The following is a 55730-nucleotide window of genomic DNA, read 5'->3' on the forward strand; positions in this document are numbered from 1 at the left end:
GACCCCGTCTCACGGGCGTACTACGACCGCAAACGAGCCCAAGGCAAACGGCATAATCAGGCCCTGATCGCCCTCGCCAGACGCCGCTGCGATGTACTGTTCGCGATGCTGCGCGACGGAGTGCTATACGAGGCACCCGCGGTCAAAGCCGCCTAAACAACCAGCCCAGCAGCCGGCCGACCACGCGCCACCGGCCACTCCCTCCTGCCCAAAAACCCGGCAAACCCCAATCTCCGAAAACCACCCAACCAGCTTGACAAAGAACATAGGGACACCCCCCCCGTTGCCGTGCCTGATTTCTGCGGACGCGCCCGTTATATCGGACGCGCCCGCCGAAGTCGGGTGCGGCGGCTGACCGGTAGGCGTTCCTACATTGAAGAGTCACCGTTGATCGGCGGATAGCCAGGCATGGTCATGGCGCCTGGATCAGCGTTGCCCGGTCCCGCGTTGCCCGCGCGGCGGACAAGTTCGCCGGTGTTCTCAGCGGTCCGGATCGAGGCGATCAACGATTCGAGGCCGACCCGTGCCAGCACGAGGTAGAGAAGCCCGAAGAGCGGTCCGAGGACCAACATCACGAGCAGCCCGAACAACGCGCTCTGCTGGAAGCTGACGACGACGAACAGCAGGCAGGTGATCGCAATGATGACCATGACTGAAGGATCAGCCGAAGACTGCGTGCGCAACAGAGAAGATGAATAACCCGGCCAGGGAGCCGACCACCGTGCCGTTGATCCTGATGAACTGCAGGTCCTTTCCGATCTGCAGCTCGATCTTCCTTGACGTTTCCACCGCATCCCACCGGCCAACCGTCTCGGTAATGATCGCCGCGATGTCGCTCCGGTAGGTGCGCACCAGGTAGCCTGCCGCGTCGGCAATCCACCGGTTGATCTTCCCCGCGAGTTCCTCGTCAGTAGCCATCCGGTGACCAAAGTCCCTGACGGCCGCCTTGAAGTTCTGGGTCAGTTCACTGTCCGGATCGTCTACCGCTTCCAGCAGGGCCTTCTTGATGGTCGCCCAGGTGCTCGCCGCCAGCTCGCGCACCTGCGGGTCGCCGAGCACCTGTGCTTTGATACCCTCTGCCTTGGCGATGACCACCGGATCGTGCTGGAGATCCTGCGCCAGGTCCTTGAGGTACTTGTCGAGGGCGAGGCGAACGTCATGGCGGGGATTGGTCTGGACTGCCCGCATGAACTTGGTGATCTCGACGTAAACTTTGTCGCCAACCAGTCCATCGACGAACTGGGGCACCCAGGTGGGTGAGCGCTGGGAGACCAGGCCGGAGACAAGGTCGTAGTTGCTGTCCACCCATTCAGCAGCGCGGTCCACCAGCAGATCCACAAGCTGGTGGTGGTGGCCGTCGTTGAAGATCCGCTCGGCAATCTTCCCCGCCGGTGGGCCCCACGGCGGTGTGAGCAGGTGCTTGCGCACCATTGACTCGATGACCGCCTGCACGGCGTCGTCGTCGAGAACTGTGAACACTGCGCGGATGGCCGCGGCGCCCTCCACCGCCACCCGGTCAGCGCCCTCGGGCGTAGCCAGCCAGGCGCCCGCTTTCTGTGCGACGCCCACCGAGGCGAGTTTCTGCTGCACCACCGCTTCGGACAGGAAGTTCTCTTCGACGAACTGCCCCAGGGAAGCCCCGATCTGGTCCTTCTTGCGGGGAATGATCGCCGTGTGCGGGATTTTGATGCCCATCGGATGCTTGAACAGCGCCGTGACCGCAAACCAGTCCGCCAGGGCGCCCACCATGCCGCCCTCTGCGGCGGCCCGGACGTACTGCAACCATGGGTAGTCGTCCTGCAGGGCGAACGCGACAACAAAAATCACCGCCATGGCACCGAGCATCCCGGTGGCCACCACTTTCATGCGCCGAAGTCCGGCCGCCCGTTCTGCGTCAGTGCCGGCTAGGTGAGAGCTCAAGGATCCTCCGGAGGTCGCGGCGCACCGGCTGTGCATCCGTCTGAGTCAGTAAAGCAGCGTTTGATGGCGTAAGTCACGCCGGACGGAGCGATTTCGCGTAGCGTGTAGGTAGCTGCTGGTCGCTGATGGGAGGGCACATGCAACACACAATTTTCGCCCACCGCGGTGCCAGCCATCAGTTCGCCGAGCACACCCGGGCCGCCTATTTGCAGGCACTTGCCGAGGGTGCCGACGGCGTCGAGTGCGACGTGCACATGACACGCGATGAGGAACTGGTCTGCATCCATGATTCGACCCTTGACCGGACCTCGGATGGAACCGGCGACGTGGCAGATCACACCCTTCGCGAACTCAGGGACCTCGATTTCTCGTCCTGGAAGGGAGCGGGGATACCCGCGGATTTCGGTGGGGTCGCCGACCAGTTTCTCTCACTCGGCGACCTGTTGCGCCTGCTGTTGGATGCTGGGCGGGATGTGCTGCTGGCCATTGAGCTCAAACACCCCAGCCCCTTCGGGCTGAAACTTGAGGAAAAGCTCATCACCTTCCTGATGCGGCAGGGGTGGGATCCGGAGAGCTCCACGCTCGCCAACGTGTCGATCAGCTTCATGAGCTTCAATCCGGACTCGGTCAAGCACCTCCTGGAAAAGGTCCCGTCCCATACGGTCTGCCAGCTGGTTTCAGATGTGCGCCCGGCCGAGCTTCGTGCGGAACTGCATTTGGGGGTGCTGACCGCTGCGGCGGTGATCGGTCTGCTGCGTCGGGCCCTTCATGACGGCGAGCAGAACATCGACTCCCACGCGGCGGGAATGGCCGGGCCGGGGCTCGACTATGTGGCGGCGCATCCGGCGCGAGTGGCCCGCTGGATTGCCGAGGGGGTCCGCATCCGCGCTTGGACGGTCGACGAGCCCGACGACGTCGAACTGATGCGCAGCCTCGGAGTACATGAGCTCACGACCAACCGGCCTGCTTTCGTCCGGGCGCAGTTGACCCGGTCCGCCCCGGGCAACTAGGTCCGCGCCGCGGCGCGGGAGTGTGATTGAGTTGAAGCATGCATTCTCCGATTGAAGACTACGCACTCGTTTCCGACATGCACACCGGTGCGTTGATTTCGAAGTCCGGGAGCGTCGACTGGTTGTGTTTCCCCCGGTTTGACTCCGATTCGGTGTTTGCCGCCCTGTTGGGCGAGGAGGGTCACGGCCGCTGGCTTCTGGCCCCGGCGCCGGGTGCCGGCACGGCCGAAGTGGTTCAGTGGCACTACGTCGACTCGACCTTCGTGACGGTGACTCGCTGGCACACCGATGCAGGCGAGGTCGAGGTGACAGACTTCATGCCGATCGGCGATCGTCGGGCGTCCCTGGTGCGGCGAATCACGGGACTGAGCGGCAACGTGCCGATGAGGCAGGAGCTGGTGGTGCGGTTCGGCTATGGCACCATCCTTCCGTGGGTCAGCCGGCAAACCGACGACGGCGGTCAGGCCATCTCCGCGATCGCTGGCCCCGACGCCCTGGCACTTCGGGGACAACAACTTCCCCACGCCTCCCACCGCCGGCACGAAGGGGAATTCGTCGTCGCCGCCGGTGAAACCGTTGATCTTGAACTCGTCTGGTACCCCTCCTACCGGCCGATGCCCAAGCCGATGGACGTTGAAACCGCGTTGCGGGAAACCATCGACTACTGGTCCGGGTGGGCCGCGAGCTTCGAGCAGCGGGGCCAGTATGACCCGATTGTGAAACGCTCCCTGTTGGTGCTTCGCGCCCTGACGCATGAGGACACCGGCGGCATTGTCGCGGCCCCCACCACGTCGCTGCCCGAGCACTTCGGCGGTGCACGCAACTGGGATTACCGGTTCTGCTGGCTCCGCGACGCCGCGCTGACCCTTGAGGCGATGATGACCCACGGGTACCAGGAGGAGGCGCTGGAATGGCGCAACTGGCTGCTCCGCGCGGTGGCCGGGGACCCCGAAGACCTGCAGATCATGTACGGGGTGGGCGGCGAGAGGGACCTCCCCGAAAAGACGCTCGACCATCTGCCTGGGTACGAATCGTCCACACCGGTGCGGGTGGGCAACGGAGCTGTTGACCAGTACCAGGCCGATGTCGTCGGTGAGGTGATGGTGGTGCTGGAGAAGCTCCGCAACCGGGGGGTGGAGGAAGACAGCTTCTCCTGGCCCCTGCAGCGTGCTCTCCTGAGCTTCGCCGAGAACCACTTCGACGACCCCGATCACGGTATCTGGGAGATGCGCGGAGACCTGAAATACTTCACCCATTCCCGGGTAATGATGTGGGCGGCCTTCGACCGTGGCGTCCGTGCGGTTCGAGAGCACGGGCTGGACGGTCATGCCGAGCGCTGGGCCGAACTCCGCGACCGGCTCCGCGAGAACATCCTGGAGAAGGGGTTCGACCCGAGCATCAATTCCTTCACCCAGACGTACGGCAGCCCGGAGGTCGACGCGTCGCTGCTGCAGCTCCCGCAGGTGGGATTCCTCGACTACGACGACCCCCGGATGCTGGGGACCGTGGCCCGGCTGGAAAAGGACCTTGCCGACAAGCACGGGCTTCTCCTCAGGTACCGCACTGAGGCCGGCATGGATGGACTGGAACCGGGCGAGCATCCGTTCCTGGCCTGTTCCTTCTGGCTCGTGGAGCAGTACGCCCGGTCCGGCAGGATCGACGATGCAAAGAAGCTGATGGACCAGCTGGTGGGCTATGCAAATGGCCTGGGGCTGCTGGCCGAGGAATACGATACGGGCAGCGTGCGGATGGCGGGGAACTACCCGCAGGCGTTCTCACACCTGGCGCTGGTGCGTGCCGCTGATGCGATCCACGGCGTGAACAGCGGCTCCCTCTAGCCTTCCTAGGGCCCCCTCGCAGCACAAAAGTGCCGGGCCTGCAGAGCCGCTGTTGCGCAACAGCTGATCTGCAGGCCCGGCACTTTTCTGTGCCCTGAGCGGGGGAGGTTATGGCCGGATAATCACCTTGATGCAGCCGTCCTGCTTCTTCTGGAACTTCTCGTAGGCCGCAGGCGCCTCGTCGATGCCGATCGTATGGGTCATCAGGTCCATGACGCCCAACGGATCCGAGGGATCTTCGACGATGGGCAGCAGTTCATCGGTCCAGTGGCGCACGTTGCACTGGCCCATGCGGGTCTGGATCTGCTTGTCGAACATGTTCAGGAGGGGCATCGGGCTGGCAGTGCCGCCGTAGACGCCGCTCAGGGAGATGGTTCCCCCGCGACGGACAGCATCGATCGCGGCATGCAGCACCGTGAGACGGTCCACTCCCGCGGTTTCCATCGCCTTCTTCGCGAGGGCGTCAGGGAGCAGGTTGACCGCGTTCTGGGCGAAGGCACCCAGCGGGGAGTCGTGTGACTCCATCCCGACGGCGTCGACCACCGCGTCAGGTCCGCGACCGTCAGTCATTTCCCGCAGCTCATCACCAATGTCCTTGGTGAAATCGAGCGTCTCGATGCCATGGCGTTCAGCCATGGCGCGACGCTCGGCGACGGGTTCAACAGCAATGACCCGCTGGCCGAAGTGCCGGCCGATCCGTGCAGCGAACTGCCCCACGGGACCCAGCCCGAAGACGGCGAGCGTGCCGCCGTCGGGAACGTCAGCGTACTTCACGCCCTGCCAGGCGGTGGGCAGGATGTCGGAGAGGTAGAGATACCGCTCGTCGGGGAGCTCGTGCCCCACCTTGACCGGCCCGTAGTCGGCGTGGGGGACGCGCAGGAACTCCGCCTGGCCACCCGGCACCGAGCCGTAGAGCTCCGAGAAGCCAAGGAGGCTGGCGCCGGATCCCTGAGAGCGGACCTGTGTGGTTTCGCACTGCGACTGGAGCCCACGGACGCACATCCAGCAGTGACCGCAGGAAATGTTGAAGGGGATGACCACACGGTCGCCCGGCTTGAGGTTCGTGACGGCACTGCCGACCTCCTGCACGATGCCCATCGGCTCGTGCCCGAGAACGTCGTTCTTGTTCATGTAGGGGGTGAGCACCTCGTACAGGTGCAGGTCGGATCCACAGATTGCCGAGGAGGTGATTCGGACGATGGCGTCAGTGGGTTCCTGGATCACCGGATCCGGGACCTGCTCGACGCTGACGGTGCTCCGGCCCTGCCATGTCACTGCCTTCATGATTCACGCTCCAATTTCGTATAGTAAGTAGACTGACTACCCATCAGTATTGCCTCGATTTGTCAGGATTGAAAGCCGAGTAGGTGAATCCTTTGCCCGCGCCCTACGCTGAATCGGTGAAACACCTGCAGTCACCCGCGGTCCGGGTCGGCCTTTCGATCGCCGTCGCCACCGGCCTCTACGGGGTGTCCTTCGGTGCACTGTCGGTGACCTCCGGGTTCGATCTGTGGCAAACCATGGCGCTCAGCCTGCTGCTGTTCAGCGGTGGCTCCCAGTTCGCGTTCATCGGGGTGATCGGGGGCGGCGGAACGGGGGCCGCGGCGCTGACCGCGGCGTCCCTGCTGGGTATCCGCAACGCCGTGTACGGGATGCAGATGAATGCCCTGGTTCGGCCTACCGGGTGGCGGCGGTTCGTTGCCGCTCACGTCACGATTGATGAATCTGCGGCCACCGCGAGTGGTCAGACCGACCCGGTCGAGCGTCGTCTGGGGTTCTGGAGCGCGGGGATCGGCGTGTTCATCCTGTGGAACGCCTTCACCGTCGTTGGAGCCCTGGTGGGCGGTGCGCTCGGCGACCCGGCGAAGTGGGGTCTTGACGGGGCTGCGGTCGCGGCATTCCTGGGCCTCCTCTGGCCGCGACTCCGAGGACGGGAGCCGGCGGCGATCGCGGTGGTCTGTGCCCTGGTCACGATCGTCACGGTCCCCCTGGTGGCGCCGGGGCTGCCCATCCTGATTGCGGCGGCTGTTGCCGGCGCCATTGGCTGGTTTGGTCACGGCCGGCCCAGCGAGGGCCTTGAGCCCGACGTCGACCCCTACGCTGCCGGAGGCGATCACCGATGAATTTGTGGCTCTGGATCCTGCTTGCCTGCGTCCTCGCATTCCTTACCAAGCTCGCCGGCTACCTGGTCCCGGCGCGGTGGATGGACAACCCCCGGATGAACCGGGTCGCAGGCACGCTGACCATTGGTCTGCTCGCGTCGCTGACAGCTGTCAACACGTTCGCCTCGGGTCAGGAACTGGCCCTCGACGCCCGGATCGTCGCCTTGGCGGCCGCAGCGGTGGCACTGCTCCTGAGGGCACCGTTCCTGGTGGTTGTGCTCGCGGGAGCTGTGGGCGCCGCGCTGGCCCGGCTGGCAGGAATGCCCTGACCGGCCCACCGGCCGCGGCTTTGCGGCTGCGGCCAGTAGCCAGCCAGTGTCAGCGCGCGACGACGACGGCGGTCGCCTCCGCGATTGCTGCCTCTTCGTCAGTGGGCACAACGAGCACCGGGAACGCAGAGGCCTCGGTGCTGATCTGGCGGGGGGCCGAACTCTTCTTGCGGTTCTCGGCGTCGTCGAGGTGGACGTCGAGCGCGCCCAACCTGGTGACCACGCGCTCCCGGAACTGCCAGGAGTTCTCGCCGATCCCGGCGGTGAACACCAGCGCCTGAGCGCCACCGACGGCCACATGGTATCCGCCGATGTACTTGGCCAGCCGGTAGGAGGCGAGGTCCAGGGCCAGCTCGGCCCGCGCGTCCCCGCCGGCTGCGGACTCGACCACAGAACGCATGTCGTTCTGTCCGGTCAGACCCTTGAGGCCCGCTTCCCGGTTGAGGAGCTGATCCAGATCCCCGGCCGAGTAGCCTTCGCGGCTGAGGAACAGCAGAATCGACGGATCGATGTCGCCGGAGCGGGTGCCCATCACCAGACCCTCGAGCGGGGTGAACCCCATTGACGTGTCGATGCTGGCCCCGGCCTGCACCGCAGTGATCGAGGCGCCGTTCCCGAGGTGGGCGATGATCCCGGTGAAGGCGGCGGGGGCAACCCCCAGCAGGGCGGCGGCGTGGTCGGTGACATACCCGATGGACGTGCCGTGGAACCCATACCGGCGGATCCCGAACCGGGTGTAGAGCTCATCGGGGACGGCGTAGCGCCAGGCCTGCTCGGGGATGGTGCGGTGGAACGCCGTATCAAATACAGCCACCTGGGGCATGTCAGGCCATTTGGCGGTGATGGCCCTGATGCCCTGGACATTCGCCGGGTTGTGCAGGGGTGCAAGGGGGCTGAGGCGTTCGATTGCCCTGGTGATCTCGTTGTCCACCAGGACCGGCTCGCTGAACCGTTCACCGCCGTGGACCACCCGGTGCCCCACAGCGTCAATGGCTTTGCCCTGCAGCGCCTGCTCGACGTCGTCGGTCACCCGGTCGAGCGCCGCCTGGTGGTCGGCGGGCCCACCGTGGGTGGAATCACCGATCCGTTCCACGGTGCCGTCGGCCAGCCGTTCGCCGGTCCCGGTGTCGCGCACCTGGTACTTCAACGATGATGAGCCCGAATTGATGACAAGAATGATCATGATGCCTCCTGTCAGAAACTCTACTGGAGGCTGCTGACGTCGTCCGGCGGCGTCTTACGGCAGGCGACTGGGGCACCAGCAAAAACCCATTTCCGATGTAGGTGGATGGCAAGTCGAGTAGCATCGGCGTATGGAAGCTACCGAGGTGGTCCGGCAGTATTGGTCGGCGGTGTGGAGCCGGGACTGGAACGCTGTTGGACGAACCCTTGCCGACAACGTGGAGGTCTTCTGGCCCGTCACGCGCGAAATCATCCGTGGCAGGGACAACCTGGTTGCGGTGAACTCGGAGCATCCAAACGGGTGGAGCATTGACGTGCTAAATGTTTACGACGCTGGCGACGTGGTGGTGTCTGAGGTGCAGGTGCCTCAGGAGGACGTTGGCATCTTCCGCGTTGTGTCCATCTGGACCGTGGCCGACGGCGTTATCATTTCGGGCCGCGAATACTGGACCCTCTACGGCGGGGAGGAAGGCCGCGACTGGCGGCGCAAGTACAGCACCGTTGGCGACATTCCCTCCTGAGATCAGCGTCAGGCAAGCCGAACCAGTCGATCGCCTCTGCCAATCACTCCCCGGTGTTCTGCGCCTGGACCGCTGTGATCGCGACGGTATTCACGATGTCCTCAACGGTGCAGCCACGGGAGAGGTCATTGACCGGCTTCCGGAGCCCCTGCAATACCGGCCCCACCGCAACCGCACCGGCCGACTGCTGGACCGCCTTATAGGTGTTGTTGCCCGTGTTGAGGTCGGGAAAAATGAACACGGTGGCCTGACCGGCTACCGAGGAACCCGGCAGCTTGGACTCGGCGACTGTCGCATCGACTGCGGCGTCGTACTGGATGGGTCCCTCCACGGGAAGGTCGGGCTGGCGTTCGCGTACCAGTTCGGTGGCGCGGCGCACCTTGTCCACCGCACCTCCGGAGCCTGACTCGCCGGTCGAGTAGGAGAGCATCGCCACCCGGGGTTTCACACCGAACTGCTGGGCTGTTGCGGACGACGCGATAGCAATATCGGCGAGCTGCTCGTCATTGGGGTCGGGGTTGACCGCGCAGTCACCGTAGACCAGGACACGGTCACGCAGCAGCATCAGGAAGACCGACGAGACAATCTTTACTCCCTCCTTCGTCTTCACGAACTCAAGAGCCGGACGAATGGTGTTCGCGGTGGTGTGGGCTGCCCCGGACACCATTCCGTCCACTTTCCCGAGCTGCACCATCATGGTCCCGAAGTAGGCACCTTCCAGCATGCGCTCGCGGGCGCTTTCGATGGAGACGCCCTTGTGGGAGCGCAGCCGCGTGTACTCGGCGGCGAATTCCTCGCGGAGCGCGGAGGTCGCAGGGTCAATCAGGGTCAGCCCGGTCAGGTCGATACCCTGTCCGGCAGCGAGTTCCCTGACCTTCGCCTCCGGCCCCAGAATGGTGAGATCGCAGACGTCGCGCCGGTGCAGGATTTCGGCGGCCCGAAGGACCCGCAGGTCCTGCCCCTCGGGCAGGACAATGTGCCGGCGCTGGGACCGCGCCCGTTCAATCAGGTCGTGGAGGAAGCGCAGCGGCGTCATCGTGAGTGCCCGGGGCAACTCCAGCCGCTCAAGGAGTTCCGGCTCGTCCACCTGCCGCGCCCACGCGCCCAGGGCTGCTGCCGCCTTGCGCCGCAGGCCGGTAGCGATCTCGCCGCGCACCTCGCTGACCCGACGCGCTGCGGTATACGTGTCGTCGTCGACCGCGAACACGGGGAACGGCGCCTGGGCCAGCAGGGAAAGGATCGTGGAGTCAGGGGCGAGCCCTCCGGTGAGGATCATCCCGGACGGGACCGGGAACTCGGCCGAGAAGGATGATGCGAGGGTTGCCACCATGACGTCGGCCCGGTCGCCGGGAACAATCACCAGGGCGCCGTCGGTGAGCTGGTGCAGGAAGTTGCCCACATTCATCGCCGCGACCTTGATCGACGCGACATCCCGCTCAAGGGTAGGACTACCGGCGATCTGACGGGCGCCGAGTGCCTTCGCCACCTCGCCGACGGTGGGCCGGGAGATCTCGGACAGTTCGGGAATCACATAGACGGGACGCCCGGAGCGCCCCGGCCGGACCTGCGCACTGATCTCGGCGACGGCGTCGTCGGCGGCCCGGTTCACCATCATCGCCAGCAGCGAGACCTGCGCGGCGTCCAGTTCCCTCCGGGCGACGTCGACGGCGTCGGCCGCTTCGGGAACCGACATCTCCTTCGCGTTCACCACCGCCAGCACCATGGCGCCCAGGTTGTTGGCCAACCGGGCGTTGAGATCGAACTCGAGGGCGGCGTCGTGCCCGCTGAGATCGGTGCCCTCGACGATGATGACATCGCAGTCGCGCGCGATCTCGCTGTAGATGGCAACGCAGCGGGTGTCGATCTCCTCACGCTGCCCCTTGACCAGCAGCGCCCGCGCTTCCGTGCGGGTGAGACCGCCGCGCGCCCGCGACGCGGACAGGTCGAAGGTGCGTTGCATCAGGTTGACCATCGGGTCCGCCTCAACGTCATCCCCCTCGACGATGGGCCGGAAGAATCCGACCCGGTCGGAGTGCCGGTGCAGCATGTCGGCCAACCCCAGTGAGATCAGTGACTTTCCTGAGCCTTCGGTCATGGCGCTGACGTATATTCCACGAGTCATTGACTCATCCTCCCAAACCGCGGCTTCAGTAGCCATGACGGCAGGCACATCCGCGGGCTTTATCTTCGGACCGGGGACTTTTTTTGGGGTGCACCAGGGCACCTGCGGCGGGACCAGGTACGCCCAACCCGCCACCCCTGCGCACAAGATTCCCGACGACGGCCGGTCTGGTTGATCACGGACCTTCATGCCAGACTTGGACCATGCTTGTAGCCTTCTCAGTTGCCCCAGCCGGACACGGCGCCACCACAGGTGAAAACGCGGACGGCTCGGTCCACGATGCGGTGGCCGAGGCCGTGAAGATCGTCCGCGATTCGGGTCTGCCCAACCAAACCGACTCGATGTTCACCACCATCGAGGGTGACTGGGACGAGGTGATGGAGGTGATCAAGCGGGCCACCGAAGCTGTCGGCAAGTACGGAAGCCGTGTCTCACTGGTCCTGAAAGCCGACATCCGGCCCGGCTATTCGGGTGAGTTGACCGGCAAGGTGGAGCGCCTTGAACAGGCCATCGACGAGATGGACGAGTACCAGGGCCATTCATGACCGGCGGGGTTGACCAGTGACCGAATGGGCCGACGTCGAGCGTTACCTGGTGGATACAGTGGTCCACCCGGATGGCGCGTTGGTCCTCGCCGTTGAGGCGACAGCCGACGCGGGAATGCCAGCCATCGAAGTGACCCCTACCCAGGGGAAGTTCCTGATGCTGTTGGCGAGAATCGCTGGCGCTCGCCGGGTTCTCGAGATTGGCACCCTCGGCGGGTTCAGCACCATCTGGTTGGCGCGGGGGATTCCCGACGACGGGACGGTTGACACCTGCGAGTACGAGCAGGCTCACGCCGACGTCGCCCGCAGGAACCTTGACCAGGCGGGTGTGGGCGGGAAGGTCAGGATCCATGTGGGCGCGGCATTGGACACGTTGCCCACCCTGACTGGGCCCTACGATCTGTTTTTTATCGACGCTGACAAGGTCAACAACCCTCGTTACCTCGACTGGGCTGTCCGGCTCTCCCGGCCGGGCAGTGTCATTGTGCTCGATAACGTGGTGCGCGGGGGATCAGTCCTGGACGTAGACGGGGATGAGGCGGTGCAGGGTACCCGCGGCGCGCTCGAACTGCTGGGCTCCCACCCCCAGCTGGAGGCCACCGCGCTGCAGACCGTCGGTTCCAAGGACTGGGACGGGTTGGCGTTGGCCGTGGTGGTAGCCGCCGCGCCCTAAACTGGACTGGTGAAATTTTCCATCCGCCGTGCGTCCCCCGACGACGCCGAAGCGTACTCGCGCACGCATCTGCAGGGCCTCCACGAGACCTACGCCCAGATCATGCCACCGGCCTTCCACAGCCATTACGACGCCGAACTTCCGGTCCTGATGGCCAAGCGACGGGATGCACTCGAGGCTGGCGCTGCTAGTTGGCTGGCGTTCGATAAGGCAGGGACAGCGGTCGGCATTGCGACCTCGGGGCCGGGCCGCGACGACGACCGGCGCGACTTCGAGCTGCACCACATCTACACCCTCGCCTCCACCCACGGCACCGGGCTGGGCCAGCAACTGCTGGACACGGCGATCATGGACCAGGCAGCATACCTGTGGATACTGAACGGCAACCGCCGGGCTGAGCGCTTCTATCGGCGCAACGGGTTTGAACCCGATGGCACGTCCACTCTGTGTGGGCCCACCTGGCACCACCGGCCCATGTTCAGGATGCACCGGCAGCGACAGGTACGCAGCAGCGACGAACGGACGCCGGCGTCGGATTCACGGCAGTGACGGATGCACAGGCGGTTCAGACCCCGGTGCGACTAGCATGAGCCCCATGTCCCCGTTCACCATCCGGCCAAGCGCCGCCGACGAGGTGGAGGCCGTGCTCCGCATGAAGAACCTCGCGTGGCGGCAAACCTATGCCAGCAAGCTCAGCGATGCTGTGTTTGACCGGCTCGACGCGGAGCTCCCCGCACAGGCGGTCGCCCTGCAGGACAGTATCCTGCAGGGCGCGCAGCCACCGCTGGTGGCAACGGATGCCAGCGGCCACATCGTCGGGGTCGCCGCTGGCGGGCCCGCGCGAGGTGACAACCCCCCGACAGAGGTCGAGCTCTACATGGTCTACGTGCTGACCGAAGCGCACGGCATGGGTGTGGGCCAGCAGCTGGTGAGTGGAGCCATCGGTTCCGCCCCGGCCTTCGTCTGGGTGTTGGAGAGCAACGCCCGAGCCATTGCGTTCTACCGGAAACTCGGCTTCACCCCCGAAGGAACCGCTGAACCCCTGTCCGCGCAGTGGAACCACCAGCGCGAGCTGCGCATGGTCCGGGCAACGACGCCGTGACCGTGACAGTCCGCCGGGCGACCCCCGACGACGCCGACGCCCTGGTGGTGCTGCATAACCGGACCTGGCGCGAAACCTACGGCCACCTGGGACCGCCCGAATTCTTCGACGCCCGAGACGCACGCGCCGCCGCGGACGCCGTCGACCGCCGCCGCCAGCTCGACGACGGCGTCCCGTGGACGGTCGCGGTCGACGACGACGACACACTCGTCGGGTTGGCGCTTGCGGGCCCCAGCCGGGACGCGGACCGCGACGGAACTGAGCTGTACTTTCTGTACGCGCTCCGGCGGGTTCACGGCCGCGGAGTGGGTCCGGCGCTGCTCACCGAAGTGCTTGGTGAACGGGCGGCAAGCCTCTGGGTGCTGGAAGTGAACCACCGGGCTACCGCCTTCTACGGCAGGAACCGGTTTGTCGCTGACGGTGCCCGCCGGAAGGTCAGGACCGAAGGATCCGATCTGCAGGAAATCAGGATGGTGCGTCACTAATGGGCCGGCAACGTGCGCCCCGCTCCGGAGCTCCGAAAGCAGCGGCTGACAATGAAACGGGACCGGTCTCCGGAATCTACGAGACCGACACCGGCACGTGCGAGCTGGAACCCGATCCGTTCAACCCCAACGGCTGGATCCTCAAGGTCAACGGGGTGCCGAGCTCCCACATCGATCTCAGCGACCCGCTGCAGCTGGACTTCGAGTACATGCGGTGGATTGCGGCACTCGTCGAATCCCACCGCCGCGAACTTCACCGCGGCGAGGGCGCTCCACTGCGCGCCCTGCACCTCGGCGGCGGCGCGTGCTCGTTGGCACGCTATCTGGCAGCGGCATTTCCTGAAGCGCGTCAGGTGGTGGTGGAGCTCGACGGAAAGCTCGCCGGGCTGGTGCGGGACTGGTTCGATCTGCCGCGGGCTCCCCTGGTGCGTATCAGGGTGGGGGAGGCGAGGGAAGTGACCGAGTCCCTCACCGCCGGCAGCCGGGACCTGATTATTCGTGACGTCTTTGCCGGCAGCACCACCCCGCGGCCATTGACCACCCTTGAGTTCACCCAGCACGCCAGACGGGTCTTGAGCGACGGTGGTCTCTACCTGGTGAACTGCGGTGACTCGCCGGCTCTTGCCGGCGCGCGACGGGAGGCGGCCACGATCGGTGAGGTCTTCGCGTACACGGCGATCATCGCTGATCCGGCAATGCTCAAGGGCCGGCGCTACGGGAACGTGATCATCGCGGGAAGCGACAGTCCGCTGGGCCAGGACCCAGGTCTGGCACGCGTGCTGCTGGGCGGTGGGGTGCCCGCCCATGCCTGGGATGACGCGCGGGTGCGGAAGTTCAGCAACGGCGCCCAGGTGCTCCGCGACCAGTAGGCCCGACCGGAACGCAGTGGGGCCTCAGCCCGTCGCGTGCCGGCCCAGCAGGCGGTCCTCATAGGCGGTGGTTGCCTCCCGCAGTGAGGCAACCACCGCGGCGACCGCAGGCTGGCGGAGCGAATCCGGCCTCGCCACCAGCCAGTACCCGAGCCGCTCCGCAATCTGGTCGGGGAGTAGGCGGACCAGGTCGCGGTGGCGGTCGGCCATGAAGCACGGCAGCAGACCGATTCCGGCGCCGGAACGGGTTGCCTCCACGTGCACAAAGACGTTGGTTGAACTGAGCGAATCCCTCATGGCCGGGAGCAGGCGGCGCGGGGTGTCGAGGCTATCGACCTGCAACATCGAGTCGATGAAGTAGACCAGTTGGTGCTCGGTGGCTTCAGCGACGCTCCGCGGTGTCCCCCATTCGGCCAGGTAGTCACGCGATGCATAGAGTCCCAGCATGTATTCACCCAGGCGGATGGCCTCCGCGCGATGCACCTGCGGTTCACCGACCACCACCTCCAGGTCGAGCCCGCTCCGGGTCTGGGACGCGCGGCGGGTCGCTGCGACAATCTCGATCGACAGTAGCGGGTGTAGACGGCGCAATCTGGCGAAGGCCGGTGCGGCAATATACGCGCTGAACCCGTCGGTGGCACTCATGCGCACGACGCCGGCAACGGGGGCGTCGTCGTCGTCCCCGCTGGCGAGCCCCGACACCGCTGAGGCTACCCGTTCCGCTGCGGCGACAGCCCGGTGCCCCAGCTCGGTAAGCTCCCATCCTCCGCTGGCCCGGACAAGCACATGGCCGCCGAGGCTCTTTTCCAGGGCCGCGATCCGGCGCGAGACGGTCGTATGGTTCATCTCAAGGGCGTCCGCGGCGGTGGTGAAGCGACCACTGTGCGAAACGGTGAGCAGGATCAGCAGGTCGTCGGGATTCAGTGAGCTCATATCTGCATTTTCGCACCTTGCTGGTGCGATATTGATCATTGAACTGCCTCGAATCTGCAGTGATACTCAATGAGGTTGTCCGTGGAGTGATGTCAGTCACTACGCTACGCAGTACGCATCGTGTCACCGACGACACAGAAGGAGAACGCCATGAGCGTCAATCAACGCTCCACCCAGCCCGGGCCTCAAGGATTCGCCGGGAAGGACCGAACCGACGAATCTGGCCTGAAGAAGGTCGTCGCCGCCTCAATGGTGGGAACCGTCGTCGAGTGGTACGAATTTTTCCTCTACGCCACGGCCGCAACTCTGGTCTTCGCGGTTGTTTTCTTTCCCAACGCCGCCACGCCGCTGGACGGGATCATCGCCGCGTTCCTGACCTACGCCGTCGGCTTCATCGCCCGCCCCCTTGGTGGGATCTTCTTCGGCCAGATCGGCGACAAACTCGGACGCAAGCACACCCTGCAGGTGACGATCATTCTGGTGGGCGTCGCTACGTTCCTGATGGGCTGCCTGCCGGGTTTTAACACCATCGGCTACTGGGCTCCCGCGCTCTTGGTGGTCCTGCGCTTCATCCAGGGTTTCGCGGTTGGTGGTGAATGGGGCGGAGCTGTCCTGCTGGTTGCCGAGCACAGCCCCAACAAGTCCCGTGGTTTCTGGGCCAGCTGGCCACAGGCGGCTGTGCCGGTCGGGAACCTGCTCGCCACGGTGGTTCTCCTGACCATGTCCTTCATCCTGCCGGAGGACGAGTTTCTCGCCTGGGGCTGGCGGGTGGCGTTCTGGCTGTCAGCAGTCATCGTGGTGATTGGCTACTACATCCGGACACACGTCAGCGAAGCTCCGATCTTCCTTGAGGCCCGCGAGCAGGTGGAGCGGGAGAAATCGATCAACTACGGGGTCCTTGAGGTAGTGAAGAAGTACCCCAGGGGGATCCTCGGGGCCATGGGTCTGCGGTTCGCCGAGAACATCCTGTACTACATCATCGTCAGCTTCTCGATCGTCTACCTCAAGACCGTCCACGAATACGACACCAGCCAGCTCCTCCTGGCGCTCCTGATCGCGCACGTGGTGCACTTCCTCGTGATTCCGCAGGTGGGACGGTTGTCCGACCGGTTCGGTCGGAAACCTGTCTACCTGGCGGGAGCCATCCTCGGGGCGACCTGGGCGTTCTTCGCCTTCCCCATGTTCGACACCCAGAACCCCGTGATCATCATCCTGGCCGTCACCATCGGCCTGTGCTTCCACGCACTGATGTACGCGGGCCAGCCGGCGATCATGGCGGAGATGTTCCCCACTCGGATGCGGTACTCAGGCGTCTCACTCGGCTACCAGGTGACCTCGATCATCGCCGGGTCGATGGCCCCCATCATCGCGACCGCCATCCTGCAGGAGACAGGCTCCTGGGTTGGCGTGGCCCTGTACGTCCTCGGCGCCTGTGTGGTGACCGGAATCGCCGTCGTGACCCTGCGTGAAACCCGGGGTATTTCCCTGCGCGACGTCGACGCCGAAGACGCGCACCGGCATGGCCTCTCGGCACGCCAGGCTGCCAGCTAGTGGTGGCTCCACGCCCGCAGCACCCGGCAGCATCGGAGCCCACCGGCGGGCAGCCACTCTCCGGGCGCCGGGCACTGGTGACCGGCGGTGCCAGCGGCATTGGTGCTGCGACCGTGCGCGCCCTCGCCGCACAGGGCGCGTCCGTTACCGTGGCCGATCGGGATGGTGATGGCGCGGCCGCGCTGGCGAAGGAGGTTGGCGGCGACGCCTGGGTGGTGGACCTGCTGCACACCCGGGAGCTGGAGGACATCTCCCTGGAGGTGGACATTCTGATCAACAACGCGGGGATCCAGTCCGTACAGCCGATCCACACGTTTGCCCCGGCCGACTTCCGACGCATTCACACCCTGATGCTGGAGGCCCCCTTCCTGCTGATCCGCGCGGCGCTGCCGGGGATGTACGAGAGGGGATTCGGGCGCATTATCAACCTGTCCTCCATCCACGGGCTCCGGGCGTCACCGTTCAAGGCGGCGTACGTCTCCGCGAAACACGGCCTCGAAGGTCTGTCCAAGGTGACAGCGCTCGAAGGCGGGGAGCACGGTGTGACGAGCAACTGCGTGAACCCCGGGTACGTCAGGACACCGCTGGTCGAGAATCAGATCAGTGACCAGGCGCGCCTGCATGGGATCTCCGAGGAGGACGTGCTCGCGACCATCATGCTGACGGAGAGCGCGATCAAACGGATGGTGGAGCCGGAGGAAGTGGCTGGACTCGTGTGCTGGCTGGCATCCGACCTGGCAGGCATGGTGACCGGTTCGTCTTACGTGATGGACGGCGGCTGGTCTGCACGCTGACCTGCTGACGGGTGCTAGCGCAGGCCCAGCGCCAATTCGATCGGCCCAATCCCGAAGAACACGACGAACGCTCCGGCGACAGCCCACATCAGCGGGTGGATCTCGCGTGCCCGGCCCTGGAAGGTGCGTACCAGGACGTAGGCGATGAACCCGGCCCCCAGCCCGTTGGCGATTGAGTAGGTAAACGGCATCAGGATGAAGGTCAGGAACGCGGGGATCGCGACCCCCCAGTCCTCCCAGTCAATCCGACCGACCTGCGCCACCATCATGAACCCGACGACGACGAGGGCCGGCGCCACCGCCTCGAACGGCACCAGGGAGATCAGCGGGGTGAAGAACATTGCCAGCAGGAACAGAACACCTGTAACGATGTTGGCGATGCCGGTGCGTGCCCCCTCGCCGATCCCGGCACCCGATTCGACGTAGATCTGGTTGGAGGACACGGACCCGGCGCCGCCAGCGACGGCGCCAAGAGCGTCAACCACGAGGACCCGGTTGACGCCAGGGATGTTGCCCTTCTTGTCGACCAGCTTCGCCTCGTTGGCCAGACCCACCATGGTGCCCATGGCGTCGAAGAAGATGCTCAGCAGGATGGTGAAGGTCAGCAGCAACGCGGCGGTCGCGCCGATCGTGCCGAAGGCACCGAACAGGCTCACGTTGCCGATCAGGGTCAGATCCGGCACGCCCACCCACGAGCCGGTCGGAATCTCGGGTACCACCAGGGACCAGCCCTGGACGTTTGCGCCGTCGGGGCCGACGCTCGGTCCCACGTTGGCTACTGCCTCAATGATGACGGCGAGGATGGTGGAGGCAATCACGCCGATCAGGATGCCGCCGCGGACCTTTCGGACCACCAGGGCGATGGTGAGGATCAGCCCGAACACGAAGACGAGCGTGGGCCAGCCAAGCAGCGCGCCCTCGAAACCCAGGCCCACCGGGACGGTGGTCTGCGCGTCGTCGGGGACCCGCCTGACAAACCCCGCGTTGACCAGGCCGATGAGGGCGATGAACAGACCGATGCCCACCACGATCGCGGTCTTGAGGCTTTCGGGGACGGCGTTGAAAACGGCGGTCCGGAAGCCGGTGAGGACCAGAATCAACATGGTCAGTCCAGCCAGCATCACGAGCCCCATCACCTGTGGCCAGGTGAGTTCGGGGTTGGTTGCCACAGTGATCGCAACGAAGGCGTTCACCCCGAGTCCTGTGGCCAGCGCGAACGGGTACTTGGCCCACGCCCCCATCACGATCGTCAGTACTCCGGCCACGAGCGCGGTCACTGCCGCAACCCGCTCGAAGCCCAGTTCGGCGCCGGAGGAGTCCGCTCCCGCCAGAATGAGCGGGTTAAGGACCACGATGTAGCTCATGGCAAAGAAGGTGGCCACCCCACCGCGGATCTCCCGCGCGTAGGTGCTGCCTCGTTGGGAGACTTCGAAATAACGGTCCAGTACGGAACCCTTTTTGAGCATGGTCATTCCTTGAACGAAGTGGGGAGGTCTGCGGATCGAGTCTATCTGCTGCTCAACGGTCTCCCGCTCCCTCCCAGCGAGCTGACAGGACCGACACGTAGAGTTGGCCTATGAGTAGCACCAACCCCCGTTCAACACGGACCGCAGCCGGCCACCTTTTCGTCAGGGTACCCGCCCTGCTTGCCGCGATGCTGCTGGTGGTCCTGATGACAGCATTGGGCTCCGCGTCCACCGCCAACGCCCACGACGAGCTGGTCGGCAGCAATCCCGAGGCCGGAGCAAGCGTCGAGCAGCTCCCCGAGGCGATTGAGCTGACATTCTCCAGCGTGCCGTCGGGGATCGGATCGGAAGTTGAAGTTCTTGACGAGACTGGCGGCAACTGGGCCGAAGGCGACGTCGCCATCGTTGATCGGGTGGCGAGCCAGCCGCTCCGCACCGGAGCGCCAGCAGGCGAATATACGGTGAACTGGCGCGTAGTTTCCTCGGATTCGCACCCGATCGAGGGAACCTTCACCGTCACCGCGGCTGCCGCAGGTACTGCCCAGTCCCCTTCCGCAGCGGTAGGCACCCAGATGCCGATCGAAATCGAGGAAGCCGAGCAGACCGTCCAGAACGATTTCCCGTGGAGCATCGTGGTGATGGTGGTAGTTCTGATCGGGCTGGCAGTCTACCTGGCAGTTACAGCACGGAAGCGGTTGCGGCAAGGATCCGATTCCTAGCACTCCCGCAAGGATCGGCGCACCGATTCAATTCGCAATTTTTGCTCATTAGCTGATGTTTGCTTATCGCCCTATGGGCTGTACTCGGCAATTAATGCACCGGCCAAGATAACGAAAGAACATCAATTCGTTGACGTCTCGTGGTGACTTCGTCCGACGTCGATAATCCCCGAGTTCATCGGGATCGAGGCGCCTTCAGGGTGTGTCGGAGGGCTCCAAAGCTGCCATCATACGGCGCCGATCCCAGCTTTTTTACGAGGTTCGGCCGCGCCTGAGGCGAGTCATCGCCGGTATATTGGGGTTATTCAATACCGCTGATTGTCATCGCCGATTTTGGACTGAGGCCATTGTTGCCCGTCCCCTCCTGCAAATAAGCAGGCTTATTTTCCGATTTATCCGTGATCCGCAGGGTGTGATTTTAATGCCTTGACCGCCAGGTCCGATTGTCCTGGGTGGTGCCATTCAGCGTTCCGTGCGTGTCCAAATTGTGCTGTCCCAGGGCAGGCATCGAAAGCAACGCAGAGCGAGGAGCAAGATAACTGTGCCAGTCATTGAGGCCCAAGGGGTCTTTAAGATCTTCGGAAACAGACCCGTTCGCGCCGTCGAGCGGTTGCGTGCCGGGGCGACCCGTGAGCAACTTCGCAAGGACAACCTGACCCCCGCGGTCATCGATGCCACTTTCGACGTCGCTGAAGGCGAGATCTTCGTTGTGATGGGCCTGTCCGGGTCAGGCAAGTCGACCCTGATCAGGATGGTTAACGGTCTACTCATGCCAACCGCCGGATCGATGAGCATTGCCGGCAATGACATCACCCGTCTGAAGGGCAAGGATCTGCGGCGGGTGAGGCGGGAAAAGGTCAGCATGGTCTTCCAGCACTTCGCGCTGTTGCCCCACCGAACGGTCGGCGAGAACGCCGCCTATGGGTTGAAGGTGCAGGGGCTGAACCGTTCCGAACGGGAGAGAAAGGCTGAGGAAGCACTGCGACTGGTCGGGCTGGATGGCTGGGGAGGATCGCTCCCCGGTGAGCTCTCCGGTGGAATGCGGCAGCGGGTGGGGTTGGCGCGTGCCCTGGCAGCCGAGACCGACGTGATGCTGATGGACGAAGCGTTCAGCGCGCTCGATCCGCTCATCCGACGCGAGATGCAGGACCAACTGGTCGAGCTGCAGCACAAGCTCGGCAAGACCATCCTGTTCATTACCCACGACCTCAACGAAGCGATGCGGCTTGGCGACAGGATTGCGATGATGCGAGACGGTCGGATAGTGCAGATCGGGACGACCGAGCAAATCCTGAACGATCCTGCCAACGATTATGTCGCCCAGTTCGTCCAGGACGTTGACCGGACGCGGGTGCTTACCGCATCGGCGGTCATGGAGCCGGCCGTTGCCGTGCTCGGAAGCGAACAGGGCCCACGGGCTGCCCACAAGCTGCTGAGAGAGCATCAGCTCTCCAGCCTGATGGTTGTCAGCCGGGATAAAACCCTGCAGGGGATCGTGCATGAGCAGGACGTGGCCGTCGCCGTTTCGCGGGGCGCCGACAACCTCGACGGCCTGCTGCGGTCGGCTGCGACGGTTCGCCTGGATACGCCGCTCGCCGACCTGATGACGGCCGCGGCGGAGAGCGTCGTTGCCCTGGCGGTGGTCGACAACCAGGGCCGGCTCTCCGGAGTGATTCCAAGGGTCACCCTGCTCAACGCGCTCGGCGACCCCAACGCGAGAGTCGAACATATCGGTCCCGATCAGGAGGTGATGGCATGAGCCTCACAACCAGCCGCACCGACGGCGAAATAGTGCCCCGCATCCCTGTCGGCGAAGGGATCGAGACGGTCTTCGACTGGGTGGACGACACCCTGGGCAGCTTCTTCACCTCTGTCCGCGATGTGATTCTAGGCGCGACCGACGGCCTGGCCGACGCGCTCAACACCCCGGCTCCGCTCGTGATGGTGATTCTGTTCTCGCTGTTGGCATTACTGGTCAAGGACTGGAAGTTCGCCCTCGTGGCGTTTGTGGGGCTCGTTTTCGTTATCGGCGTCGACCAGTGGGAGAACGCGATGACGACGCTTGCCCTCGTGCTGATTGCCACTTTTATCGCCCTGGTGATAGCCATCCCGCTCGGTGTCGTCGCGGCAAAGTCGGATTCGATGAGCAATGCGATCCGCCCGGTGATGGACCTGATGCAGACCATGCCGGCTTTCGTCTGGCTGGTACCGGTGGTCACCCTCTTCAGTATTGGTGTTGCTGGCGGTGTCGTCGCCACGGTCATCTTCGCGTTGCCGCCGGGTGTCCGGCTCACCGAGCTGGGCATCCGTCAGGTGGACTCCGAGGTGGTCGAGGCCGGTCACGCGTTCGGCAGCACCCCGGGACAGATCCTGCGCGGCATCCAGCTTCCGCTGGCGTTGCCGACGATCATGGCGGGCGTCAACCAGGTGATTATGCTCGCGCTCTCCATGGCGGTCATTGCCGGTCTTGTGGGCGCTGGTGGGCTCGGCGGCGCCGTGACCTCCTCGATCTCGCAACTCGACATCGGGCTTGGCTTCGAAGCTGGCCTGTCCGTGGTGGTCCTGGCGATCTTCCTCGATCGTGCGACGGCGGGCGTCGGCGACGGCAGGTCGGACCGCGACCGCCGACTCATGAGAGGGCTGGCCAGGATATTCGGCCGGCCTGGGGCGAAGCCGGTTCCACAAACCACTACATCTTGACCCTCCAACCACTCCACGGGCGCCCTTTCGATGGGCACCCTCCGATGAATAAGGAAAGAAGATCAATGACTAAGAAACTAGGCACACGACGCGTCGGAGTACTTGCGGCACTGATGACAGTTGCTCTCGGAGTGACAGCCTGCGGCGGATCAGATGCGTCCAGCGACGAGGGAACCGAAGATGCGGCACAGGCCATTACCCTGGGCATCATCCCCTCCTGGACTGACGGACTGAGCACCGCCTACCTGTGGGAGAACATCCTCGAAGCCGAGGGAATCGACGTCGAGATCCAGGAACTGAGCGAGGCTGCCCCGCTCTACACTGGCCTTTCGAACGGCGATCTTGACGTGTACCCCTCGGGCTGGTCCGAAGCGACCCACGCCGAGTACATGGAAGAGTACGGCGACGACATCGAGGATCTTGGCGCTTACTACGACAACGCCAAGCTCACCTTCGCCGTCCCGGAATACACGGACATTGACTCGATCGCTGACCTCACCGGCAACGCCGACATGTTTGACGGCCGGATCGTCGGCATCGAACCGGGAGCCGGCCTCACGGCCGTGACCAAGGACGATGTCATGCCCGCGTATGGCCTTGAGGACGACTATGAGCTTGTCGAGTCGTCCACGACGGCGATGCTGACGGAGCTGCAGAGCGCCGTCGACGCCGAGGAAGACATCGTGGTGACCCTGTGGAAGCCTTTCTGGGCGAACAGCTCCTTCCCCCTGAAGGATCTTCAGGATCCCGAGGCTGCGCTGGGCCCGGTTGAGGGACTGCACACGTTGGCGCGGACCGGGTTCACCGAGGACTTCCCGGAGGTCGCCGAGATGATGTCCAACTTCAAGCTCGACGACGAACAGTACGGTCAGCTTGAGAACCTCGTCGTCAACGAGTTCGGTTCAGGCCAGGAAGCTGAAGCCGTCGAGCAGTGGCTCGAGGAGAACCCCGACTTCATCGATGGCCTGAAGGGCTAGCACTCAGCTGATTTTTCAGGGGTAGCGCCCCGAGGCGGGAGGACCGGACATTTGTCGGTCCTCCCGTTGTCGTCGATGCCCGGTTCGTGTACCAGGAAAGCTCCGGTCGGCTGACTAGACGTTGATGGCCCGCGTCGGCACGAGCAGCGGTGGATGCTGGACTATCGCGGCGCTGACCAGCTTGGCCTGACGGACAATTTCCCGGGTGGTGGGGCTCAACAGCTCTCCCACCCCCACCAGATGCAGGCCGATCGCCTGGGTGGCCGACTTCAGGTCATGGCCTACAGCTAAGCCCAGGGAGAGCAAAAACCGGCGCAACTGATTCTGGGGGTACTTCGTGAGCACCACATGGTCAGCCAGCAGCACGCCGCAGTCAGTTTGCACAGCCCATTTCTTGGCTCCAAGGATCGGGGCGGGCAGCAGCTTCGAATGGCCTACCACGCACAGGTTCTCGGCGAGCGTGCTGTGACGGATATCCAACGAATGGCTGCTGGCATACCCGCGCAACAGCCGAAGCAACTCGGTCCGCTCAGCGAGGGACACCGAATCGGTCAGCGCGGTCCGGGAAAGCTGCCCGGTGTCCACCGGGTCCAGACACTCGACCACGATGGAGTGGATACCCCGTCGACTCAGTTCGCTGGCCACCGCCAAACCGGGAAGTCCCGAGCCAATCACCACCGTGGTAGTGAGTTCCGCGCCGCCGTGCACGGCTGAGCTTGTGACCACAGTTCCGGGCATCGGCGAACTCACAGATAGACCTCCGGGGGATGGTGTAATTCCGCACAGCCCGGCGCCTCTTCCGGGCCGTGCGGACACTTGGCTGCGAACGGGTCAACCAAGCGCACTTCGTTACAGACGACCCACGAGTGGCTCATTCCAGTAACGATTTCTCGAAGCGTACATAACTTTGGCCACGGTGAATAGTCCTATGCGGGAGAGTAGGCTTTGAAATAGTGTGGCGGCGGTTCGCGATTGGCGACTGGGTGCCGGAGTTTGTAACCGTAGAGAGGCGTGGCCATGAAAAAGGCACAGTCTGAGAATGGTATGAACAGTCGCTACGGCAGTGGGATTGTCGTCGGTGTGGACGGGTCCGACCAGAGCCAGTGCGCTCTGGTCTGGGCGGCCCACGAGGCCGAGCGCAGAGGCACCCGCCTGAGTGTGGTGACGGCCTACACCGTTCCGGTGTTCGCAGCGTCCAGCATGGACGCCGGATACGCCACGATTGATGACGCAGTCATCCGTGAGGGTGCGGAGGCAGTGGTCAACCAGGCCGTCGAACGTGTCAAGGGCCTCCCGATCGACGTCGCCCCCAGGGTGGAAGCTGGCGACGCCGCCGGGGTGCTTCTGGAGCTTTCGGAGGAAGCCGAACTGATTGTGGTCGGCTCCCGCGGGCGAGGCGGCTTCGTCGGTCGACTGCTGGGGTCGGTCAGTAGTGCGGTCCCCGGACACGCCAAGTGCCCCACTGTGGTGATTCCCCTCTGCGCAGCCCGCCGCCTCCATGAGGCAGGTGTGGAGCCGCCCCGGATGAAGGGCGAGCCCGGCCCCACCGCTGATCAGGTGGAAAAGGTGGTGGTGGTGGGCGTTGACGGTTCGGAGCAGGCTCGCATGGCGTCCCTGGCCGCAGCCGAGCAGGCGGTTTCACGGGGAATGCCACTGCGGGTGGTCTGCTCGCTTCCGCCGTTCACCGGGTCACTGGCGTGGGTGCCAGCCCCGCTGGACCGGGAGGCGCTGCACGCTGACATCCGCGTCCAGCTGAACGCCGGGAAGAAATGGCTGCAGAGTCACTTCCCAAGCCTCCAGATTTCCGTCGACCTCCTCGATGGACCTCCGGTGGAGGTGCTCATCGAATCCTCCCGCACGTCGGAGTTGCTGGTGGTTGGCACCCGTGGGCGGGGAGGGTTTGCGGGAATGCTGCTTGGCTCCACCAGCCAGGGGGTACTGCATCACGCCAAAGGTCCGGTGCTGGTTGTCCCCGACAGTGATGACCCACGGCTAGTGGACCGCGAAAAGTTCGGACCGATGGTCGCACCCACCAGCTGATGGGCGGCCGTCCGGCCAGCCCGCCAACCAGGGCCGCAGCTGCGGTGTCATTTCCGGGCTTTCCGGCGCGGCGTGTCACACATCCGCGTCCTGTCAGGCATGTTTGCGGGTTTCGTGGACGGCATGTTCGGTTGGTTAGATCTGGAAGGTGCAGTGGCAAAATGGTTTCGAAGACAGTGGGTCAGTCGGTCAAGAACCTGATCCACTCCCTCCGCATGGAGGGTTCCGCCGTCAACCACCACATGGGCTGAAAAGACCGGAACGCCTGAGGTGATGGTCCAGGCATGAATATCGTGAACCCCCAGGCTTTCCGTTTGGCCGTCACGCAGGATCAGGAGGCAGGCCAGGTTGGCAGCCGCGCCGATCATCGCGGTCACAATCATCACGTCGGTACGAATGTCGGGCCTGGTCGAGATGCGCCGCAACGCCTCGATAATGATGACAACGGCGATCACCACCAGGATGATCGCATTCGCGAGGGCTGCGAGTACCTCAGGCCGTTGATACCCATAGGTACTTCGTCGGGTGGCGGGGCGGGTGGCTATCCAGGCGGGGAAGAGGGCAATCGAGGCGAGCCGCGGAGGCCTGCATCTATCCCCAGCCCAGTTCGTGCAGCCTGTCGTCGTCGATTCCGAAATGATGGGCCACTTCGTGGATGACCGTGATGAGGATTTCCTCTATGAGCTCCTCGCGGGTTTCACAATGGCGCATCAGCGGCTGCCGGAAGATGCTGATGCTGTCCGGCAGGGAACCGGCCTCCCACCAGGAGTCACGTTCGGTCAGAGGGGTGCCCTCGTAGAGTCCCAGGAGCTCGGTGTCCGGGTCCTCGCCAGGACCGGGCTCGTACTCCTCCCGCACAAAGATGGCGACGTTGTTCATGGTGCGCATCAGATCCTCGGGAATCTGATCGATCGCGTCATCCACAGCTGACTCGAAGTCTTCAAGGGTTATCTCTATCGGCACACTCACGACTGTACTGCCGCCGCCGGATGGCCGCAGCGGGCAGCCGCCGTCGCCGTTTTGTGGAATCGCCGCACAGGCCCTATAGTTTTATAGGTCCACAGCAGGGGAAAATTTCTTGCCCCGTGTGGTCCAGGCCCCCATCGTCTAGCGGCCTAGGACACCGCCCTTTCACGGCGGCGGCACGGGTTCGAATCCCGTTGGGGGTACGCAGGAGCAGAACGTCATCGGGTAAAACTGGGACGGTCAGGAAGCGGCAGAGATGCTGGTAGGCTGAAGCTCTTGTAAAAAAATGCAAGGCCCTGTAGCGCAGTTGGTTAGCGCGCCGCCCTGTCACGGCGGAGGTCGCGGGTTCAAGTCCCGTCAGGGTCGCTCAGGTTTGCCAGTTTAGGCTGGTTGACCGCGGTGACTGTCGTAGGATAGTTGCACGGCTCTGTAGCTCAGTTGGTAGAGCGTTCGACTGAAAATCGAAAGGTCACCGGATCGACGCCGGTCGGAGCCACCAGCTAAAACCCCCGGTCAGCCGGGGGTTTTTTCTTTTTAACCGCCCTTTCAACCGGCCTATCAGAATCATCTGGCCCGCGCGGGGTTCCAGCCGATCGCTCCGGATCTGAGAGGCGAAGGATGGATCGAACTGCCCTTCAGCGCGATCTCGCGGACGCAGCGCGCAGCGGATGTTCTGACGCTGCTTGACTCGCTTGGTCATGACCGGGTGAAAGTGGCGAGCCACGACATGGGTGCAATCACTACGTACCAGCTCGCCCTGAACTTCCCCGACCGCGTTTCTGCCCAGGTAGTCCTCGCGGTGCCACCCCCACAACTGAAGTTTTCTCCCGACATGGCCCCGGCATGAGGCATTTTTGGCAGCGGGAGCCGGGCACTTCGTCGTCGACGAGGAGCCGGACGCCACAGCGGTGCTCATTGTGGAGTTATTCGCGTCGGTCTGACATCCGGTTCACACCCGACAGGGCACAGAAAAGCGAATGCCCCACCCTCCGCAACTGCGGAAAGCGGGGCATTCGGTGAATCGACTCAGAGGACGTCTACCTAGACGGTGTTGGGGCGGGTGTCGTCATCCTGGTTCTGGAACGGTGTTTCCTCGACCTTGGCCGGGTTGCCGCCGCTGGGGCCCGTCGATGCGGAACCAGCGGACGGTGAGGTCTTGGCGTCGTCCGCCTTGTCGCTGCGGTGCAGCGCGCCCGTGACGGTTTCCCTGGCCTTCTTGACGGCGCCGCCAGCCTGCTCCTGCACCTCGGGCATCTTGTTCTTCAGGGTCGAGGTCGTGTCTGCGACCGTCTCCTGTACCTTCGGGTTGTTCCACAGCTCATCGGCTTTGGTCTTGAGCTGCTCATAGCTTTCCCTGCCGGCACGCGAGCCGAGCACATAGCCTGCGGCCATGCCTGCTACGAATACAAGTTTGTTCTTCAAAATGGTGCTCCTGTCTGATTGTCCAAGGTGGTTGTGGAAGGCTGGTTGATCCCGATTGTCACCGAATACCGACCAAGCTCATAAGTAACCTTAGTTTATTTCCGGTGTTCCCAACAGTTCCCGCGCTGACCCTCCGCCCTCTCGTTGGCTTCAGCGACGGCCAGCGTTCAATGCCAGCTGCAGTTCGAACCGGACCTGGGGGTTCTCCAGATCTTCGCCGAACGCTTCCCTCAACTGGGTCAACCGGTAGCCCACCGTCTGGGGGTGGATCTGCAGCTCGGCAGCAATCGGAGCCCGCTGGCCCCAGTGCTTCAACCAGGACAGGAGCGTCTGCACCAGCCGTTCCCGCTGGGCAGGCCGGAAGCCGTCCAGTGGGGCCAGGCGGCGCTGGGCAAGTTCGGTGATTGCGGTGGGCTCCGCGCCAAGGATCACCTGGGCGAGGTGCTCATCAGCCCAGACCGGCGGATCAGCGGGCCCTTCCCGCGGCGGGAAGACCGTAGCGGCGAGGACCGCCAGCCGCAGCGAATCCGGTACGCGCTCCCAGCCCCCAGCAGGGCCAACAGCCGCAGACCTTCCCTGGAGGGCCTTCGACAACGCTCGACGCGTCGATGGTGTATCCCGGGTAGGAACCAGCACCACCGCATCTGTTTCCCGTTCAACCAGGAGCGAGCCGGGGTCCAGCTGCCTCCGCAATCCCGCCGCCCGGTCAAGGGGGAGGGTAACCACGGTCATCTGTGCCGGGAGCGCCCAGTCGGCGATCGACGCCGCCTGCCGCAGCGCCGCCTCATCAGCCTGCCCCAAGAGGAGTAGCTCCAGGAGTTCGGTTCGCCGTCGGTCAACGGCACCGGCGCGTTCGGACTGTTCAAACGCGTACGCCTCGGCACTGACCGCTGATAGCTCGTCAATATAGGCAAGGATTGACTCGCCCAGGTTCACCACCACATCGAGACCGAGGTTCTCCTTCATGGAGATCCTCGACATCTCCCGGAAGGTGACCCGGGCACCCATCCGATAGGCACTGAGAAGTGCGTCCATACTCCGTCCCTGACGGAATTCGCCACTGCCCAGGCCCGCCACCAGCTGGCGGCTCTCCTCCGACAGGGCGGGAAGATGGGTGCCGGGAAGCTGGAGGAAGCGTTCCAGTGCGACGGCTACCCCTCGGCGGAGCCCCCGCCCGAACCGGCCCTCGATGGGCCGGGCATAGGTGGGGACCAGTTGGGGCACCGCCTCGATGATCGCTTCAACCACCCCCGGCATCAGGGGTCGGAGTAGCCCACTGATCTCCGCCGGGAGGGCGAGCCAGGGCGGATCCAGGGCGATGTTAGCCGGGTCATCGAGGGGCATTGAGCTCATGGGTGCCTCAGAAACTGTTTCGACGGGATAGATTCGAGAGGTCAATCGTATGCCCTGCTAGGAGAAGTGTGACGGCGCATCTCCTAGACTTAAAGCATGATTCGGCTCCGTCGACTGGCTCGCGCCGCATCCGTCCTGACCACTCCTCTCACCGCTGAAGACGTTCTTGCGCTCTTCAACCCGGTGTATTCGAGCCGTCAGCTGCGTGGTGTGGTCACTAAAGTCGTGTCCGAAACCCCAGACTCGGTCACCATCGCCTTCCATCCCGGGTGGGGATGGAAGGCCCATCAGGCCGGCCAGTGGGCCCGCATCGGGGTTGAGCTGGACGGCGTCCGCCACTGGCGCTCCTATTCGCTCAGCGCCGCAGCAGGAGAAGATCCTGCGATCACCGTGACCGACGCCGGGGCGGTATCGGGTGTCCTGGTGCGGAACACCAAGCCCGGCGACATCCTGTTCCTCGCACCCCCGCAGGGTGAGTTCGTGCTCCCGGAGCACCCCCGACCACTCCTGATGCTCACCGCAGGAAGCGGCATCACCCCGGTCATGTCAATGGTGCGCACCCTGGTGCCGCGCCGCCCGGACGCCGACGTCGTCCTCATCCACTCTGCCCGGACGCCCGCGGACAGTCTGTTCCTTGAGGAACTGAACGAACTGGCCGACCAGTTTTCCAACCTCCGCGTGACCCACCTGTTCACCGCCGAGCGGGGCAGGCTCGACTTCCAGTCCGACGCCGATCTCGAGTCGCTCTGCCCCGACTGGCGGGAGCGTGCGGCCTACGCCTGCGGCCCCGAAGGGTTCCTCGACGAAGCCGAGGCGCTGTGGGCTGCCCAGCCCGAGCTGACACCGGAGCATACGGCCTCCGAACGGAGCACGCTCACGATCGAGCGGTTCAGCACCAATCTGGCTGGCGGCGACGGGCACGATGGGGGACTCGTGCAATTCGAAGCCTCCGACCGCGAAGTCGAAGCGGACGGCGATACACCACTTCTCGACGTCGGAGAGGACGCCGGAGTCCTCATGCCCAGTGGATGCCGCATGGGCATCTGCCACAGTTGTCTCACCCCATTGCGTGCCGGACAGGTTCGTGATCTGCGCACTGGGGAAGTCCATGGGGAACCCGGCCAACTAATACAGACGTGCGTTTCGGCAGCAGCCGGACCCGTCAATCTGGACCTTTAAGGAGCAGCACCGCATGACCACACTGACTGAACGCACCAAGACCACGCCTGCAGTTACCCGGCCCGGGGCGCTCGCCGCAACTGGGCATCCACTGGTGCGGCCGCCGGCCGCCGCGCACCTGTCCGATGAGCAGGTCGCTGAACTGGGTCGCGAGCTGGATGCGGTCCGTGACGAGGTGCTCGCGAAGCGCGGAGCCACCGACGCCGCCTACATTCGCCGGGTCATCAAGGTGCAGCGCGGGCTGGAGATTGGTGGCCGCGCCGCCCTGTTGGTCGGACGCAACAAGGCAGCCTGGGTGGCTGGCACGGCGATGCTGAGCGTCGCCAAGATCCTTGAGAACATGGAAATCGGGCATAACGTCCTCCACGGTCAGTGGGACTGGATGCGAGATCCAGACATTCACTCCACCACCTGGGAATGGGACTTCGTCACCCCGGCCCGGTCCTGGCAGCACACCCACAACGACCTCCACCACCGCTGGACCAACGTGGTCGGCAAGGACCGCGACGTCGGATACAACCTGCTGCGCATGGACGCTGATCAGCCGTGGACCCCCTTCAACCTGGGCAACCCGCTGTACAACGCCATCCTGGCACCCGTCTTCGAATGGGGGATTGCGCTGTACGATCTGGAGCTCCCTGAGTTCAAGGAAGGCCTGAAGTCCAAGGAGGCCATGAACCGCGACCTTAAGGCCGTGGGCGTGAAGGCTGTCAAACAGTTCACCAAGGATTACGCGGCCACCCCCGCGGTCGCCATGCTCACCGGCTCCGGCAAGCAGGCGCTATATGGCACGCTGGCCGCCAATGCCATCCGCAACGTCTGGGCGCACGCGGTGATCTTCTGCGGGCACTTCCCTGAAGGCACCGATACGTTTACCGAGGAAATGGTCGAGGGAGAAACCCGGGGCGACTGGTATGTCCGTCAGATGATTGGGTCAGCCAACATCTCCGGCTCCAAACTCATGCACCTGATGACCGGCAACCTGTCGCACCAGGTGGAGCACCACTGCTTCCCCGATCTGCCGTCCAACCGCTACGCCGAGGTTGCCGTGAAGGTCAAGGAAATCTGCAACCGCTACGGACTGCCCTACACCACCGGGCCGCTGCCCAAGCAGGTTGGGTCCACCTGGGCCAAGGTTTTCAAGCTAGCGCTGCCTGACAGCGGACCCTTCTCACTGAAGAAAAAAGCCGCACCAGCGGTCGTCAGCTAAACAGTCGCCCAGAAAGCGCCCCGGTCAAGGAGAAGACCGGGGCGCTCGTGCGTTAAGTACCATTGACATGTTCATTTCGTAGCCGTGAAGATCAGGAGTTGCTTGGGTGTTGAGACCGCGTTTCGCCGCCGCTGCCGTGCTGGCGCTGGCATGTTCCCTCACCGGGTGTGTCGGCTCAACGCCCGACAGCGCCGGAACAGCGATCGAGCTTCCCGAAATAGTCACTGAGACACCCACTCCCGAGACACCAGCACCGGGCGCGCCCGACGATGCGACGGACCTGGACAGCGAACCGGACACCGGCGGCGAAGCCGCGGCAACGGAGTCAGAACCAGCGGACAGCGGCTCACCCTCATCCGGTGCCGCGGACACCACGCAGCCGGAGACCACCCTGAAGGACTGCGTCATCGTGGCGGCAGGCGTGTCCTCGATCCTGCTTGCACCTCTCAGCCTTCTGGGTGGAACTGACAGCGACAATGTCGACCGGTTGCACGAGCAGATCGAGGATCTGCGGTCAATGGTTCCACCGGAGCTCACCGATGACTTCGACCGGTTGCAGGACGTTGTCCCCGCCAGCACCCAGGACGGTGGAACCTTCGACGAGGCTGCCTACCGGGCCGCCGTCGCCCCCATCGAGGAGTGGCTCCACCAGCACTGCAGCGAGCCCATCAAATAGTTCCTTTTCACTCGCCGACTAGCGACCGTGCCTTCGTGGCGGGGTAACCGTTAGGCTGAGCACAACGAAAGGCGAGTACAGCTGATGGATGAGAGACGGACACCACCGCCGCAGCGACGGCCGATGGATGAGCTTCCCAGGTTCCCGCATGACTCACCCTCGGGCGAGGTGACCCTGGCGAATGGCCAGGCGGTTGCGACCGGCGGACGGACCACCATCGCCGACCCCGCCGTCGCGAAGGTCGCAGCTATCGCCGCACGCAAGGTCCCGGGCGTCTACAGCCTCGGTACCGGGACGGGCAGGGCGCTCGGCGCCATCCGCGACGCCGTCGGCGGCAGCGATCTCAGCCAGGGTGTGCAGGTCGAAGTCGGCGAAACCCAGGTTGCCGTGGACATCGTTCTGGTGGCTGAATACGGCCATCCCCTCACCGGCGTTGCCGACCAGGTGCGCGCCGCCGTCTACCACGGGGTGCAGGAGCTGGTGGGGCTGCGGGTGATCGAGGTCAACGTCGAGATCACCGATGTTCACGTCCCGGGTTTGAATGATCCCAAAAGCCCCGACAAATCCCGCACAGCAGGTTAGGCCACATGATGACACCCACAGCAGTTGGCATAGCGATCGGCGCCATCCTCGCCTTCACCGCCCTGATCTTCGGGTTCTGGGGATTCCTCCTGATGACCTTGTTCCTGGCCGTCGGGGCCCTGCTCGGTCGGGTCGCTGAAGGCAAGCTGGATCTGGGTAGCGTCCGTGACGCGCTCACAGGCCGCCGCTCGTCCTCGTGAACGGCGCACCCTCGGGATTTGCGGGGCATAACCGGATCAGTACACAGGCTCTGACCAGTACCGCCCAGGCCGTTGCCGCCGATGTCTTTGGCGTACCGGCGCAACAGATCAAGGCAAGCTGGTCCGATGACCAGGGTCTGCTGGCACTCCGCCTGTCGCTGCCGATTGGTGTGCCCTCACTGACCCGTGCCGCCCGCGAGGCCTCCCTGGTCGGTGGTTTCGGCGGGTCGATCTGGGACCGCACGCACGCCGCGAAGGCGCTCATCCTCCTGCAAGTTGCACACTTGAGTGGTTCACGGCTCAGCCGGGTCGATATCCGCATCACCGGTATCAAGCTGGTTGAAGGGGGACGTACCAGGTGAGCGAACGGATGACGCAGCTGAACCAGCGGGCGGTGCGCCGCGAGCTACACTCCTCACGCGCCGCCCCCTCCATCGCGGCGGCGGTCCTCATTTCCGCATTCTGTCTTTACGTGATGTTCGAGGCCGCCTTGAAGGCCACCGGGCAGGACCCGTGGCTGGTTGGCCCGGATCAGGCGGCTGGATGGCTGGGCAGCCTCTCCGACAACGTTGCGGCGGCGCCGCTGGTAGGTGCCGGACTGCTGGTAGTCGTCGTCGGGCTGCTGTTCTTCCTCAACGCTGTGCTCCCCGGACGGCGGGCCCGTCACACCATTCCCAACCCGCGCACCGCTATCGTGGTCGACGCCGAAGTGCTCGCGTCGGCCCTGGCCCGCCGCGCGCGGGTGGCCGCCGGCGTAACAGGTGACCAGGTGATGGTGACAGTGGGACGCCGCGCCGTCGAGGTGCAGGTGCGCCCCACGTCCGGCGTACCCGTCGACGTCGAGGGTGTTCGCGGCGTCGTCGAGGACGAACTGCGGAAGACGTCCGTTGAACCGCTGCCAGTCGTCCGGGTGGCAGTCGCGCCGTCGGGGGTGATCGGCCAGTGAATAACACACCGCGGATGCTGAACCGGGTGATGCTGGGGTTGCTCGGCGCCATGCTCATGGCCGTGGGCGGGCTGACCGCACTTCAGGTGGTCCCTGCCGTGGCCCGCTGGTGGCACTCGGTCGCAGCGGATCTGGGCCGGTCGGTCGACGGGCTTCTCGAACGAACTACCCTCACCGGTCAGCAGGACAGCTGGCTCTGGATTGCGGTCGCGCTGCTGATGTTGCTGATGGTCATTCTCATGGCGGTCTGGGTTGCGGCGCAGGGTCGCGGACGATCGGGAACCCTGGCGACGGGTTACGCCGACGGCGAGGACGGCGGGGAGGCCGCCGGGCGGATTATCATCAACGGCTCAGTGGCAGAGCAGGCGTTGAAGTCAGCGCTGCAGGAGCGCAGCGACCTGGTGAACGCCACCGTCACCACCTTCGAGTTCGGCGGGGAACCGGCACTGAAGGTGAGGGTGTTCCCCCGGCCGGGCGTCTCAGCGCATGAGGTGGCAACCGAGGTCACGGAGCTGGTCGAAGCCCTCGACCTGATGGTCGGACGGCAGACGCCGGTGCTGATCAGTATCAGCGCCGGCGCCCGCACCCGTTTCACGCGGGTGGAACGGGTCCGCTAACCTGCTGACTCCTCAGCCACCAGCCACACCGACGCGTCGGCAGTGAGCCGACCGCCGTCGACCGCCGTCTCACTGCTGGACAGGATCACCCGGTGGTCATTCGGAAGGTCGATCGTTTCACCGCCCATGTTGGCGAAGACCAGGACCTCGCCATTGCGGTAGCAGAGCACCCCCTCCTGGGGGCTATTCAGGGGGGTCCACTCAAGGCGGCCCGTCCCCAGCCCATGACTGCGGCGCAGGTCGAGAGTGCTGCGGTACAGCTCAAACGTGGAACCGTCCACGCCCACCTGTTGGTCAGCGGCGTAGCCGGCGAAACTGGTCGGCTGCGGCAGCCAGGGGGCCGCGCCCGGTGCACTGACGGCGTCGTACACGCCGAAGCCGAAGCCCGGGGCCTCCGCCACCCAGGGCAGGGGCACGCGGCACCCGTCCCGACCGATCTCGCTTCCGCTGGTGCGGGCGTAGGTGGGGTCCTCACGGACGCCGTCGGGAAGTGTGGTGTGCTCCGGCAACCCCAACTCATCACCCTGGTAGAGGTAGGCGGAGCCGGGAAGGCCCAGCATCACCAGTGCCGCGGCACGGCCACGCGCCAGGCCGAGGGACTCATCCGGCTGCTCGTGCTGTGAGCCCAGCCCCTTGGGGAACTGGGTGGGGTCCTCCAGACCGAACCGGCTGGTGTGCCGGACGGTGTCATGGTTGGACATCACCCAGGTGCTCGGCGCGCCCACCTTTCCCGCCTCTGTCAGCGACTCGGTGATGCTGCTGGTCAGCTGGGCCGCATCCCAGCCGGCCAGCAGGAAGTCGAAGTTGAACGCCTGCTGCATCTCATCGTGCCGGACGTAGCGGAAGAGTCGTTCAGCCGGTTCAACCCAGGCTTCGGCGACCAGCATGCGGTCCCCGTCGTACTGGGCCAGCACCTTGTTCCACTCGCGGTAGATATCGTGCACGCCCGGCTGATCGAAGTAGGGCGGGGTCTTCTCGGTGCTGACACCGTCGGAGTCGGCAGGCTGGTCGGAGTGTCCGCCGTCGATCATGCGGGCCTGCTCCGCCCAGTCGGGCAGTCCCTCGGCTTTGACCATGCCGTGCGCGACGTCGATGCGGAAGCCGTCCACGCCGCGGTCCAGCCAGAACCGCAGCACCGAGACCATCTCGGCCCGCACCTCGGGGTTGTCCCAGTTCAGGTCCGGCTGCTTGGTGTCGAAGAGGTGCAGGTACCACTGGCCGTCGTCGAGCCGTGTCCAGGCGTTACCACCGAAGATTGACTGCCAGTTATTCGGTGGCAGCTCGCCTGCTGAGCCCTTGCCATCGCGGAAAATGTACCTGTCACGTTCCGGTGAGCCGACCGGCGCGGCCTTGGCGGCCTTGAACCAATCATGCTCGTCCGACGTGTGGTTTGGAACCAGATCAACGATCACCTTCATGCCGGAATCGTGGGCCTCGGCGAGCATTGAATCGAAATCGGCGAGCGTACCGAAAAGGGGGTCCACGTCGCGGTAGTCGGCGACGTCGTACCCGGCGTCCGCTTGCGGCGAGACGTAGAACGGGGACAACCAGAGTGCATCCACCCCGAGGTTCCTGAGGTAGGGGAGCCGGCTTCTGACTCCGGGCAGATCGCCCATGCCGTCGGCGTTGCCGTCCGCGAAGGACCGCGGGTAGATCTGGTAGATCACCGCGTCCGCCCACCACGGGCTCTGGGTAGCGGGTGTATCGGTCGAGCGGCTGACAACGGGTGCCGAGGCAGTCATTACTCTCCTAGGAGAAATTGGGGGAAGGGCGCGAGTCACGATTTGGTATCAAACAGTGTGACTTCTGGCAGACGTATTGTCGCAAAGTACGTAAGCGCTTACATTCATTCTATCAAACGCTGAGGCGGGGCGCTCTTTATTCGCTGCCACCGCCAGACAAAGGAGTCTTTTTCATGGCGACAATTCGCACCAAGAAAGCGCTGCTGCCGATCGCGGCACTGAGCGTACTGACACTGGCCCTATCGGCCTGCGGCGGCGGGGCAGCCGACGACAGCGAGGGTGGCGGCAACGAGCCAGCTGCTGACTGCGCGGCTTACGACACTTACGGCACCTTCGAGGACACCGAGGTGAGTGTCTACGCAACCATTGTGGACACCGAGGCTGAACTGTTAGAGAACTCCTGGGCGGACTTCTCAGAGTGCACCGGGGTGGAGGTGGTCTACGAGGGATCGAAGGAATTCGAAACCCAGATCGGAGTCCGCTCGCAGGCAGGCAACCCGCCGGACATTGCGATCTTCCCGCAGCCGGGCTTGCTCGCTGCCGAAGTAGCGGGCGGCAATGTCCTACCTGCCCCGTCCGAGGTGGAAGCCCTCGTGGACGAGAACTGGTCCGAGGACTGGAAGGGCTACGGCACAGTCGACGACGTCTTCTACGGCGCTCCCATGCTCGCGAACATCAAGGGCTATGTCTGGTACGACCCGGCAGTCTTCACAGAGATGGGATGGGAAATTCCTGAAACACTCGACGAGATGATGACCCTAACCGAAGACATCGCAGCTGACGGCACAATGAAGCCGTGGTGTGCAGGCTTCGAGTCGGGTGAGGCGACAGGCTGGCCGGGCACCGACTGGGTTGAGGACTACGTCCTCCGCCAGGCTGGTCCGGAGGTCTACGACCAGTGGGTGAATCATGAGATCCCCTTTAACGATCCGCAGATAGCCGAAGCGTTCGATTCCGTGGGCGAGATCCTGAAGAGCGAGGAGTTCGTCAATGGTGGTATTGGGGACGTGCGCTCGATCCTTTCGACACCGTTCGCTGATGCCGGCCAGCCGGTTCTCGACGGTACGTGTGCAATGCACCACCAGGCATCGTTCCAGGCCGCCAACTGGCCGGAAGGAACAACAGTTGCTGAGGACGGCGACGTTTGGGCGTTCATGACGCCAGGCGTAGAGGCAGGGAGCAGCGCAGTTACCGGCGGCGGCGAGATCATCGGCGCCTATGCCGACCGCCCCGAGGTTGTTGCGTTCCAGACCTTCATGGCCAGTGGAGAGTTCGCCAATGCACGAGTGTCCCAGGGCAGCGGAATCAGCGCCAACCTTGCGCTTGACCCATCGGTGGCAACCTCTGATTTGGACCGGCAGTCAATCGAACTGCTTCAGAGCGAAGATACGGTCTTTCGGTTCGACGCATCGGATCTGATGCCGGGTGCGGTCGGCGCTAACTCCTTCTGGAGCGGCATTGTGGAGTGGATCAACGGTACCGAGACAGAGGAAGTCCTCGACACCATCGAAGGCACCTGGCCTCAGTAGTCTCCAACCCAAACCCGGCGTCCCGTCCATCAGGCGGGACGCCGGGTTTGTCCTGACACTCTTCACACGGTGTAGTTTCGCACCGACCCTTTTCGCACCAAGGAGGCTGCGTTATGGAGGATCTTGGAAATAAGTTCCTGCAGGTGGTGGTGGCTCTTGCCATTTTCGCCGCCATTATTGGATTGATCATGCTGCTGGTCGACCGGGCGCCGAAGTCCTTCCGGGACAAGGCAACTGTCATTGGCTTCCTCGCGCCAGCAGCGATCCTTCTGGTTGTCGGGATGATCTGGCCCGCAGTCCAGACCACCCTGCTGGCGTTCACCGACCGTGACGGGAACATCAATGGGATCGATAACTTCATCTGGATGTTTACCGAATCGACTGCCCTCATCACCCTGCGCAATACGGTGCTGTGGGTGATCCTGGTTCCCCTGCTGTCATCCGGCATAGGTCTGGTGTACGCCGTATTCATCGACAAAGCTAAGGGCGAACGCACCCTGAAGGCTCTGGTCTTCATGCCGATGGCCATCTCAATGGTCGGTGCCGGCGTTATCTGGCGGTTCATGTACGCCTACAAGGGGCCGGAGCAGGACCAGATTGGGCTACTCAACCAGATTCTGGTGTGGTTCGGGGGCGAACCCCAGCAGTTCCTTCTTGATGCCCCCGGCAACACCTTCTTCCTGATCGCTGTGATGGTCTGGATCCAGGTGGGCTTCGCGATGGTGATTCTCTCGGCAGCCATCAAGGGTATTCCGATGGAGATCGTCGAAGCGGCCCGGCTCGATGGCGCGTCAGCGTGGCAGCAGTTCCGTGACATCACCATTCCCTCCATCCGCGGAGCCCTGGTGGTGGTGGTGACCACCATCACCATTATCACGCTGAAGGTCTTCGACATCGTGCGCACCATGACTGCAGGCAACTACGATACCTCAGTGATCGCCAACGAAATGTATACCCAGGCGTTCAGAGCCAACGAACCGGGCCGCGGCGCCGCGCTGGCCCTCATTCTGTTTCTGATGGTGCTCCCCGTGGTCATTTACAACGCACGAGTCCTCAAGCAGCAAAGGCAGATCCGATGAGCTCGACGCCGACCATCCCGCCGATCCCCGCTTCTCCCGGACCTGCCGACTCCCCGGCCGTGGCCCAACCGCCCATCACCCGCCGGGTGAAGCAGCGCCTGACATCTCGCGGGGCCACCATTGCGGCGATCATTATCGCCATCGTGTGGACCATTCCCACCCTGGGGCTCCTGATCTCTTCCTTCAGGCCAGAAGAGAATATTCAGCGCAACGGCTGGTGGAATGTACTGAGTGATTTCGAGTTCACCCTCGACAACTACGCGGACGTGCTGGTGTCGGGAGGTAGCCAATCCCCGAATTTGGGTCAGTACTTCGTTAACTCACTGGCGATCGTCATTCCGGCCACACTCATACCCCTCGTCATTGCGGCCATGGCTGCCTATATGTTCGCGTGGGGGAAGTTCCGGGGTAAGGACACGATGTTCGTGTTCATCTTCGCGCTGCAGATCATCCCCCTCCAGATGGCGTTGATCCCGCTGCTGAAATTGTTCGTCAACCTGCAGATCGGTGACTTCCAGCTACTCCCGTCGGGTTCCTACGCCCAGCTATGGATCGCGCACACCATCTTCGCGCTCCCCTTGGCGATCTTTCTGCTCCACAACTTCATTGCCGAGATCCCCGGAGAGGTAATCGAGGCAGCCCGGGTGGATGGGGCCGGGCACGCCACCATCTTCTGGCGGATCATCATCCCACTATCGGTTCCTGCGCTCGCCTCCTACGGCATCTTCCAATTCCTGTGGGTCTGGAACGACCTGTTGGTGGCACTGGTCTTTTCTGGAGGTACGGGCGACGTCGCCCCCATCACCCAGCGGCTGGCGGAACTCACCGGGACCCGCGGGGGCGAATGGCACCGACTAACCGCCGGCGCGTTCGTTTCGATGATCGTTCCACTGCTGGTGTTCTTCGGCCTGCAGCGGTACTTCGTCCGCGGGCTGCTGGCGGGTGGTCTGAAGGGGTGATCCGCCATGACCAGCATTGACCATGTCGCCAGGTCAATCGGGGTTTCCACCGCCACCGTCTCCCGCGCACTCCGGGGGCTGCCAGGGGTATCGGCCGACACCCGGACAAGGGTCCTCGCCGCGGCGGAGGAGCTCGGCTACGTACCGTCGTCGTCGGCTTCTGGGCTGGCCTCCGGCCGGACCATGGCGATGGGGGTGCTGTTGCCGCTGATCGAACGCTGGTACTTCTCTGCCGTGCTGGAGGGGGTGGACCGCCAGTTGCGTGCCGCCGGTTATGACCTGGTGGTGTTCAGCCTCGGCGGGACCGGCGTGAACCGGGAGCGGGTGTTCCACCGGTCGATACTCCGCAAGCGCATCGACGCGCTGCTGGTGATGTGCATGGAGCTCACCGATGATGAGCTCCAGTCGTTGCACGCGATGGAGTCGCCAACCATCGTGGTCGGCGGATCGGTCAGGGGCGTGCGCCACGTGGGGATCGACGACGACGCTGCCGCCCGCGACGCCGTCGAACACCTCATCTCGCTGGGACACACCAATATCGCCCACCTGCGGGGCGGGGGGTCCTACGGCATCGAGTTCGAGGTGCCACGGATCCGGGAGGAGGCGTATCTCGGCGCAATGGCAGCCCACGGTCTGCTGGTGCGGCCGGAATGGTCACTGTTCGGTGATTTCCGGTTCAAGCAGGGCAAAGAGGCCGCCATGACCCTCCTGCAGGATCCCACCGATCGGCCGACGGCCGTCTTCTGCTCGTCGGATGAAATGGCGTTCGGGGTCATCACCGCGGCCGCCGAGCTGGGCATCAGCATCCCGGAGCAGCTCTCGGTGGTGGGTATCGACGACCACGAGTTCGCGGAGCCGATGAACCTGACAACCATTCGTCAGCGACCGGAGGAGCAGGGTGCCTACGCGACCGATCTTCTTCTCGCCGAACTGGAGGGTGCGCCGCCGCTGGCCGTGCCTACCCCCCGGCCGCACGAACTGATCATCAGGAACTCCACGGCACCACCCGGGGGGCGTGTCAGAGGTCGCTAGACTCGGCAGATGGCTACCGAACTGATGTACCTCAACGACTTTGACGTGTTGACCCTTACCGCCCGCGTCCTGTCAGTGACCGACGAGCCGGTGAACGCTGACTCAGCGAATACCGATTCAGCCAACGAAGACGGCGACGGCCGCACCGTGGTCGTCCTGGACCGCACCTGCTTCTACCCGCGCGGCGGCGGCCAGGACTGGGACACCGGCGTGATCCGCACCCTCTCCGCCGCAGGAGCCACTGACGGGTTCACCGTGGAAGAGGTGCGGCTGGATCCCGACGGCGTGGTGCACCACATCGGGACCGGCGCGATCACTGCGGGCAGCGAGGTGTCGCTGGAGGTCGAGGCCGACCGGCGGGCAGTGAACACCAGGCTGCACTCGGCCGGACATGTGGTGGATCTGGCCGTGGAGCGCCTGGGACTCCCATGGGTTCCCGGCAAGGGCGCCCACTATCCGCATATGTCCTTCGTCGAGTACACCGCCAGCCTCGCCCCGGAGGAGGTCGACGCCGTCGTCGCGCAGGTCCAGGAGGCCGCCCGGGGTGTGATCGACGCGGGCAGCACCAACGAGATCCGGTTCATGCCGGTTTCCCAGATGGGCGGGTACTGCCGGAACGTCCCGGACAACATTCCGACTAACAAGCCGGCCCGGATCGTCCTGTACACCGCAGATTTCGGTGTCCCCTGCGGCGGCACCCATGTGGTGGACGTCCGCGACATCGGGACCCTGACCATCACCAAGATCCGGTCCAAGAAGGGCATCACCAAGGTGTCCTACGCGGTGGAGGGCATCAACTAGGACAGGGCGCGTCAGCCGGGCAGACGTCGTTGCGCAGTGCCTAGTTGGCCCGCGCCAGCTGCCGGATCGGGATCCAGCGGGACGCCAACCGCCGATATGAGGCAGCGGCACCGGTCATGTCCCCCTCGGAGAGACACTCGATGCCCAGGCGGACATCCATGGGTGATTCATCGGGAAACACCAGGTCAGCGACCGGGCCGTAGTCCAGTTCCACCACGGCGTCCAGGCGGAAGAGTTGCAGCCACTCGATGATGTCGGTCAGGTCATCGATCAGGTCGAGCTCCGGCGCGGCAATAGCCAGCGAGGCCATCGCGTGTTTGGCCCGCTCGATGCACTCGTGCACTGGCGCAGCGACGCGGACGGTGCGTACCTCCCCGCCGTCCTCGATCACCTCGGTGAGGTCATCCTCATGGATCAGGACGAACCACGAAAACGGGATCCCCCAGGTGGCCGAGCGGGTGTGCAGCTTGGCGGTGGTCTCCGCGACGGTTTCGGGGTCGAGCCGTGCCTGGTGGGCGTCGGTTGCGGCTTCGGGAAGGAGCACGTCCACCAGCGGACCGCGGATGGTCTGGCCCAGGGATTCGGCGGCCAGGGACGTGCGTACCGCTAGCTGGTTGGGGCAGTAGTACTGGGTTGTGGTGCCGCTGGCGCCCGGGAAGTGCAGCACCCGGACCAGGTCCGCTCCGTGATGGGGGAAGGGGTCGGACACCTGCCGGAGGATCCGGTGCAGCGAATGGGTGCGCTCAATCCCCTCGGTGACCTTGCGCTCCCGGGAGCGCTGTTCGAGCATGACCAGCTGTTGGGCATCACTGAAAGCCTCAAGCGGCTCATAGACCCTGAGGTAGGACACGTAGGGGAAGGTGTGGCCCGTGGCGGCCGGACCGGTGGCCGCCACCAGCTACCCGAGCTCCACGATGACCGGGGCATGGTCGGATGCGCCCTTGCCCTTGCGTTCCTCGCGGTCAATCGATGCGCCTCTCACGCGTTCCGCCAGCGCAGGCGAGGCCAGCACAAAGTCGATACGCATGCCCTTCTTCTTGGGGAAGCTCAGTTGCTTGTAGTCCCAGTACGTGTACACGCCGGGTCCAGGGGTGTGGGGCCGGGCGACGTCGGTGAAGCCCGAACTTTCGAAGGCGTGGAATGCCGCACGCTCCTCGGGGCTGACATGGGTGTAGCCTTCCCGCTGAAACAGGTCGATGTCCCAGACGTCCTCATCCTGAGGGGCAATGTTCCAGTCGCCGGTGAGGGCGATCTGCGCCGACGGGTCAGCCTCGATCCAGCCGAGCGCCTTGGCCCGCAACGTGTCCAGCCAATCGATCTTGTACCGCATATGCGGGTCGTCGAGGGACCGGCCGTTGGGCACGTACAGGCTCCACACCCGGACGCCGCCGCAGGTGGCGCCGATCGCGCGTGCCTCCTGGACCGGTTCCGCGTCCTTCCCGAAGGCCGGCTGGTCCTCAAAGGTGCGTTCGACGTCGGCGAGTCCCACCCGTGACGCGATGGCGACACCGTTCCACTGGCTCAGGCCGAAATGAGCCACTTCGTAGCCGTTCGCTTCGAAGAGCTCCCAGGGGAAGTTCTCGTCCTTGCACTTGGTTTCCTGAATCGCCAGCACATCGACGTCGGAGCGGGCGAGCCAGGCCTCGACGCGGTCGGCGCGGGCTCGGAGGGAATTGACGTTCCAGGTGGCTATCTTCACAGGGAACACGTTACCAAGGACCTGGAAAGCGTCAGCCCCGCCACCAGGTGTCGAGGATGGTGACCGGCACGGTGCGCTTGTGGCGGGTGATGGTGTGACGGCGTTCGATGGCCAGCGCGGCCGCCTCGTCGATCTCCCGGCCCTGAAGATAATCGTCGATCTGATCGTAGGTGATCCCGAGTTCGTGCTCGTCGGTGCGGCCGGGCTGGAGGTCGAGCAAATCGGCCGTCGGCACCTTCGCGTAGATCTGCTCGGGCGCGCCGAGTTCCTTCAGGAGCTCCCGGTTCTGGCGTTTGTTCAGGCCGAACAGGGGGAGGATGTCCGCGCCGCCGTCTCCATACTTGGTGAAGAACCCGGTGACCGATTCGGCGCCGTGATCAGTGCCGATCACCAGCAGGTTGTGCTGCCCGGCGAGGGCGTACTGGGTGACCATCCGCGCCCGGGCCTTGATGTTTCCCTTGGTGAAGTCGGAAATGTCCTCGCCTGTCGCGGTGGCATACTCGGCCTCGAACCCGTCGACGGCCGCGGCGACGTTGAAGGTGCGCTGGCTCTTCGGCTGGATGAACTCGAGGGCGGCCTGGGCATCATCCTCGTCGTGCTGCTCGCGGTAGGGAAGCCGGACGGCGATGAAGTCTGCCTCGATTCCCTCATCGGCCAGCTCGGTCACAGCCAACTGGGCGAGCCGGCCAGCGAGGGACGAATCCACTCCGCCGCTGATCCCGAGGACAAACCCGTTGGTGCCGGTGGCCCGGAGGTAGTCCTTCAGGAAGGTGACCCTGGCCCTGATCTCCGCGGCGGGGTCAATGGTGGGCTGCACACCCATTTCCTCAATGATCCTGGCTTGGTTTTTGCGCATGGGGACAGGCTACTACGGGGGCGTAACGGGCGTGTTACGGCAAATCACACCGGCCCCGCCGTTCACGGCCGCCCGCCCCGGGTTGCCGGCGGGGAGGCGCGGATTACTGTTTGAAGGCCGCGTCGAAGGAGGTCCCGGACGGGGCGAAATTGAACCCCTTCAGGAAGGCCAGCGCCTCCGGGGCGCCCTGCAACCGGTCCATCCCGGCGTCCTCCCACTCGACCGAGAGGGGACCGTCGTAACCAATGCTGGTGAGCGCCCTGAAACTGTCCTCCCAGGGCACATCACCGCGGCCGGTGGACACGAAGTCCCAGCCGCGGCGGGGATCGCCCCACGGCAGATGGGAGGAGAGGATGCCGTTCCGCCCGCCACCCATCCGCATCTTCGTATCCTTGCAGTCGACGTGGTAGATCCGGTCGGCGAAGTCGGAGATGAATGCCACCGGGTCGATCTGTTGCCACATGAAATGGCTGGGATCCCAGTTGAGGCCGAACGCGGGACGGTGACCGATGGCCTCGAGGGCACGCTGGGTGGACCAGTAGTCGTAGGCAATCTCTGACGGGTGCACCTCGTGGGCGAACCGGACGCCGCACTCATCGAACACGTCGAGGATGGGGTTCCAGCGGTCAGCGAAGTCCTGGTAGCCGGCGTCGATAACGTTCTGGGATACCGGGGGGAACATGGCCACGTACTGCCAGATCGAGGACCCGGTGAATCCCACAACCGTTTGCACCCCGAGCTTTTGTGCCAGCCGTGCAGTCAACTTCATCTCCTCGGCGGCGCGGGTCCGTACGCCGTCGGGATCCCCATCACCCCAGACCCGGGGCCCCACGATGGCCTCATGCCGGAAGTCGATCGGGTCATCGCAGACGGCCTGTCCCTTGAGATGGTTGGAGATGGCCCACACCTTCAGCCCGTTGCGCTCAAGGATGTCGAGCCGCCCGGCGATGTACTCGTCGTCGTCCCAGCGCCACGCATCCAGGTGGTCACCGGAGACGGCGATCTCGAGGCCGTCGTAGCCCCACTCGCCAGCCAGACGCGCCACCTCCTCGAAGGGAAGGTCGGCCCACTGGCCGGTGAACAGAGTGTAATTGCGTGGCATGGGGTGCTCCTAGGTCAGGGTGAGCTGGGCTGGGTCCCAGTCCTCGGGAAGGGGATCGAGTGCCGCAGCGGAACTGGTCACCGGGACAAACTCGCCCGTCTCGATGGACTCGGCGGTCGCCACCATCGCATCCAGGATGTGGAACGCCGTCGAGCCCTGCGCCCGGTGCGGGTGGCCCGCCCGGATGGCGCGTGCCATGTCGAGTACACCGGAGCCCCGGCTGAACACCGACCCGACGGCGGGGATGGTCTCCCAGTCCGCCGCGCCGTGCCGGTAGATCCGGACATCGCCGTGGAACTCGTTCGGGTCGGGAAACGCGATCGTCGCCTCGGTGCCGGTGATTTCGACGAAACCGGTGCGGGGCAGGGGCGAGTCGAAGCTGAAGATGCTCTGCGACGACTGGCCGCCGTCGAACTGGGTGAGGGCGCTGACATGGGTGGGAACTGACACCTGGAACTCCTTACCGGCAATCGGTCCAGATCCGACCACCCGGGTGTCGCGGGCCCGCGAGCCGGCCGCGGCCACCCGCCGGATCGATCCGAAAACCTGGACCAGGGTGGTGAGGTAGTACGGCCCGATATCGAACAGGGGACCAGCACCATCCTGGAACAGGAAGGCGGGGTTGGGGTGCCAGGACTCCGGTCCGGGGGACTGCATGAGTGTCAGAGCCGTGAGCGGGGTCCCAATGTCCCCGCGCTGGATGCAGCGCAGCCCGGTCTGCAGCCCAGCACCGAGGAAGGTGTCGGGGGCGCACCCCAGGCGCACCCCGGCCGCTTCCGCTGCGGCTAGCAGTCCTGCGCCGGAACTCCGGTCGAGCGAGAAGGGTTTCTCGGACCAGACATGCTTCCCGGCTGCCACCGCGGCGAGGGCCACCGGCACGTGCGCGGAGGGGGTGGTCAGGATCACCACGATCTCCACATCGGGGTGGGTCAGGGCAGCTTCCACCCCTCCGGACGTGTCGATTCCGAACTCGGCCGCCCGGGTGCGGGCCGCGTCCTCGGAAAGGTCGGCCACGACGTGCACAGTGAGATCGGGGAACGCGGTCAGGTTGGTCAGGTACTCCTTGCTGATCACCCCGGCGCCGATCACGGCGACGCCGACCGGACCACTCATGCGTCGGCCCGGGCGAGCAGGAACCGGCGGCTGTCCTCGACCGCCGCGAAGAGGTCCCCGGCGCTGTCGTCGAGTTCGACGACGACTGTCTCCACCATTGAGGCCGCCTGCAGGACGCCCTCGATGTTCATCCGGCCCGCGCCGACAGCGACCTGCGAGGTGGGGTCCCTGTCGACGGCGCCATCCTTGAGGTGGATGAGCTGGACCCTCTCGCCCAGACGCTCCAGCAGGGCAGCAGGATCCTGCCCGCCGACCGCCACCCAGTAGGTGTCCACTTCCAGGACCACTGCAGGGTCCAGGTGCTCTGCCAGCACTTCAAGGCCGGTGCGGCCATCGAAATCCGTCTCCACCTCGAACCAGTGGTTGTGGTATCCAACCCGGAGGCCGTACCCGGCCGCCACCGTGGCAGCATCGTTAAGCTGCGCGGCGGTGGCTGCGATGTCCTCGACCGATGCCCAGCGGGCCGGATCCACGAACGGGTCGATCACGGTGCGCATCCCGAGTGATTGGGCGGCCGCGTAAATGTCATCCTGGTTCGCGGAGAGCAGTGGTGCGTGTCCGGACGGGGCTGCCAGGCCGTTGCGTCGAAGTGCCGCAGCCAGCCGGTCGGGGTCGGCCGCAAAATTGTAGGGCTCCACGTTGGTGAAGCCCATCGCAGCTATCCGGTCGATGGTGTTCTCGAGGTCGGCAACGAGAGCGTCGCGGACCGTGTACAGCTGGACTGACAATTCCATGGATCTCCTTCGTGCGGTGGGCAACTCAAGCGGGTGGGACGGCGGTGCCGGCCTGGGAGGCACTTTCCTCCAGCGCGGCCAGCACCCGCTGGGTGGCCAGCCCGTCCTCGAACGACGGCGACGGCGGTGTCCCCGAGTCGATCGCGGCAAGGAAGTCGGCCGCCTGGCTGGTGAACGTGTGATCCCAGCCGAGGGTGTGGCCAGCGGGCCACCATGACCCAAGGTACGGGTGCGACGGTTCGGTGACCAGTATTTTGCTGTAACCCTGCAGCTCGGGTGGCACACCGCTGTCGTAGTACTGCAGTTCGTTGAGGTGCTCAAGGTCGAAGCGCAGGCCCCCACGGGAACCGTAAACCTCGATCTGCAGAGAGTTCTTGCGCCCGGTCGCGAAGCGGGAGACTTCAAGGCTTGCGACGGCGCCTGAGGCGAGTCGCAGGGTGGCCCAGGCGGCGTCGTCGACGGTCACCGGTTCCAGGCCGTCCGGGCCCGGGCGCTCAGTGACGAAGGTGTTGACCGTCCCGGATACGGTGACCACCGGGTCGCCAAGCAGGAAGCCCACCTGGTCGACGGCGTGGGAGGCCAGATCGCCGACGGCGCCCGAGCCCGCCGACGCCTTGCGTAGCCGCCAGCTCATCGCCGCACGCTCATCGGCCAGCCAGTCCTGCAGGTAGCTCACGCGAATCTGGCGGACGTCCCCCACCCGCCCGCCAGAAATCAGGGACCGCGCCAGGGCTAGCGCGGGGAGACGGCGGTAGTTGAACCCGACCATCGAATGGACGCCCTGGGCCCGCGCGGCGATCGCAGCGGCCACCATCTGCTCGGCTTCGGCCACCGAATTGGCCAGTGGCTTCTCCACCAGGACGTGTTTGCCGGCCTGCAGGGCAGCGATGGCGAGGTCGGCGTGCAGATGACCAGGGGTGCAGATGTCAACGATGTGGATGTCGTCGCGCTCCAGCACCTCACGCCAATCGGTTGAGCTCTCGGCCCAACCGAACCGGGTTGCCGCATCCGCGACCTTCCCGGCGTCGCGTCCCACCAGAACTTGCTGTGCCACCCGGGGCGTCGGATAGAAGGCGTTCACGTTGCGCCAGGCGTTGGAATGAGCCTTCCCCATGAAGGAGTAACCGAGCACGGCCACTCCGAGCGTGCCGGGCACGTCAGCTGCTGCCGGGGAGGGGGTGGTCATAGGTGGTCTCCTTGAAACAGGGGCGTGCCGGTCCTGGGCGGGGTGATCGAGCGCAGGAACGCGAGGCCGTCTTGGGCGAGCCGGTCCTGGGACTCGGCGAGGGGCCGCCAGATGGAGGCAGCGGTGGCAATGCTGGCGTTATGGGCGGTGAAGCTCTCAATGTTCAGCGGACCCTCGTACCCGACGGTGTCGAGGGCGGCAAGGATGGCTGTCCAATCGGTCTGGTCGCCACCCGGGGCGCCGCGGTCATTGCCGCAGACCTGCAGATGCACGAGGTGCTTTCCCGCAGCCCGGATGGCATCCGCCGAGGAACGCTCCTCGATGTTCAAGTGGTAAGTGTCCAGTGCCAGGCCAAGGTGCGGGCCCAGGAGCGGGTCCAGCGCATCCAGTCCCTGGGCGACCGTGTTGATGAGCGGCGTCTCGTACCGGTTCAGTGGCTCGATTCCGAGGACGACGCCGGCGCCGGCTGCCTCGTCGACGAGCGGGGCGAGGTTGTGGCGTAACTGCCGGTACGCCGCCGCACGTTCGTCGTCGTCCATCCGCCAGACCCGGCCGGTGGAGGAATAGAACGGTCCACACACAGACGGTGCGCCGATGTCGTGCGCCAGCTGGATGCAGGCGCTGAGGTACCGCTGGGTCCGCAGAATGACCGGGCGGTCGGCGAGGATCAGGTCACGGCCGGGCGCCATCGCACCCACCAGGTACGGGCGCATCCCGTGCAGGGACTCGGTGACAACATCCGCGGTGAAGTCGCCGATGTTCTCGAGCGGCAGTTCAACGGCGTCGAACCCCATGTCGGCAATGGACCCCAGCAAGGGAGGCAGGATGGCGTCGGTGAGGGGGGAAACCCACACCCAGGTGTTCACGCCGATGGGTCGCTGGAATGAGCTCTCCAAGGCCCTGCCTCCTCTCGCTATGGTGGGTTGACTGTTGTGCCGCGGGTGCGGCCGGTTACGGAATCTGGCGTTCCTGCCAGACCTCGGGGTAGCCCTCCATGTCCTCGCCGCCGAACTTGGCGTAGTGGCCATCGGGCATGCCCTCGTTGGCGGTCAGGAACTCGCCCCGTGCGTCCTCGGTGATCGGTGTCTGAGGGAGGATCCATTCGGCCGGGACTTCCTCGCCGGCGAAGATCTTCTCCAGCGCCAGCAGCGGGGTCCGCCACTGGAAGTTGGAGTAGACCGGCGCGAGCGCGTCGATGCCTGTTTCCTCCCACTTGCGCAGGAAGCTCATCTCGTCCTCACCGGTCATGACCGGGAGATCCGCGCCGGCATCCTCGAAGGCCTCGATCGCCGCGACAGCGCCGTCGCCGGCGTCCATCCAGATGCCCTGGACGTCACCGGTCGCCAGTTCATCCGCCAGGAGGTCCTTGATCTCGGTGGGGTCTGCTCCGGTGAAGTAGTCCACTGCCTCGATGCCGTTCTCCTCGAAGATCCGCTCGGCAGCGGCCCAGCGCTGCTCCAGGACGTCAACACCGGGCAGGATGCGCAGGGCAACCACCTTGTCGCCTTCCTCGAGCCGTTCGCTCAGGAACTCGGCGGTGTCGATTCCCCAGGCGAAGCCACCGATGGGGTGGATGAAGGTGACGGCGCAGTCGGTTTCGACGCCGCGGTCAAACACCACCACCGGTTTTCCGGTCTCGCAGGCCCGCTCAACTGCTGGGGTCATGGCTGCCGTCGAGTTGGGGGAGATGATGAACGCGTCGCAGTTGCCTTCAGCGATGAAATAGTCGATGTCGGCGATCTGGGTGTTGTCGTCGTCCTGCGCGTCCCGGGTCTCCATTTCGGAGATGACCCCCGAGTCCTGCAGTGCCTTCAACTGTTCGTTCATGGTGATCCAGCCGGTCTGCCGCCACGGGTTGGAGATCGAGGCGTTGGCGAAGCACGCCTTCTGCGCGCCGTCCGCCGCGTACTCGGCGGTGTCGGTCATCTCCCCGTCGATGTACTGCAACCAGGGCTGCTCCGGGTCACCCTCGAAGGTGGCGGAGCGCTGCTCGAACTGGTCGTCGTACACCTCCTGCACAAACCACTCGTCGCTGCTGGTCTCCTCGGCAGCGGGTTCGGTTGCCGCGGCGGACGCCGCGGTGTCTTCCGTAGGCGGGTCCTCAATGGATGAATCGGTAGTGCGCGCGGTCAGGGCGAGCAGCGAGGTTGCTGCCACCACCGTGACCTTTGTCAGGATGCTTCGTTGCATCATATTCCTCTCTCATTGGTGCCCACGGTGGGCGGTGGAGCGATGGGGTGTGTCGGTTCGTGGGTGCGGGAGCTGGTGCCCCGGCGTGTGCGTTGCCAGGTCTGTGCCGCCGCGGCGACCGCGACGATGATGATGATGCCCTGGACGGTGTCCCGCCAGGTCGACTGGACGCCCAGGAAGTTGAGCAGCGTGAACAGGGTTTCGAGGGCGAAGGCCCCTGCCGCTGCCGAAAGCACCCAGCCGCGGCCGCCGCCCAGCACCACCCCGCCGAGGACGACGGCGGTGATGGCGGTGAACTCGTAGCCGCGCCCCACGGACGGATGAACCCCGGCGTAGCCCACCAGGATGATGCCAGCGACCGTCGCCGACAGCGACGACAACATGAACGCGCGGGTCTTGACCCACCAGACGCGGGCGCCGGTCAGTGCTGCAGCGCGCGAATTGTCGCCGACGGCGATCAGGGTGCGACCATACGGGCGGCGCATCAACCACAGCGCTGCTGCGGCGGTGACAATGAAGATAATGACCGGGTAGGGGATGATCTCCAGTATCGGGACATCGCGGATGCCGCCCCGCCCGATCTGCCGGAAGCTGTCCGCCGGGTTGCCGGTTGCGGCGCCTCCGGTTGAGTACAGCACCATGCCGAGCAACGCGAGCATCATGCCGAGGGTGACGATGAAGCTCGGTACCTTCAGCAGGGTCGTCACCAGCCCATTGATCAGGCCAATAAAGGCGCCGAACACGAACATCAGCACCAGTACCGGGATGACCCGGGCGTCGTCGTCGCCAATCAGGTTGCCGGCGATGAAGACCTGCGCCGTGACCACCGATCCCATCGACAGATCGAATTCTCCGGAAACGATCACGAGGTACTGTCCGATGGCCGCGATCGCAATCGGCGCTGTCCGGCCGATGAATCGGATCAGGGAACCGGGTTCACCGAACGACGGGTTGGCCGCAATCACCGCGATCAGCAACGCGATAAGGAGGATGAACACGCCCCCGCTGGGGGTCCGTAGGGCTCGGAGCAGCCGGTCCCCGGCCGAAGAGCGGTTCCGGGCGAGGACCTCGTTCCGGGTTCCCTGGGCGTTTTCGCTGACGCTCATGCCGACACCTCGCGTGCTGCGGTGGTGGCGGATTTCTCGAAACGCGGTGGGCGGGTGATGACCGTGCGGCGGGCGTAGACGGCGACGGCGATCACGATCACCAGCCCCCGGACCACGTCCTTGAGGAAGGGATTGATCTGCATGACGCTCATGATGTTGTCCAGCATGGCGAAGATCAGCACCCCGCCGAGCGTCCCCACCAGGGACCCCTTGCCGCCGGCAAGGAGCGTCCCGCCAAGAACGACGGCGGCGATGGAGAGCAGGTCGTACCCACCCTGGGAGCCGATGGTGGGGCTCCCGACACCGAGCCGTGCGGCCAGCAGCAGGCCCGCCAGGCCTGCCATGACCGAGCACAGGACGTGTGCGGTGATGATGGGGGTGCGGGTGCGGATCCCTGACATCCTGGCGACGCCGAGGTCCCCGCCGACCGCGTAGATATGGTGGCCCACCCGGGTGCGGTTCAGCATCAGCAGGACCAGGCCCGCGGTGGCGAGCATGATCAGGGTGGAAATCGGGACGGGTCCGAGCCCGGTGGCCCCGATCAGCCGGAAGGACAGCGGTGCCTGGCCGGAGCTGCCCTGGTAATTGGTGGCGAGGTAGCCGCTGATGATCAACCCCATCCCGAGGGTGGCGATGAAACCGTGCACCTTTAGGCCGGAAACCACAAGACCGTTGGCCAGCCCGATGAGCGCTGAGATAGCCAGGGCAGCGAGCACCCCGGGGAGCACGTTCGCGCCCTGGTTGGCCATGATGCCTGCGGCGATGAGGCTGGACAGGCTGATCACGTACGGGACTGACAGGTCGAGGCTGCCGACCAGGATGACCAGGGTCTGCCCGATGGCAATGAACCCCAGGACGCTGGTTCCGGTGAGGATGTCGGAGATGTTGCCGGTGCTGAAGAAGCTGCGACCTACCGAGCCGACCAGGACGGTGCCGACGATGATGGTCAGCAGCACCACCAGGTACACGATGTGCGTCGAGGTCAGCCGTGAGAGTCGGTTCATGATGGGGTCTCCTCGGTCCGCGCGCCGGTGGCTAGCTGCAGGACTTCTTCCTCGGTGGATGTCGGTGACAATTCACCGGCGATGAGCCCGTCCCGCATCACCAGCACCCGGTCGGACATACCCAGCACCTCCGGCAACTCACTGGAGACCATCAGGATGGCCTTACCCTCGGCGGCGAGCGCCCGCATGAGGTTGTACACGGCCACCTTGGCCCCCACATCAATGCCGCGGGTCGGCTCATCGAGCAGCACCAGCCGTGGGCTGATGGCCAGCCACTTGGCGAGAACCACCTTCTGCTGGTTTCCCCCGGAAAGGTATTGGACCTCCTGGTCAAGGTCACGGGCAATCACTTCCAGGGAGGAGAACACTCCAGGTGCATCCTGGCGTGCCTGGTTGGTGCGGCCCGGGAACACCGAACGGATCACGCTGAGCGCGTTGTCCAGAATCGACTGGTTCAGGCTCAGCCCCTGCGATTTCCGGTCTTCGGTGATGAGGGCAACGCGGTGCGTGATGGCGGCCCGGGTGCTCCGGGCCGCGTAGGCTTCGCCGGCGAGCCGCATGCTGCCCCGGGTGAAAGGGGCGGCACCGAAGATCGCTTCGACCAGCTCGGTGCGTCCCGAGCCCTGAAGCCCCGCGATGCCGACAATTTCGCCGGTGCGGAGGGTGAGGTTGATCGAATCGAGCTGTTCGTTGCCGGCGCCGGTCACTTCGAGCAGCGGTTCACCGATGGTGGTGCCGGGGGTAACCTCCGGGAAGTAGGCGGAGATTGGCCGGCCAACCATCATGCGTACCAGTGAGGCGTCGTCCATTGACGACGCCGGTTGGGATCCGACCACTTCGCCGTCTTTCAGGACGGTGATCGTGTCGCAGAGGTCGAAGATTTCCTTGAGCCGATGCGAGACGTAGAGGATCGCCACACCCCGCTCCTTCAGGCGCCCGATGATGCCGTAGAGCAGTTCGACCTCCGGCCCGGCGAGCGCTGCGGTGGGCTCGTCCATCGAGATAATCCGTGCGTCGTAGCTGACTGCCTTGGCGATCTCCACAATCTGCTGCTGGGCGACCGAGAGGTTGCTCACCGGGGTGGACGGCTGGATGCTGGTGATTCCGAGTTGGTCCAGCAGCTCTGCGGTGCGTTCCAGCATCGCCTTCCGGTTCACCAGGATCCCACTTCGGGGTTCCCTGCCCAGGTAGATGTTCTCCGCGACGGTCCGGTCGGGGAGAAGGTTGAACTCCTGGAAAACCGTTGAGAGCCCGGCCTCGTGCGCCTGGGTGGGATGGGAAAAATCAACGGGGGAGCCTGACAGTTCGATGGTGCCCGAGTCCCGGTGGTGTACGCCGGCCAGCAGTTTCATCAGGGTCGACTTGCCGGCACCGTTCTCGCCGACCAGGCCGTGGACTTCACCCGAGCGCAGCTCAAGGGAGACGTCCTTCAGTACCTCGATGCCGAAGAAACTCTTCGACAGTCCGGAGACACTCAGCACCACCGGCGTGCTGACCCGAGACTCCGCGGGGAAGACTTCTTTATCCACTCGCTCACTGTGACATAAGACTCATACTTTTGTCGAGCATCACGCAAAAGTATCCCTTCGATCATCAGTTAGTAGTTTGTGAGACAGCTCCAAGTTCTGCGTGGTTTACTAAAACCGTGTTGAAGATTGAGTCCGAGAAGCAGGGCCGCACCTCCGCGTTGCCCGCGCCCGGCGCCAGCGAGGTGTTCCAGCTCCTGCGCGACGGACAACCGCGGACCCGGGCGGAACTGGCGCAACTCACCGGGCTCGCACGTTCCACCGTCGCCTCGCGGGTGGAGACCTTGATGACCCTCGGACTGGTGGCCCCCTATGGTGGAGCCGTGTCCACCGGGGGGCGGCCGCCGTCGTTGTTCGCGCTGAACCCCGGAGCCCGGGTAGTGATCGGTGCCGACATCGGCGCCACCCACGCCCTGGTGATCCTGACCGATCTCTCCGGCGCAGAACTGGCCAGCGCCCGGCAGACACTGAACATCTCCGATGGGCCGGAAGCGGTGCTGGGCTGGCTGGTCGCAACGATCGGTAAACTGTTGGTGGAGGCACACCGGAGCAGTTCCGAGCTCGCGGCCATCGGCATCGGGCTGCCCGGTCCGGTGGAGCACGAGACCGGACGCCCCATCAACCCGCCGATCATGCCGGGCTGGGATCGCTTCGATGTGCCAGGTCTGGTGCAGCGAACTTTCGACGTCCCGGTACTCGTGGACAACGACGTCAACATCATGGCCCTGGGGGAGCTGAGCAGCAACTGGCCGGACACCTCCGACCTGATGTTCATCAAGGTGGCTACCGGCATCGGCGCCGGGATCATCTCCGGGTCAATGCTGCAGCGCGGCGCCCAGGGAACCGCGGGGGACCTCGGCCACGTACGCGTGCCGCGCGGCGGGGACATTCCGTGCCGGTGCGGGAACACCGGGTGCCTCGAAGCAATGGCCGGCGGCCCGGCGCTTGCCGCCGCCCTTAATGCACTGACCGGCGGAACCCTCACCAACAGCCAGGGCGTGATCGACCTGGTGCGCTCAGGTGACGGGAACGCCATCCAGGTG

At 64.8% G+C, this 55730-nt stretch carries 58 protein-coding genes, 3 tRNA genes and 1 pseudogene (1 of these 62 running past the window's edge); 37 read left to right on the forward strand and 25 right to left on the reverse strand.

What is annotated here, in order from left to right; all coding sequences use genetic code 11:
* A pseudogene (locus IWX64_RS10315) lies at positions 1-156 on the forward strand (IS110 family transposase); the annotation flags it as partial.
* 212 nt (positions 157-368) lie between these two features.
* Here IWX64_RS10315 and IWX64_RS10320 read toward each other — a convergent pair.
* Positions 369-650: a DUF4282 domain-containing protein gene (locus tag IWX64_RS10320; RefSeq protein WP_196867048.1), complete on the reverse strand. Its 282-nt coding sequence runs from the start codon at positions 648-650 to the stop codon at positions 369-371.
* A gap of 10 nt (positions 651-660) precedes the next feature.
* Entirely contained in the window at positions 661-1866 is a 1206-nt protein-coding gene (locus IWX64_RS10325; RefSeq protein ID WP_334683252.1) for a DUF445 domain-containing protein, read from the reverse strand.
* A gap of 191 nt (positions 1867-2057) precedes the next feature.
* Between IWX64_RS10325 and IWX64_RS10330 the strand changes: the two genes are divergently transcribed.
* Together IWX64_RS10330 and IWX64_RS10335 are read left to right on the forward strand one after the other, a co-directional pair.
* Entirely contained in the window at positions 2058-2930 is an 873-nt protein-coding gene (locus tag IWX64_RS10330) for a glycerophosphodiester phosphodiesterase (RefSeq protein WP_196867050.1), read from the forward strand.
* Between the two features lie 38 nt (positions 2931-2968).
* Positions 2969-4768, forward strand: a complete 1800-nt coding sequence (locus IWX64_RS10335) for a glycoside hydrolase family 15 protein (protein ID WP_196867051.1) — start codon at positions 2969-2971, stop codon at positions 4766-4768.
* A 108-nt stretch (positions 4769-4876) separates the two neighbouring features.
* Here IWX64_RS10335 and IWX64_RS10340 read toward each other — a convergent pair whose 3' ends face one another.
* On the reverse strand, positions 4877-6052 hold the full coding sequence (locus IWX64_RS10340; protein WP_196867052.1) for a zinc-dependent alcohol dehydrogenase: 1176 nt from the start codon (positions 6050-6052) through the stop codon (positions 4877-4879).
* 116 nt (positions 6053-6168) lie between these two features.
* On the opposite strand from IWX64_RS10340, the gene IWX64_RS10345 reads away from it, so the two are divergent.
* Positions 6169-6891: an AzlC family ABC transporter permease gene (locus IWX64_RS10345; RefSeq protein ID WP_196867053.1), complete on the forward strand. Its 723-nt coding sequence runs from the start codon at positions 6169-6171 to the stop codon at positions 6889-6891.
* Positions 6888-7199, forward strand: a complete 312-nt coding sequence (locus IWX64_RS10350) for an AzlD domain-containing protein (protein ID WP_196867054.1) — start codon at positions 6888-6890, stop codon at positions 7197-7199. The genes IWX64_RS10345 and IWX64_RS10350 overlap by 4 nt, the downstream gene beginning before the upstream one ends.
* 49 nt (positions 7200-7248) lie before the next feature.
* Here IWX64_RS10350 and IWX64_RS10355 read toward each other — a convergent pair whose 3' ends face one another.
* Positions 7249-8382: an acetate/propionate family kinase gene (locus IWX64_RS10355; protein ID WP_196867055.1), complete on the reverse strand. Its 1134-nt coding sequence runs from the start codon at positions 8380-8382 to the stop codon at positions 7249-7251.
* A 130-nt stretch (positions 8383-8512) separates the two neighbouring features.
* Here IWX64_RS10355 and IWX64_RS10360 point away from each other — a divergent pair, with 130 nt between their 5' ends.
* The gene (locus IWX64_RS10360; RefSeq protein ID WP_196867056.1) at positions 8513-8902 is read left to right on the forward strand and encodes a nuclear transport factor 2 family protein; all 390 of its coding nucleotides are present in this window, start codon (positions 8513-8515) and stop codon (positions 8900-8902) included.
* 43 nt (positions 8903-8945) lie between these two features.
* Here IWX64_RS10360 and pta read toward each other — a convergent pair whose 3' ends face one another.
* Entirely contained in the window at positions 8946-11024 is a 2079-nt protein-coding gene (gene pta / locus IWX64_RS10365) for a phosphate acetyltransferase (RefSeq protein ID WP_196867057.1), read from the reverse strand.
* Between the two features lie 203 nt (positions 11025-11227).
* Between pta and IWX64_RS10370 the strand changes: the two genes are divergently transcribed.
* Genes IWX64_RS10370 through IWX64_RS10395 form a run of 6 tightly spaced genes read left to right on the forward strand, consistent with a single transcriptional unit; the run spans position 11228 to position 14698 of the window.
* The gene (locus IWX64_RS10370; RefSeq protein WP_196867058.1) at positions 11228-11569 is read left to right on the forward strand and encodes a thiamine-binding protein; all 342 of its coding nucleotides are present in this window, start codon (positions 11228-11230) and stop codon (positions 11567-11569) included.
* A gap of 16 nt (positions 11570-11585) precedes the next feature.
* Positions 11586-12242: an O-methyltransferase gene (locus IWX64_RS10375; protein ID WP_196867059.1), complete on the forward strand. Its 657-nt coding sequence runs from the start codon at positions 11586-11588 to the stop codon at positions 12240-12242.
* 9 nt (positions 12243-12251) lie between these two features.
* On the forward strand, positions 12252-12791 hold the full coding sequence (locus IWX64_RS10380) for a GNAT family N-acetyltransferase (protein ID WP_334683242.1): 540 nt from the start codon (positions 12252-12254) through the stop codon (positions 12789-12791).
* 46 nt (positions 12792-12837) lie between these two features.
* Complete coding sequence (locus IWX64_RS10385) at positions 12838-13344, forward strand: GNAT family N-acetyltransferase (RefSeq protein ID WP_196867060.1); 507 nt, start codon at positions 12838-12840, stop codon at positions 13342-13344.
* Entirely contained in the window at positions 13341-13829 is a 489-nt protein-coding gene (locus IWX64_RS10390; protein WP_196867061.1) for a GNAT family N-acetyltransferase, read from the forward strand. Before IWX64_RS10385 ends, IWX64_RS10390 begins: the two co-directional genes overlap by 4 nt.
* On the forward strand, positions 13829-14698 hold the full coding sequence (locus tag IWX64_RS10395; RefSeq protein WP_196867062.1) for a spermidine synthase: 870 nt from the start codon (positions 13829-13831) through the stop codon (positions 14696-14698). The genes IWX64_RS10390 and IWX64_RS10395 overlap by 1 nt, the downstream gene beginning before the upstream one ends.
* Before the next feature lie 24 nt (positions 14699-14722).
* Here IWX64_RS10395 and IWX64_RS10400 read toward each other — a convergent pair whose 3' ends face one another.
* Complete coding sequence (locus tag IWX64_RS10400) at positions 14723-15631, reverse strand: LysR family transcriptional regulator (RefSeq protein ID WP_196867063.1); 909 nt, start codon at positions 15629-15631, stop codon at positions 14723-14725.
* Between the two features lie 150 nt (positions 15632-15781).
* Between IWX64_RS10400 and IWX64_RS10405 the strand changes: the two genes are divergently transcribed.
* Both IWX64_RS10405 and IWX64_RS10410 read left to right on the forward strand, forming a co-directional pair.
* Positions 15782-17182: an MFS transporter gene (locus IWX64_RS10405; protein WP_334683243.1), complete on the forward strand. Its 1401-nt coding sequence runs from the start codon at positions 15782-15784 to the stop codon at positions 17180-17182.
* Complete coding sequence (locus IWX64_RS10410) at positions 17182-17976, forward strand: 3-hydroxybutyrate dehydrogenase (RefSeq protein ID WP_334683244.1); 795 nt, start codon at positions 17182-17184, stop codon at positions 17974-17976. Before IWX64_RS10405 ends, IWX64_RS10410 begins: the two co-directional genes overlap by 1 nt.
* A gap of 14 nt (positions 17977-17990) precedes the next feature.
* Here IWX64_RS10410 and IWX64_RS10415 read toward each other — a convergent pair whose 3' ends face one another.
* A complete protein-coding gene (locus tag IWX64_RS10415; protein WP_196867064.1) occupies positions 17991-19442 on the reverse strand; it encodes an NCS2 family permease in 1452 nt (483 codons plus the stop codon).
* A 110-nt stretch (positions 19443-19552) separates the two neighbouring features.
* Here IWX64_RS10415 and IWX64_RS10420 point away from each other — a divergent pair, with 110 nt between their 5' ends.
* The 4 genes from IWX64_RS10420 to IWX64_RS10435 all read left to right on the forward strand — a co-directional run bounded on the left by IWX64_RS10420 (position 19553) and on the right by IWX64_RS10435 (position 23838).
* Positions 19553-20161 (forward strand): copper resistance CopC family protein, encoded by a 609-nt coding sequence (locus IWX64_RS10420; RefSeq protein WP_196867065.1) that lies wholly within the window; start codon positions 19553-19555, stop codon positions 20159-20161.
* A gap of 541 nt (positions 20162-20702) precedes the next feature.
* Positions 20703-21920 (forward strand): quaternary amine ABC transporter ATP-binding protein, encoded by a 1218-nt coding sequence (locus tag IWX64_RS10425; RefSeq protein WP_196867066.1) that lies wholly within the window; start codon positions 20703-20705, stop codon positions 21918-21920.
* Positions 21917-22861: an ABC transporter permease gene (locus IWX64_RS10430; protein WP_196867067.1), complete on the forward strand. Its 945-nt coding sequence runs from the start codon at positions 21917-21919 to the stop codon at positions 22859-22861. The genes IWX64_RS10425 and IWX64_RS10430 overlap by 4 nt, the downstream gene beginning before the upstream one ends.
* A gap of 65 nt (positions 22862-22926) precedes the next feature.
* Positions 22927-23838: a glycine betaine ABC transporter substrate-binding protein gene (locus IWX64_RS10435; protein WP_196867068.1), complete on the forward strand. Its 912-nt coding sequence runs from the start codon at positions 22927-22929 to the stop codon at positions 23836-23838.
* Between the two features lie 114 nt (positions 23839-23952).
* Here IWX64_RS10435 and IWX64_RS10440 read toward each other — a convergent pair whose 3' ends face one another.
* Complete coding sequence (locus IWX64_RS10440; RefSeq protein ID WP_334683245.1) at positions 23953-24564, reverse strand: FAD-dependent monooxygenase; 612 nt, start codon at positions 24562-24564, stop codon at positions 23953-23955.
* A 318-nt stretch (positions 24565-24882) separates the two neighbouring features.
* Between IWX64_RS10440 and IWX64_RS10445 the strand changes: the two genes are divergently transcribed.
* A complete protein-coding gene (locus IWX64_RS10445; protein ID WP_334683246.1) occupies positions 24883-25878 on the forward strand; it encodes a universal stress protein in 996 nt (331 codons plus the stop codon).
* A gap of 47 nt (positions 25879-25925) precedes the next feature.
* Here IWX64_RS10445 and IWX64_RS10450 read toward each other — a convergent pair whose 3' ends face one another.
* Complete coding sequence (locus IWX64_RS10450) at positions 25926-26519, reverse strand: cation transporter (RefSeq protein WP_334683253.1); 594 nt, start codon at positions 26517-26519, stop codon at positions 25926-25928.
* The gene (locus IWX64_RS10455; RefSeq protein ID WP_245346304.1) at positions 26470-26877 is read right to left on the reverse strand and encodes a metallopeptidase family protein; all 408 of its coding nucleotides are present in this window, start codon (positions 26875-26877) and stop codon (positions 26470-26472) included. Before IWX64_RS10455 ends, IWX64_RS10450 begins: the two co-directional genes overlap by 50 nt.
* A gap of 97 nt (positions 26878-26974) precedes the next feature.
* Here IWX64_RS10455 and IWX64_RS10460 point away from each other — a divergent pair.
* From IWX64_RS10460 to IWX64_RS17295, 4 genes are all read left to right on the forward strand, one after another.
* Positions 26975-27047, forward strand: a tRNA-Glu gene (locus IWX64_RS10460).
* 89 nt (positions 27048-27136) lie between these two features.
* Positions 27137-27210 (forward strand) — tRNA-Asp (locus tag IWX64_RS10465).
* Between the two features lie 57 nt (positions 27211-27267).
* A tRNA-Phe gene (locus IWX64_RS10470) sits at positions 27268-27343 on the forward strand.
* Positions 27344-27412: 69 nt separating this feature from the next.
* Positions 27413-27691, forward strand: coding sequence for an alpha/beta fold hydrolase (locus IWX64_RS17295; RefSeq protein ID WP_196867156.1), 279 nt, complete (start codon positions 27413-27415; stop codon positions 27689-27691).
* Between the two features lie 194 nt (positions 27692-27885).
* On the opposite strand, the gene IWX64_RS10480 is transcribed toward IWX64_RS17295, so the two are convergent.
* Complete coding sequence (locus tag IWX64_RS10480) at positions 27886-28266, reverse strand: YtxH domain-containing protein (protein ID WP_196867070.1); 381 nt, start codon at positions 28264-28266, stop codon at positions 27886-27888.
* Positions 28267-28416: 150 nt separating this feature from the next.
* On the reverse strand, positions 28417-29619 hold the full coding sequence (locus IWX64_RS10485) for a PucR family transcriptional regulator (protein WP_245345762.1): 1203 nt from the start codon (positions 29617-29619) through the stop codon (positions 28417-28419).
* A 96-nt stretch (positions 29620-29715) separates the two neighbouring features.
* Here IWX64_RS10485 and IWX64_RS10490 point away from each other — a divergent pair, with 96 nt between their 5' ends.
* The 8 genes from IWX64_RS10490 (at position 29716) to IWX64_RS10525 (ending at position 35029) form a co-directional block, all read left to right on the forward strand.
* Complete coding sequence (locus IWX64_RS10490) at positions 29716-30798, forward strand: ferredoxin reductase (protein WP_196867071.1); 1083 nt, start codon at positions 29716-29718, stop codon at positions 30796-30798.
* A 13-nt stretch (positions 30799-30811) separates the two neighbouring features.
* On the forward strand, positions 30812-32008 hold the full coding sequence (locus IWX64_RS10495; protein WP_196867072.1) for a fatty acid desaturase family protein: 1197 nt from the start codon (positions 30812-30814) through the stop codon (positions 32006-32008).
* A 106-nt stretch (positions 32009-32114) separates the two neighbouring features.
* The gene (locus IWX64_RS10500) at positions 32115-32684 is read left to right on the forward strand and encodes a hypothetical protein (RefSeq protein WP_196867073.1); all 570 of its coding nucleotides are present in this window, start codon (positions 32115-32117) and stop codon (positions 32682-32684) included.
* 84 nt (positions 32685-32768) lie between these two features.
* Positions 32769-33266, forward strand: coding sequence for an Asp23/Gls24 family envelope stress response protein (locus IWX64_RS10505; RefSeq protein ID WP_196867074.1), 498 nt, complete (start codon positions 32769-32771; stop codon positions 33264-33266).
* Between the two features lie 8 nt (positions 33267-33274).
* On the forward strand, positions 33275-33466 hold the full coding sequence (locus tag IWX64_RS10510; RefSeq protein WP_171587168.1) for a DUF2273 domain-containing protein: 192 nt from the start codon (positions 33275-33277) through the stop codon (positions 33464-33466).
* Complete coding sequence (locus IWX64_RS10515) at positions 33463-33828, forward strand: hypothetical protein (RefSeq protein ID WP_196867075.1); 366 nt, start codon at positions 33463-33465, stop codon at positions 33826-33828. The genes IWX64_RS10510 and IWX64_RS10515 overlap by 4 nt, the downstream gene beginning before the upstream one ends.
* An 8-nt stretch (positions 33829-33836) precedes the next feature.
* A complete protein-coding gene (locus tag IWX64_RS10520; protein WP_334683247.1) occupies positions 33837-34412 on the forward strand; it encodes a DUF6286 domain-containing protein in 576 nt (191 codons plus the stop codon).
* Complete coding sequence (locus IWX64_RS10525; RefSeq protein WP_196867077.1) at positions 34409-35029, forward strand: hypothetical protein; 621 nt, start codon at positions 34409-34411, stop codon at positions 35027-35029. The genes IWX64_RS10520 and IWX64_RS10525 overlap by 4 nt, the downstream gene beginning before the upstream one ends.
* Here the strand turns inward: IWX64_RS10525 and IWX64_RS10530 are convergent.
* Complete coding sequence (locus tag IWX64_RS10530) at positions 35026-36771, reverse strand: glycoside hydrolase family 13 protein (RefSeq protein WP_196867078.1); 1746 nt, start codon at positions 36769-36771, stop codon at positions 35026-35028. The genes IWX64_RS10525 and IWX64_RS10530 overlap by 4 nt on opposite strands.
* A gap of 173 nt (positions 36772-36944) precedes the next feature.
* Between IWX64_RS10530 and IWX64_RS10535 the strand changes: the two genes are divergently transcribed.
* The 5 genes from IWX64_RS10535 (at position 36945) to IWX64_RS10555 (ending at position 42171) form a co-directional block, all read left to right on the forward strand.
* Positions 36945-38300, forward strand: a complete 1356-nt coding sequence (locus tag IWX64_RS10535; protein ID WP_196867079.1) for an ABC transporter substrate-binding protein — start codon at positions 36945-36947, stop codon at positions 38298-38300.
* Between the two features lie 113 nt (positions 38301-38413).
* Positions 38414-39379, forward strand: coding sequence for a carbohydrate ABC transporter permease (locus IWX64_RS10540; RefSeq protein WP_026551855.1), 966 nt, complete (start codon positions 38414-38416; stop codon positions 39377-39379).
* On the forward strand, positions 39376-40338 hold the full coding sequence (locus tag IWX64_RS10545; RefSeq protein WP_196867080.1) for a carbohydrate ABC transporter permease: 963 nt from the start codon (positions 39376-39378) through the stop codon (positions 40336-40338). The genes IWX64_RS10540 and IWX64_RS10545 overlap by 4 nt, the downstream gene beginning before the upstream one ends.
* Positions 40339-40344: 6 nt before the next feature.
* Positions 40345-41370: a LacI family DNA-binding transcriptional regulator gene (locus IWX64_RS10550; RefSeq protein ID WP_196867081.1), complete on the forward strand. Its 1026-nt coding sequence runs from the start codon at positions 40345-40347 to the stop codon at positions 41368-41370.
* A gap of 9 nt (positions 41371-41379) precedes the next feature.
* Positions 41380-42171 carry an alanine--tRNA ligase-related protein gene (locus IWX64_RS10555; RefSeq protein ID WP_196867082.1) on the forward strand — a complete coding sequence of 264 codons (792 nt, stop codon included), beginning with the start codon at positions 41380-41382 and terminating at the stop codon, positions 42169-42171.
* Positions 42172-42211: 40 nt separating this feature from the next.
* On the opposite strand, the gene IWX64_RS10560 is transcribed toward IWX64_RS10555, so the two are convergent.
* From IWX64_RS10560 to IWX64_RS10615, 12 genes are all read right to left on the reverse strand, one after another.
* Positions 42212-43066, reverse strand: a complete 855-nt coding sequence (locus tag IWX64_RS10560; protein ID WP_196867083.1) for a hypothetical protein — start codon at positions 43064-43066, stop codon at positions 42212-42214.
* A 3-nt stretch (positions 43067-43069) separates the two neighbouring features.
* Positions 43070-43870: an exodeoxyribonuclease III gene (locus IWX64_RS10565; protein WP_196867084.1), complete on the reverse strand. Its 801-nt coding sequence runs from the start codon at positions 43868-43870 to the stop codon at positions 43070-43072.
* A gap of 31 nt (positions 43871-43901) precedes the next feature.
* Complete coding sequence (gene nadE, locus IWX64_RS10570; RefSeq protein ID WP_196867085.1) at positions 43902-44726, reverse strand: ammonia-dependent NAD(+) synthetase; 825 nt, start codon at positions 44724-44726, stop codon at positions 43902-43904.
* A gap of 103 nt (positions 44727-44829) precedes the next feature.
* Positions 44830-45828, reverse strand: coding sequence for a sugar phosphate isomerase/epimerase family protein (locus IWX64_RS10575; RefSeq protein WP_196867086.1), 999 nt, complete (start codon positions 45826-45828; stop codon positions 44830-44832).
* A 9-nt stretch (positions 45829-45837) separates the two neighbouring features.
* Positions 45838-46941 (reverse strand): Gfo/Idh/MocA family protein, encoded by a 1104-nt coding sequence (locus IWX64_RS10580; protein ID WP_196867087.1) that lies wholly within the window; start codon positions 46939-46941, stop codon positions 45838-45840.
* A complete protein-coding gene (locus tag IWX64_RS10585; protein ID WP_196867088.1) occupies positions 46938-47675 on the reverse strand; it encodes a sugar phosphate isomerase/epimerase family protein in 738 nt (245 codons plus the stop codon). The genes IWX64_RS10580 and IWX64_RS10585 overlap by 4 nt, the downstream gene beginning before the upstream one ends.
* A 25-nt stretch (positions 47676-47700) precedes the next feature.
* Positions 47701-48861, reverse strand: a complete 1161-nt coding sequence (locus tag IWX64_RS10590; protein WP_196867089.1) for a Gfo/Idh/MocA family protein — start codon at positions 48859-48861, stop codon at positions 47701-47703.
* The gene (locus tag IWX64_RS10595) at positions 48858-49757 is read right to left on the reverse strand and encodes a sugar phosphate isomerase/epimerase family protein (protein WP_334683248.1); all 900 of its coding nucleotides are present in this window, start codon (positions 49755-49757) and stop codon (positions 48858-48860) included. The genes IWX64_RS10590 and IWX64_RS10595 overlap by 4 nt, the downstream gene beginning before the upstream one ends.
* Positions 49758-49812: 55 nt before the next feature.
* Positions 49813-51051, reverse strand: coding sequence for a substrate-binding domain-containing protein (locus IWX64_RS10600; protein WP_196867158.1), 1239 nt, complete (start codon positions 51049-51051; stop codon positions 49813-49815).
* The gene (locus IWX64_RS10605) at positions 51051-52157 is read right to left on the reverse strand and encodes an ABC transporter permease (RefSeq protein ID WP_196867091.1); all 1107 of its coding nucleotides are present in this window, start codon (positions 52155-52157) and stop codon (positions 51051-51053) included. The genes IWX64_RS10600 and IWX64_RS10605 overlap by 1 nt, the downstream gene beginning before the upstream one ends.
* Complete coding sequence (locus IWX64_RS10610; protein WP_196867092.1) at positions 52154-53161, reverse strand: ABC transporter permease; 1008 nt, start codon at positions 53159-53161, stop codon at positions 52154-52156. The genes IWX64_RS10605 and IWX64_RS10610 overlap by 4 nt, the downstream gene beginning before the upstream one ends.
* Positions 53158-54690 carry a sugar ABC transporter ATP-binding protein gene (locus tag IWX64_RS10615; RefSeq protein WP_196867093.1) on the reverse strand — a complete coding sequence of 511 codons (1533 nt, stop codon included), beginning with the start codon at positions 54688-54690 and terminating at the stop codon, positions 53158-53160. Before IWX64_RS10615 ends, IWX64_RS10610 begins: the two co-directional genes overlap by 4 nt.
* A gap of 116 nt (positions 54691-54806) precedes the next feature.
* On the opposite strand from IWX64_RS10615, the gene IWX64_RS10620 reads away from it, so the two are divergent.
* A protein-coding gene (locus IWX64_RS10620; RefSeq protein ID WP_196867094.1) for an ROK family transcriptional regulator crosses the window boundary here: on the forward strand, positions 54807-55730 show its 5' portion. 288 nt of this gene lie beyond the right edge of the window; the window shows 924 of its 1212 coding nt (coding positions 1-924); the start codon lies at positions 54807-54809; its stop codon lies off the right edge, out of view.

It is taken from the genome of Arthrobacter sp. CAN_A212 (assembly GCF_015752345.1).
Lineage (GTDB): Bacteria > Actinomycetota > Actinomycetes > Actinomycetales > Micrococcaceae > Arthrobacter_D.

Bases quoted from the DNA above. Each gene is read 5' to 3' on its own strand.
- IWX64_RS10370 (WP_196867058.1), top strand. From the start codon at position 11,228: ATGCTTGTAGCCTTCTCAGTTGCCCCAGCCGGACACGGCGCCACCACA.
- IWX64_RS10600 (WP_196867158.1), bottom strand. From the start codon at position 51,051: ATGCAACGAAGCATCCTGACAAAGGTCACGGTGGTGGCAGCAACCTCG.
- IWX64_RS10520 (WP_334683247.1), top strand. From the start codon at position 33,837: ATGACGCAGCTGAACCAGCGGGCGGTGCGCCGCGAGCTACACTCCTCA.
- IWX64_RS10590 (WP_196867089.1), bottom strand. From the start codon at position 48,861: ATGACCACCCCCTCCCCGGCAGCAGCTGACGTGCCCGGCACGCTCGGA.
- IWX64_RS10385 (WP_196867060.1), top strand. From the start codon at position 12,838: ATGTCCCCGTTCACCATCCGGCCAAGCGCCGCCGACGAGGTGGAGGCC.
- IWX64_RS10505 (WP_196867074.1), top strand. From the start codon at position 32,769: ATGGATGAGAGACGGACACCACCGCCGCAGCGACGGCCGATGGATGAG.
- IWX64_RS10330 (WP_196867050.1), top strand. From the start codon at position 2,058: ATGCAACACACAATTTTCGCCCACCGCGGTGCCAGCCATCAGTTCGCC.
- IWX64_RS10585 (WP_196867088.1), bottom strand. From the start codon at position 47,675: ATGGAATTGTCAGTCCAGCTGTACACGGTCCGCGACGCTCTCGTTGCC.
- IWX64_RS10435 (WP_196867068.1), top strand. From the start codon at position 22,927: ATGACTAAGAAACTAGGCACACGACGCGTCGGAGTACTTGCGGCACTG.
- IWX64_RS10490 (WP_196867071.1), top strand. From the start codon at position 29,716: ATGATTCGGCTCCGTCGACTGGCTCGCGCCGCATCCGTCCTGACCACT.
- IWX64_RS10350 (WP_196867054.1), top strand. From the start codon at position 6,888: ATGAATTTGTGGCTCTGGATCCTGCTTGCCTGCGTCCTCGCATTCCTT.
- IWX64_RS10540 (WP_026551855.1), top strand. From the start codon at position 38,414: ATGGAGGATCTTGGAAATAAGTTCCTGCAGGTGGTGGTGGCTCTTGCC.
- IWX64_RS10320 (WP_196867048.1), bottom strand. From the start codon at position 650: ATGGTCATCATTGCGATCACCTGCCTGCTGTTCGTCGTCGTCAGCTTC.
- IWX64_RS10430 (WP_196867067.1), top strand. From the start codon at position 21,917: ATGAGCCTCACAACCAGCCGCACCGACGGCGAAATAGTGCCCCGCATC.
- IWX64_RS10445 (WP_334683246.1), top strand. From the start codon at position 24,883: ATGAACAGTCGCTACGGCAGTGGGATTGTCGTCGGTGTGGACGGGTCC.
- IWX64_RS10340 (WP_196867052.1), bottom strand. From the start codon at position 6,052: ATGAAGGCAGTGACATGGCAGGGCCGGAGCACCGTCAGCGTCGAGCAG.
- IWX64_RS10580 (WP_196867087.1), bottom strand. From the start codon at position 46,941: ATGAGTGGTCCGGTCGGCGTCGCCGTGATCGGCGCCGGGGTGATCAGC.
- IWX64_RS10550 (WP_196867081.1), top strand. From the start codon at position 40,345: ATGACCAGCATTGACCATGTCGCCAGGTCAATCGGGGTTTCCACCGCC.
- IWX64_RS10555 (WP_196867082.1), top strand. From the start codon at position 41,380: ATGGCTACCGAACTGATGTACCTCAACGACTTTGACGTGTTGACCCTT.
- IWX64_RS10495 (WP_196867072.1), top strand. From the start codon at position 30,812: ATGACCACACTGACTGAACGCACCAAGACCACGCCTGCAGTTACCCGG.
- IWX64_RS10335 (WP_196867051.1), top strand. From the start codon at position 2,969: ATGCATTCTCCGATTGAAGACTACGCACTCGTTTCCGACATGCACACC.
- IWX64_RS10395 (WP_196867062.1), top strand. From the start codon at position 13,829: ATGGGCCGGCAACGTGCGCCCCGCTCCGGAGCTCCGAAAGCAGCGGCT.
- IWX64_RS10420 (WP_196867065.1), top strand. From the start codon at position 19,553: ATGAGTAGCACCAACCCCCGTTCAACACGGACCGCAGCCGGCCACCTT.
- IWX64_RS10610 (WP_196867092.1), bottom strand. From the start codon at position 53,161: ATGAACCGACTCTCACGGCTGACCTCGACGCACATCGTGTACCTGGTG.
- IWX64_RS10325 (WP_334683252.1), bottom strand. From the start codon at position 1,866: ATGAAAGTGGTGGCCACCGGGATGCTCGGTGCCATGGCGGTGATTTTT.
- IWX64_RS10510 (WP_171587168.1), top strand. From the start codon at position 33,275: ATGACACCCACAGCAGTTGGCATAGCGATCGGCGCCATCCTCGCCTTC.
- IWX64_RS10535 (WP_196867079.1), top strand. From the start codon at position 36,945: ATGGCGACAATTCGCACCAAGAAAGCGCTGCTGCCGATCGCGGCACTG.
- pta (WP_196867057.1), bottom strand. From the start codon at position 11,024: ATGACTCGTGGAATATACGTCAGCGCCATGACCGAAGGCTCAGGAAAG.
- IWX64_RS10360 (WP_196867056.1), top strand. From the start codon at position 8,513: ATGGAAGCTACCGAGGTGGTCCGGCAGTATTGGTCGGCGGTGTGGAGC.
- nadE (WP_196867085.1), bottom strand. From the start codon at position 44,726: ATGCGCAAAAACCAAGCCAGGATCATTGAGGAAATGGGTGTGCAGCCC.
- IWX64_RS10575 (WP_196867086.1), bottom strand. From the start codon at position 45,828: ATGCCACGCAATTACACTCTGTTCACCGGCCAGTGGGCCGACCTTCCC.
- IWX64_RS10400 (WP_196867063.1), bottom strand. From the start codon at position 15,631: ATGAGCTCACTGAATCCCGACGACCTGCTGATCCTGCTCACCGTTTCG.
- IWX64_RS10545 (WP_196867080.1), top strand. From the start codon at position 39,376: ATGAGCTCGACGCCGACCATCCCGCCGATCCCCGCTTCTCCCGGACCT.
- IWX64_RS10605 (WP_196867091.1), bottom strand. From the start codon at position 52,157: ATGAGCGTCAGCGAAAACGCCCAGGGAACCCGGAACGAGGTCCTCGCC.
- IWX64_RS10405 (WP_334683243.1), top strand. From the start codon at position 15,782: ATGAGCGTCAATCAACGCTCCACCCAGCCCGGGCCTCAAGGATTCGCC.
- IWX64_RS10355 (WP_196867055.1), bottom strand. From the start codon at position 8,382: ATGATCATTCTTGTCATCAATTCGGGCTCATCATCGTTGAAGTACCAG.
- IWX64_RS10485 (WP_245345762.1), bottom strand. From the start codon at position 29,619: ATGAGCTCAATGCCCCTCGATGACCCGGCTAACATCGCCCTGGATCCG.
- IWX64_RS10530 (WP_196867078.1), bottom strand. From the start codon at position 36,771: ATGACTGCCTCGGCACCCGTTGTCAGCCGCTCGACCGATACACCCGCT.
- IWX64_RS10415 (WP_196867064.1), bottom strand. From the start codon at position 19,442: ATGCTCAAAAAGGGTTCCGTACTGGACCGTTATTTCGAAGTCTCCCAA.